The sequence below is a fragment of the Pseudomonas sp. P9_31 genome (assembly GCF_034008235.1).
Taxonomy (GTDB): domain Bacteria; phylum Pseudomonadota; class Gammaproteobacteria; order Pseudomonadales; family Pseudomonadaceae; genus Aquipseudomonas.
In genome coordinates, this window is the sequence record NZ_CP125375.1 from 1,785,281 (window position 1) to 1,841,538 (window position 56,258).

Annotated in this window: 60 protein-coding genes (2 of these 60 running past the window's edge); 52 read left to right on the forward strand and 8 right to left on the reverse strand. The window is 59.8% G+C overall.

Features of this window, described 5'->3' with window-relative positions:
• The 3 genes from QMK51_RS08065 to QMK51_RS08075 form a co-directional block, all read left to right on the forward strand.
• A protein-coding gene (locus QMK51_RS08065) for a glutathione S-transferase (RefSeq protein ID WP_320393686.1) crosses the window boundary here: on the forward strand, positions 1–548 show its 3' portion. It extends 76 nt beyond the left edge of the window; 548 of the gene's 624 nt are visible here — the last part of the coding sequence; its start codon lies beyond the left edge, outside the window; the stop codon is at positions 546–548.
• Between the two features lie 132 nt (positions 549–680).
• Positions 681–1,613: an ABC transporter ATP-binding protein gene (locus QMK51_RS08070; RefSeq protein ID WP_095634883.1), complete on the forward strand. Its 933-nt coding sequence runs from the start codon at positions 681–683 to the stop codon at positions 1,611–1,613.
• Positions 1,610–2,389 carry an ABC transporter permease gene (locus QMK51_RS08075; RefSeq protein WP_258699598.1) on the forward strand — a complete coding sequence of 260 codons (780 nt, stop codon included), beginning with the start codon at positions 1,610–1,612 and terminating at the stop codon, positions 2,387–2,389. Before QMK51_RS08070 ends, QMK51_RS08075 begins: the two co-directional genes overlap by 4 nt.
• Before the next feature lie 171 nt (positions 2,390–2,560).
• On the opposite strand, the gene QMK51_RS08080 is transcribed toward QMK51_RS08075, so the two are convergent.
• Positions 2,561–3,076: a DUF2062 domain-containing protein gene (locus tag QMK51_RS08080; RefSeq protein WP_320393687.1), complete on the reverse strand. Its 516-nt coding sequence runs from the start codon at positions 3,074–3,076 to the stop codon at positions 2,561–2,563.
• Between the two features lie 136 nt (positions 3,077–3,212).
• On the opposite strand from QMK51_RS08080, the gene QMK51_RS08085 reads away from it, so the two are divergent.
• From QMK51_RS08085 to QMK51_RS08155, 15 genes are all read left to right on the forward strand, one after another.
• Positions 3,213–5,447: a DNA internalization-related competence protein ComEC/Rec2 gene (locus QMK51_RS08085; RefSeq protein WP_320393688.1), complete on the forward strand. Its 2,235-nt coding sequence runs from the start codon at positions 3,213–3,215 to the stop codon at positions 5,445–5,447.
• A gap of 97 nt (positions 5,448–5,544) precedes the next feature.
• The gene (locus QMK51_RS08090) at positions 5,545–6,180 is read left to right on the forward strand and encodes a MotA/TolQ/ExbB proton channel family protein (protein ID WP_258699601.1); all 636 of its coding nucleotides are present in this window, start codon (positions 5,545–5,547) and stop codon (positions 6,178–6,180) included.
• Entirely contained in the window at positions 6,177–6,605 is a 429-nt protein-coding gene (locus QMK51_RS08095; RefSeq protein ID WP_258699602.1) for an ExbD/TolR family protein, read from the forward strand. Before QMK51_RS08090 ends, QMK51_RS08095 begins: the two co-directional genes overlap by 4 nt.
• Entirely contained in the window at positions 6,605–7,615 is a 1,011-nt protein-coding gene (gene lpxK / locus QMK51_RS08100) for a tetraacyldisaccharide 4'-kinase (protein WP_258699603.1), read from the forward strand. The genes QMK51_RS08095 and lpxK overlap by 1 nt, the downstream gene beginning before the upstream one ends.
• Before the next feature lie 25 nt (positions 7,616–7,640).
• Complete coding sequence (locus QMK51_RS08105) at positions 7,641–7,826, forward strand: Trm112 family protein (RefSeq protein ID WP_007945752.1); 186 nt, start codon at positions 7,641–7,643, stop codon at positions 7,824–7,826.
• Positions 7,823–8,587, forward strand: a complete 765-nt coding sequence (gene kdsB, locus QMK51_RS08110) for a 3-deoxy-manno-octulosonate cytidylyltransferase (protein ID WP_258699604.1) — start codon at positions 7,823–7,825, stop codon at positions 8,585–8,587. Before QMK51_RS08105 ends, kdsB begins: the two co-directional genes overlap by 4 nt.
• Positions 8,587–9,051 carry a low molecular weight protein-tyrosine-phosphatase gene (locus QMK51_RS08115; protein WP_258699605.1) on the forward strand — a complete coding sequence of 155 codons (465 nt, stop codon included), beginning with the start codon at positions 8,587–8,589 and terminating at the stop codon, positions 9,049–9,051. The genes kdsB and QMK51_RS08115 overlap by 1 nt, the downstream gene beginning before the upstream one ends.
• The gene (gene murB / locus QMK51_RS08120) at positions 9,048–10,067 is read left to right on the forward strand and encodes a UDP-N-acetylmuramate dehydrogenase (RefSeq protein ID WP_320393689.1); all 1,020 of its coding nucleotides are present in this window, start codon (positions 9,048–9,050) and stop codon (positions 10,065–10,067) included. Before QMK51_RS08115 ends, murB begins: the two co-directional genes overlap by 4 nt.
• A gap of 245 nt (positions 10,068–10,312) precedes the next feature.
• Positions 10,313–10,783, forward strand: coding sequence for a (2Fe-2S)-binding protein (locus QMK51_RS08125; RefSeq protein ID WP_320393690.1), 471 nt, complete (start codon positions 10,313–10,315; stop codon positions 10,781–10,783).
• Positions 10,780–13,101 (forward strand): xanthine dehydrogenase family protein molybdopterin-binding subunit, encoded by a 2,322-nt coding sequence (locus QMK51_RS08130; RefSeq protein ID WP_320393691.1) that lies wholly within the window; start codon positions 10,780–10,782, stop codon positions 13,099–13,101. Before QMK51_RS08125 ends, QMK51_RS08130 begins: the two co-directional genes overlap by 4 nt.
• Entirely contained in the window at positions 13,101–14,084 is a 984-nt protein-coding gene (locus QMK51_RS08135) for an XdhC family protein (protein ID WP_320393692.1), read from the forward strand. Before QMK51_RS08130 ends, QMK51_RS08135 begins: the two co-directional genes overlap by 1 nt.
• Positions 14,081–14,674, forward strand: coding sequence for a nucleotidyltransferase family protein (locus QMK51_RS08140; RefSeq protein ID WP_320393693.1), 594 nt, complete (start codon positions 14,081–14,083; stop codon positions 14,672–14,674). Before QMK51_RS08135 ends, QMK51_RS08140 begins: the two co-directional genes overlap by 4 nt.
• A gap of 194 nt (positions 14,675–14,868) precedes the next feature.
• The gene (locus QMK51_RS08145; RefSeq protein WP_320393694.1) at positions 14,869–16,230 is read left to right on the forward strand and encodes a hypothetical protein; all 1,362 of its coding nucleotides are present in this window, start codon (positions 14,869–14,871) and stop codon (positions 16,228–16,230) included.
• Positions 16,231–16,241: 11 nt separating this feature from the next.
• Positions 16,242–17,159 carry a DMT family transporter gene (locus QMK51_RS08150; protein ID WP_320393695.1) on the forward strand — a complete coding sequence of 306 codons (918 nt, stop codon included), beginning with the start codon at positions 16,242–16,244 and terminating at the stop codon, positions 17,157–17,159.
• Positions 17,159–18,055, forward strand: coding sequence for a hypothetical protein (locus tag QMK51_RS08155; RefSeq protein ID WP_320393696.1), 897 nt, complete (start codon positions 17,159–17,161; stop codon positions 18,053–18,055). The genes QMK51_RS08150 and QMK51_RS08155 overlap by 1 nt, the downstream gene beginning before the upstream one ends.
• A 15-nt stretch (positions 18,056–18,070) precedes the next feature.
• On the opposite strand, the gene QMK51_RS08160 is transcribed toward QMK51_RS08155, so the two are convergent.
• Both QMK51_RS08160 and rne read right to left on the reverse strand, forming a co-directional pair.
• Positions 18,071–19,111 (reverse strand): LysR family transcriptional regulator, encoded by a 1,041-nt coding sequence (locus tag QMK51_RS08160; protein ID WP_320393697.1) that lies wholly within the window; start codon positions 19,109–19,111, stop codon positions 18,071–18,073.
• 106 nt (positions 19,112–19,217) lie between these two features.
• Positions 19,218–22,406 carry a ribonuclease E gene (gene rne, locus QMK51_RS08165; protein ID WP_320393698.1) on the reverse strand — a complete coding sequence of 1,063 codons (3,189 nt, stop codon included), beginning with the start codon at positions 22,404–22,406 and terminating at the stop codon, positions 19,218–19,220.
• Positions 22,407–23,106: 700 nt separating this feature from the next.
• Here rne and rluC point away from each other — a divergent pair.
• Genes rluC through QMK51_RS08180 form a run of 3 tightly spaced genes read left to right on the forward strand, consistent with a single transcriptional unit; the run spans position 23,107 to position 25,732 of the window.
• Complete coding sequence (gene rluC / locus QMK51_RS08170) at positions 23,107–24,069, forward strand: 23S rRNA pseudouridine(955/2504/2580) synthase RluC (protein WP_320393699.1); 963 nt, start codon at positions 23,107–23,109, stop codon at positions 24,067–24,069.
• Entirely contained in the window at positions 24,056–24,718 is a 663-nt protein-coding gene (locus QMK51_RS08175; protein ID WP_320393700.1) for an HAD-IA family hydrolase, read from the forward strand. The genes rluC and QMK51_RS08175 overlap by 14 nt, the downstream gene beginning before the upstream one ends.
• A gap of 24 nt (positions 24,719–24,742) precedes the next feature.
• The gene (locus QMK51_RS08180) at positions 24,743–25,732 is read left to right on the forward strand and encodes a S49 family peptidase (RefSeq protein ID WP_320393701.1); all 990 of its coding nucleotides are present in this window, start codon (positions 24,743–24,745) and stop codon (positions 25,730–25,732) included.
• A 75-nt stretch (positions 25,733–25,807) separates the two neighbouring features.
• On the opposite strand, the gene QMK51_RS08185 is transcribed toward QMK51_RS08180, so the two are convergent.
• Positions 25,808–26,386, reverse strand: a complete 579-nt coding sequence (locus QMK51_RS08185) for a nucleoside triphosphate pyrophosphatase (RefSeq protein WP_320393702.1) — start codon at positions 26,384–26,386, stop codon at positions 25,808–25,810.
• A 105-nt stretch (positions 26,387–26,491) separates the two neighbouring features.
• On the opposite strand from QMK51_RS08185, the gene QMK51_RS08190 reads away from it, so the two are divergent.
• The 17 genes from QMK51_RS08190 to QMK51_RS08270 all read left to right on the forward strand — a co-directional run bounded on the left by QMK51_RS08190 (position 26,492) and on the right by QMK51_RS08270 (position 40,195).
• Positions 26,492–27,019 carry a YceD family protein gene (locus QMK51_RS08190; protein ID WP_007942001.1) on the forward strand — a complete coding sequence of 176 codons (528 nt, stop codon included), beginning with the start codon at positions 26,492–26,494 and terminating at the stop codon, positions 27,017–27,019.
• A gap of 13 nt (positions 27,020–27,032) precedes the next feature.
• Complete coding sequence (gene rpmF, locus QMK51_RS08195) at positions 27,033–27,215, forward strand: 50S ribosomal protein L32 (protein WP_003179396.1); 183 nt, start codon at positions 27,033–27,035, stop codon at positions 27,213–27,215.
• 3 nt (positions 27,216–27,218) lie between these two features.
• A complete protein-coding gene (gene plsX / locus QMK51_RS08200) occupies positions 27,219–28,229 on the forward strand; it encodes a phosphate acyltransferase PlsX (protein WP_320393703.1) in 1,011 nt (336 codons plus the stop codon).
• A gap of 125 nt (positions 28,230–28,354) precedes the next feature.
• On the forward strand, positions 28,355–29,293 hold the full coding sequence (gene fabD, locus QMK51_RS08205; protein WP_258699620.1) for an ACP S-malonyltransferase: 939 nt from the start codon (positions 28,355–28,357) through the stop codon (positions 29,291–29,293).
• A 16-nt stretch (positions 29,294–29,309) separates the two neighbouring features.
• Complete coding sequence (gene fabG, locus QMK51_RS08210; RefSeq protein ID WP_007942004.1) at positions 29,310–30,053, forward strand: 3-oxoacyl-ACP reductase FabG; 744 nt, start codon at positions 29,310–29,312, stop codon at positions 30,051–30,053.
• A gap of 191 nt (positions 30,054–30,244) precedes the next feature.
• Positions 30,245–30,481 (forward strand): acyl carrier protein, encoded by a 237-nt coding sequence (acpP, locus tag QMK51_RS08215; protein ID WP_003175607.1) that lies wholly within the window; start codon positions 30,245–30,247, stop codon positions 30,479–30,481.
• A 109-nt stretch (positions 30,482–30,590) separates the two neighbouring features.
• Positions 30,591–31,835, forward strand: a complete 1,245-nt coding sequence (fabF, locus tag QMK51_RS08220) for a beta-ketoacyl-ACP synthase II (RefSeq protein WP_007904000.1) — start codon at positions 30,591–30,593, stop codon at positions 31,833–31,835.
• Positions 31,835–32,650: an aminodeoxychorismate lyase gene (pabC, locus tag QMK51_RS08225; protein WP_258699622.1), complete on the forward strand. Its 816-nt coding sequence runs from the start codon at positions 31,835–31,837 to the stop codon at positions 32,648–32,650. The genes fabF and pabC overlap by 1 nt, the downstream gene beginning before the upstream one ends.
• A 3-nt stretch (positions 32,651–32,653) precedes the next feature.
• Positions 32,654–33,868: an endolytic transglycosylase MltG gene (gene mltG / locus QMK51_RS08230; protein ID WP_320393704.1), complete on the forward strand. Its 1,215-nt coding sequence runs from the start codon at positions 32,654–32,656 to the stop codon at positions 33,866–33,868.
• A gap of 19 nt (positions 33,869–33,887) precedes the next feature.
• The gene (tmk, locus tag QMK51_RS08235; RefSeq protein WP_258699624.1) at positions 33,888–34,520 is read left to right on the forward strand and encodes a dTMP kinase; all 633 of its coding nucleotides are present in this window, start codon (positions 33,888–33,890) and stop codon (positions 34,518–34,520) included.
• A complete protein-coding gene (locus QMK51_RS08240) occupies positions 34,513–35,499 on the forward strand; it encodes a DNA polymerase III subunit delta' (protein ID WP_258699625.1) in 987 nt (328 codons plus the stop codon). The genes tmk and QMK51_RS08240 overlap by 8 nt, the downstream gene beginning before the upstream one ends.
• A 34-nt stretch (positions 35,500–35,533) precedes the next feature.
• Entirely contained in the window at positions 35,534–35,896 is a 363-nt protein-coding gene (locus QMK51_RS08245; RefSeq protein WP_258699626.1) for a PilZ domain-containing protein, read from the forward strand.
• A 14-nt stretch (positions 35,897–35,910) separates the two neighbouring features.
• On the forward strand, positions 35,911–36,702 hold the full coding sequence (locus QMK51_RS08250; protein ID WP_258699627.1) for a TatD family hydrolase: 792 nt from the start codon (positions 35,911–35,913) through the stop codon (positions 36,700–36,702).
• A 394-nt stretch (positions 36,703–37,096) separates the two neighbouring features.
• Positions 37,097–37,735 (forward strand): TetR/AcrR family transcriptional regulator, encoded by a 639-nt coding sequence (locus tag QMK51_RS08255; protein WP_007942012.1) that lies wholly within the window; start codon positions 37,097–37,099, stop codon positions 37,733–37,735.
• A gap of 139 nt (positions 37,736–37,874) precedes the next feature.
• Complete coding sequence (locus QMK51_RS08260; protein ID WP_205889435.1) at positions 37,875–38,843, forward strand: GTP 3',8-cyclase MoaA; 969 nt, start codon at positions 37,875–37,877, stop codon at positions 38,841–38,843.
• A 169-nt stretch (positions 38,844–39,012) separates the two neighbouring features.
• Positions 39,013–39,618: a DUF4823 domain-containing protein gene (locus QMK51_RS08265; RefSeq protein ID WP_258699629.1), complete on the forward strand. Its 606-nt coding sequence runs from the start codon at positions 39,013–39,015 to the stop codon at positions 39,616–39,618.
• A gap of 16 nt (positions 39,619–39,634) precedes the next feature.
• The gene (locus QMK51_RS08270; protein ID WP_320393705.1) at positions 39,635–40,195 is read left to right on the forward strand and encodes a DUF1285 domain-containing protein; all 561 of its coding nucleotides are present in this window, start codon (positions 39,635–39,637) and stop codon (positions 40,193–40,195) included.
• 46 nt (positions 40,196–40,241) lie between these two features.
• Here the strand turns inward: QMK51_RS08270 and QMK51_RS08275 are convergent, their stop codons facing one another.
• Positions 40,242–41,114, reverse strand: coding sequence for a triacylglycerol lipase (locus QMK51_RS08275; RefSeq protein ID WP_320393706.1), 873 nt, complete (start codon positions 41,112–41,114; stop codon positions 40,242–40,244).
• Between the two features lie 252 nt (positions 41,115–41,366).
• Here QMK51_RS08275 and QMK51_RS08280 point away from each other — a divergent pair, with 252 nt between their 5' ends.
• The 10 genes from QMK51_RS08280 to QMK51_RS08325 all read left to right on the forward strand — a co-directional run bounded on the left by QMK51_RS08280 (position 41,367) and on the right by QMK51_RS08325 (position 52,437).
• Complete coding sequence (locus QMK51_RS08280) at positions 41,367–42,083, forward strand: FadR/GntR family transcriptional regulator (protein WP_258699631.1); 717 nt, start codon at positions 41,367–41,369, stop codon at positions 42,081–42,083.
• A gap of 125 nt (positions 42,084–42,208) precedes the next feature.
• Positions 42,209–43,084, forward strand: a complete 876-nt coding sequence (locus QMK51_RS08285; protein WP_320393707.1) for an SMP-30/gluconolactonase/LRE family protein — start codon at positions 42,209–42,211, stop codon at positions 43,082–43,084.
• A 273-nt stretch (positions 43,085–43,357) separates the two neighbouring features.
• On the forward strand, positions 43,358–44,176 hold the full coding sequence (locus QMK51_RS08290; protein WP_320393708.1) for an SDR family oxidoreductase: 819 nt from the start codon (positions 43,358–43,360) through the stop codon (positions 44,174–44,176).
• Between the two features lie 130 nt (positions 44,177–44,306).
• Positions 44,307–45,311: a substrate-binding domain-containing protein gene (locus QMK51_RS08295; protein ID WP_258699634.1), complete on the forward strand. Its 1,005-nt coding sequence runs from the start codon at positions 44,307–44,309 to the stop codon at positions 45,309–45,311.
• Positions 45,312–45,376: 65 nt separating this feature from the next.
• Positions 45,377–46,921 carry an L-arabinose ABC transporter ATP-binding protein AraG gene (gene araG / locus QMK51_RS08300; protein WP_320393709.1) on the forward strand — a complete coding sequence of 515 codons (1,545 nt, stop codon included), beginning with the start codon at positions 45,377–45,379 and terminating at the stop codon, positions 46,919–46,921.
• A 9-nt stretch (positions 46,922–46,930) separates the two neighbouring features.
• A complete protein-coding gene (gene araH / locus QMK51_RS08305; RefSeq protein ID WP_258699636.1) occupies positions 46,931–47,899 on the forward strand; it encodes an L-arabinose ABC transporter permease AraH in 969 nt (322 codons plus the stop codon).
• Between the two features lie 220 nt (positions 47,900–48,119).
• On the forward strand, positions 48,120–48,833 hold the full coding sequence (locus QMK51_RS08310) for a GntR family transcriptional regulator (protein ID WP_320393710.1): 714 nt from the start codon (positions 48,120–48,122) through the stop codon (positions 48,831–48,833).
• A complete protein-coding gene (locus QMK51_RS08315) occupies positions 48,830–49,828 on the forward strand; it encodes an ADP-ribosylglycohydrolase family protein (protein ID WP_320393711.1) in 999 nt (332 codons plus the stop codon). Before QMK51_RS08310 ends, QMK51_RS08315 begins: the two co-directional genes overlap by 4 nt.
• A gap of 220 nt (positions 49,829–50,048) precedes the next feature.
• Positions 50,049–51,515, forward strand: coding sequence for a purine-cytosine permease family protein (locus tag QMK51_RS08320; RefSeq protein ID WP_320393712.1), 1,467 nt, complete (start codon positions 50,049–50,051; stop codon positions 51,513–51,515).
• Complete coding sequence (locus QMK51_RS08325) at positions 51,508–52,437, forward strand: PfkB family carbohydrate kinase (RefSeq protein ID WP_320393713.1); 930 nt, start codon at positions 51,508–51,510, stop codon at positions 52,435–52,437. The genes QMK51_RS08320 and QMK51_RS08325 overlap by 8 nt, the downstream gene beginning before the upstream one ends.
• Positions 52,438–52,574: 137 nt before the next feature.
• Here QMK51_RS08325 and QMK51_RS08330 read toward each other — a convergent pair whose 3' ends face one another.
• From QMK51_RS08330 to QMK51_RS08340, 3 genes are all read right to left on the reverse strand, one after another.
• Entirely contained in the window at positions 52,575–52,955 is a 381-nt protein-coding gene (locus tag QMK51_RS08330) for a Rho termination factor N-terminal domain-containing protein (protein ID WP_258699641.1), read from the reverse strand.
• A gap of 124 nt (positions 52,956–53,079) precedes the next feature.
• Positions 53,080–53,334, reverse strand: coding sequence for a hypothetical protein (locus tag QMK51_RS08335; protein ID WP_258699642.1), 255 nt, complete (start codon positions 53,332–53,334; stop codon positions 53,080–53,082).
• Between the two features lie 127 nt (positions 53,335–53,461).
• A complete protein-coding gene (locus tag QMK51_RS08340; RefSeq protein WP_258699643.1) occupies positions 53,462–54,115 on the reverse strand; it encodes an HD domain-containing protein in 654 nt (217 codons plus the stop codon).
• 232 nt (positions 54,116–54,347) lie between these two features.
• Between QMK51_RS08340 and QMK51_RS08345 the strand changes: the two genes are divergently transcribed.
• The 4 genes from QMK51_RS08345 to QMK51_RS08360 form a co-directional block, all read left to right on the forward strand.
• On the forward strand, positions 54,348–54,830 hold the full coding sequence (locus tag QMK51_RS08345; protein WP_320393714.1) for a GNAT family N-acetyltransferase: 483 nt from the start codon (positions 54,348–54,350) through the stop codon (positions 54,828–54,830).
• Positions 54,831–54,984: 154 nt separating this feature from the next.
• Entirely contained in the window at positions 54,985–55,647 is a 663-nt protein-coding gene (locus QMK51_RS08350) for a hypothetical protein (protein ID WP_320393715.1), read from the forward strand.
• Entirely contained in the window at positions 55,644–56,138 is a 495-nt protein-coding gene (locus tag QMK51_RS08355) for a PAAR domain-containing protein (RefSeq protein WP_320393716.1), read from the forward strand. The genes QMK51_RS08350 and QMK51_RS08355 overlap by 4 nt, the downstream gene beginning before the upstream one ends.
• A gap of 6 nt (positions 56,139–56,144) precedes the next feature.
• Positions 56,145–56,258: the 5' portion of an alpha/beta hydrolase gene (locus QMK51_RS08360; protein ID WP_320393717.1), read on the forward strand. It continues 627 nt past the right edge of the window; only the first 114 of its 741 coding nucleotides appear in the window; the start codon lies at positions 56,145–56,147; its stop codon lies off the right edge, out of view.

Consider the following 56,258-nt stretch of genomic DNA (forward strand, 5'->3'; position numbering starts at 1 on the left):
CCTATGAAGCCATCGATGCCGGCGGTGCCTTTGGCGTGGTCGACACGCCTGAGTACCGTGCGATGAATCCCAACGGACGCGTGCCGGTGATCGAAGACGACGGCTTCGTGCTGTGGGAATCCAACACGATCGTGCGTTACCTGATGGCCCGTCATGCCAGCGGCACTGCCTGGTATCCGACGGACCTGCAGGCCCGTGCTTGTGCCGAAAAGTGGATGGACTGGACCACTTCAAGTTTTGCCGCGCCGTTCCGCACCGTGTTCTGGGGCGTGTTGCGCACCCCGCAAGACCAGCGGGACTGGCCAGCCATCAAGGCCGCGATCAAGGAGTGTGACAACTTGCTGTCGATGGCCGATCAAGCGCTGGCGGCTAAACCGTATCTGTCCGGCGATGAGATCGGCATGGGCGACATTCCCTTGGGCAGTTTCATTTATGCCTGGTTCGAGATGCCGATCGAACGCGCGTCGCAGCCTCATCTCGAAGTCTGGTACGCGCGGTTGAAACAGCGTTCGGCCTATCGCAAAGCCGTCATGACCGCGTTGACTTAATACTCACTATCGACACGCTTGACTGTACTTGTGTGGCGACGACAAGCACCATTGCGCTCATGCGCCGCGGTTGCATTGCTCGCCGCCCGCCCTTATTTATTCCTTTCTCCCTTCTTGGTGCGTAAATCCGATATGAGTTCCGCTCTGTCCATCCGGCAGCTAACCAAAACCTACGGCAACGGTTTCCAGGCCTTGAGTGGTATCGATCTGGACGTTGCCGAAGGTGACTTTTTCGCCTTGCTCGGCCCCAACGGCGCCGGCAAATCCACAACCATCGGCATTCTCTCGACCCTGGTGAACAAGACCAGCGGAACAGTGAATATCTTTGGTCACGACCTGGACAAGGAACCGGCGGCGCTCAAGCGCTGCATTGGTGTGGTGCCCCAGGAATTCAACTTCAACCAGTTCGAAAAGACGTTCGACATTGTCGTGACCCAGGCCGGTTACTACGGCATCCCGGCGAAAATCGCCAAGGAACGCGCCGAGCAGTACCTGACCCAACTGGGCCTGTGGGACAAGCGCGATGTGCCGTCGCGCTCCCTGTCCGGTGGCATGAAGCGCCGACTGATGATCGCCCGTGCGCTGGTTCACGAACCGCGCCTGCTGATCCTCGATGAACCGACGGCGGGGGTGGACATCGAATTGCGTCGCTCGATGTGGACCTTCCTCACTGAACTGAACAAGAAGGGCATCACCATCATCCTCACCACCCACTACCTGGAAGAGGCTGAGCAGTTGTGCCGCAATATCGGCATCATCGACCACGGCACCATTGTCGAGAACACCAGCATGAAGCAGTTGCTCAGCCAACTGCATGTCGAAACCTTCCTGCTGGATCTGAAGAACACGTTGCAAGTGGCGCCGCAGTTGCTCGGTTACCCGGCCAAACTGATCGACAGCCATACCCTGGAAGTCCAGGTCGACAAGGCCATGGGCATTACCGCGCTGTTTACCCAATTGGCGCAGCAGAACATCGAAGTGTTGAGCCTGCGTAACAAAACCAATCGCCTCGAGGAGTTGTTCGTGTCTCTGGTGGAGAAAAATCTGTCGAAGGTGGCGGTATGAGTTCCGAGCTGCAACCCAACCTCGTTGCCCTCAATACCATCGTTTACCGTGAGGTCAAACGCTTCACCCGGATCTGGCCGCAGACCCTGCTGCCGCCGGCCATCACCATGGTTCTGTACTTCGTGATCTTCGGCAATCTGATCGGTCGGCAGATCGGCGACATGGGTGGCTTCACTTATATGGAGTACATCGTGCCGGGGCTGATCATGATGTCGGTGATCACCAACTCCTACGGCAACGTGGTGTCGAGTTTCTTTGGCAGCAAGTTCCAGCGCTCCATCGAAGAATTGATGGTGTCGCCGGTGTCGCCGCATACGATTCTGATCGGCTACACCCTGGGCGGCGTGCTGCGGGGGTTGATGGTCGGGATCATCGTGACCCTGCTGTCGCTGTTCTTCACCAAGCTGCAGGTGCATCATCTGGGCGTGACCGTTCTGGTGGTGGTGCTGACGGCGACGATCTTCTCGCTGCTGGGCTTCATCAACGCGGTATTTGCGCGCAACTTCGATGACATCTCGATCATCCCGACCTTCGTGCTGACACCGCTGACCTACCTGGGCGGGGTGTTCTACTCGATCAGTTTGCTGCCACTGTTCTGGCAGACCGTGTCACTGGCCAACCCGGTGCTGCACATGGTCAACGCCTTCCGTTACGGCATCCTCGGTGTGTCGGATATCAAGATCAGCGTGGCGATCACCTTCATGCTCATTGCGACCGTTGTGCTGTACATCGGTTGTGCGCGGCTGCTGGTGAGTGGGCGGGGGATGCGTACCTAGGAGCGACCGCGTCGCCTGCTTCGCGAGCACGCTCGCTCCCACATTGGTTTTGTGTCGATCGCAAAATAGGTGGGCAACGCCAATCAGTGTGGGAGCGAGCCTGCTCGCGATGGCGTCAGCATAAACACCGCAAAAAGAAACGGCCTCCCAAGCGGAGGCCGTTTTGCTTTCTCACATTCGACTTTGCTTACGCCGCTTCCACTGCCGACTCACCCACCATCGCCAATACATCATCACCAGGCAATAGGCCAGCGCCCCAAGCACCAACCCCGTTACCACCGAGCCAAGCAAGAACGGTTGCCACAGGCTCGAGAGTTCGCCGCTGATCCATTCCCAGGTCAGTTCGTCCGGCAGGCTCCTGGCGGGGACGTCCATCAGCCAGGCGCCAGTCTGGTATGTGCAGAAGAACACCGCCGGCATGGTGATCGGGTTGGTCAGCCAGACCAGGCTGACGGCAATCGGCATGTTGCCGCGCACCACGATGGAGAGGATGGCCGCCAGCAGCATTTGCAGCGGGATGGGCAGGAACGCCGCGAACAGTCCGACCGCCATGGCTCGGGCCACGGAATGGCGATTGAGGTGCCAGAGGTTCGGGTCATGCAGCAGGGTGCCGAGAAAGCGTAAGGATTTGTGTTCCCTGATGCTGGTCGGGTCTGGCATGTAACGTTTGAATAAGCGCCGGGGCATAAGGCTTCTCGGTCGGTTAAGGCGGTAAGTATGTCTGGATTCTACGAACCGCCCATTCAGACTTTGTGACAATTGTTAACGACGTACGTGCGGCGCGCCGGCTAAGCCTAGGGAGGGGACTCTCAAGGACGGGCTTATGCGCACAGGGATGATGGCGCTGGCGTTGGGTTTGCTGGCCCTGCGTTTTTTACCGGCGTTACCGCCGGCAGGGTTGTGGCTGTTGTTGCCGGTAGTGGGATTGATGCTGCTGCCGTTTCGCACCTTTCCCCTGGCATTTTTGTTGTTCGGTTTCAGTTGGGCTTGCGCGAACGCCCAGTGGGCGCTGAATGATCGCCTAGCGCTGAATCTCGATGGCGAGACTCGCTGGGTCGAAGGCCGTGTGACGGGTTTGCCGCAGCAGGCCGAGGGCGTGGTGCGTTTCGAGCTGACGGACAGCCAGTCCCGTCGCACCAAGCTGCCTCGGCACCTGCGTCTGGCCTGGTATGGCGGGCCGCTCGTCAACAGTGGCGAGCATTGGCGGCTGGCCGTCAAATTGAAGCGTCCTGCCGGGTTGCTCAACCCGCGTGCGTTCGATTATGACGCCTGGTTACTGGCCCAACGCGTCGGCGCCACCGGGACCGTCAAGGACGGCCAACGGCTGAGGGAGGCGCAATGGGCCTGGCGCGATGGCATCCGTCAGCGCTTGCAAGCTGTGGATGCCCAAGGGCGAACGGGGGCGCTGACGGCGTTGGTGCTGGGGGATGGCGCCGGGCTGAGCCGCGAAGACTGGCAGGTGTTGCAAGACACCGGCACCGTGCATCTGCTGGTGATTTCCGGGCAACACATTGGTTTGCTGGCAGGGTTGGTGTATCTGCTGATCGCCGGGCTGGCTCGTTATGGTGCGTGGCCCAAGGGCTTGCCGTGGCTGCCATGGGCGTGCGGGCTGGCGTTCGTGGCGGCGCTCGGTTATGGACTGCTGGCCGGCTTCGAGGTGCCGGTGCGTCGGGCCTGCCTGATGATCGGTCTGGTGCTGTTGTGGCGGCTACGGTTTCGTCACCTCGGCGCATGGTGGCCGCTGTTGCTGGCGCTTGACGGCGTTTTGCTGCTGGAGCCGCTGGCGAGCCTGCAACCGGGTTTCTGGTTGTCCTTCGCGGCAGTAGCGGTACTGATCTTCACCTTTGGCGGACGATTGGGGCCGTGGCGTTGGTGGCAAACCTGGACCCGCGCCCAATGGCTGATCGCGATCGGTCTGGGCCCGCTGCTGTTGGTGCTGGGGTTGCCGATCAGTCTCAGCGGGCCGCTGACGAACCTGTTGGCGGTGCCCTGGATCAGTCTGGTGGTGTTGCCGCCGGCCTTGCTCGGAACGCTGTTGTTGCCTGTTCCTTATGTGGGCGAAGGGTTGCTGTGGTTGGCCGGTGGTCTGATCGACCTTCTGTTCAGAGGGTTGGTGTTGGTGGCTGGGCAATTACCCGCGTGGGTGCCGGCGGCGGTCCCGTTGTGGGTATGGGCGCTCGGCACGCTGGGGGCGTTTCTTCTGTTGCTGCCCAGAGGCGTGCCGTTGCGCCCGTTGGGCTGGCCGATGCTGCTGTTGCTGGTTTTTCCGCCCCGGCACACGTTGCCTGAAGGCATGGCCGAGGTCTGGCAGCTGGATGTCGGCCAGGGATTGGCCATCCTGGTGCGTACTTGCGATCACACCCTGCTGTATGACGCCGGGCCACGGTTCGGCGATATCGACCTGGGGGAGCGGGTGGTGTTGCCATCATTGCGCAAACTGGGCGTGGACGGCCTCGATCTGATGCTGATCAGCCATGCCGATGCCGATCATGCCGGCGGTGCGCGAGCGATTGCCAACGCAATACCAGTGAAGCAAGTACTGAGTGGCGATCACTTGGCCCTGCCAGACGAACTGCACGCCGAGGGCTGCGAGAGCGGTCAGCAATGGGCCTGGGACGGCGTGAAGTTCCAACTCTGGCAGTGGCCGTCAGCCAGCGAGAGTAATCAGAAATCCTGCGTGCTGCAGATCGAAGCCAACGGCGAACGGCTGCTGCTGACCGGCGATATTGATAGCGCGGCCGAGCGGGCGCTGCTCGACAGTCCATTGGCGGTGCCGACGGATTGGTTGCAGGCACCGCACCATGGCAGTCGCAGTTCGTCGTCGACGGCATTGCTCAGCACCTTGCAACCCAAAGCGGTGCTGATTTCCCGTGGCAACGGCAATTCTTTCGGCCATCCCCATCCCACGGTCGTGGCGCGGTATCAAAAGCGCGGTGTGGCGATCTACGACAGCGCTGTGCAGGGTGCCATTCGTCTACAACTGGGACGCTTCGCACCGCCGTGGACGATGCTTCAGGAACGGCGTTTCTGGCGCGATCGGCCACCATTGAGCCAGTAACCCGCGTTATTAAAGCCCGACCGGATGCGACATCGCGGTCTTCGGTGCGTCCACCCCCTATGTTAGAGTGGCGCACTTTTTCGAGGGGACTGTCACTGTGTGGGAATTGGTCAAATCCGGCGGCTGGATGATGCTGCCGATCATTCTGAGTTCCATCGCGGCCATGGCGATCGTCGCCGAGCGTCTGTGGACCCTGCGTGCCAGCCGCGTGACCCCGGAGCACTTGCTCGGGCAGGTGTGGGTCTGGATCAAAGACAAGCAACTCAATAAAGACAAACTCAAGGAACTGCGCGCCAACTCCCCGCTGGGCGAGATCCTGGCCGCCGGTCTGGCGAATTCCAGGCATGGTCGCGAGATCATGAAAGAGTGCATCGAAGAGGCCGCTGCGCGAGTGATCCATGAACTCGAACGCTACATCAATGCCCTCGGCACCATTGCCGCCATGGCCCCGTTGCTGGGTTTGCTGGGTACGGTACTGGGCATGATCGATATTTTCAGTGCGTTCATGGGCACGGGCATGGGCACTAACGCCGCGGTTCTGGCCGGTGGTATTTCCAAAGCGCTGATCACCACCGCTGCTGGCCTGATGGTCGGCATCCCGGCCGTGTTCTTCCACCGCTTCCTGCAACGCCGGATCGATGAGCTGGTGGTGGGCATGGAGCAGGAAGCGATCAAACTGGTCGAGGTAGTGCAGGGCGACCGCGACGTGGATCTGGCCGAGGGTAAAGCGTGAAATTCCGTCGTAAACCGCGGGAAACGGTAGACATCAACCTCGCGTCGCTGATCGACGTGGTGTTTATCCTGCTGCTGTTTTTCGTCGTGACCACCACCTTCACCCGTGAAACCCAAATGCGCGTCGACCTGCCGGAAGCGGTCAGCGGTTCCCCGGCCGAAGACCAGCAGCTCAAGCAACTGGATATCGCCATCAGCGCCGAGGGGGTGTTCTCGGTCAACAACCAGTTGTTACCGAAGAACGACCTGACCAGCCTGATGGAAGCGCTACAGAAAGAATCCAACGGCGACACCAACCTGCCGCTGTCCATCAGCGCCGATGGCAAGACCCCTCATCAGTCCGTCATCACTGCCATGGACGCTGCCGGTAAGCTCGGTTTCAGCCATTTGCGCATGACCACTGTCGAGGCGGCGCCAGCGTCCTGATGGCCATGTCCGACCGATTGCTCGCCGCGTGGTATGCCGGTCATCCGGCCTTGAAGCTTTTACAGCCGCTTGAATGGCTGTATCGGCGTGTGGTCACCGGCAAGCGCAATCGCTTCCTGGCCGGCGAGGGCGAGATCTACCAACCGCCGGTGCCGTTGATCGTGGTCGGCAACATCACGGTGGGCGGCACCGGCAAGACGCCGCTGATTCTGTGGATGATCCAGCATTGCCAGCGCAGTGGTCTGCGGGTCGGCGTGGTCAGCCGTGGCTATGGCGCCAAACCTGCGCAACTGCCGTGGCGGGTCGAGGCGGATCAAGGCGCGGACGTGGCGGGCGATGAGCCGCTGTTGATCGTCCAGCGCACCGGCGTGCCGCTGATGATCGACCCGGACCGCAGCCGTGCGGTCAAGGCCTTGTTGGCGAGTGAGCCGCTGGACCTGATTCTCTCCGACGACGGCATGCAGCATTACCGGTTGGCCCGGGACCTGGAGCTGGTGCTGATCGATGCGGCTCGAGGCCTGGGCAACCAGCGTTGCCTGCCGGCCGGGCCGTTACGCGAACCGATCGAGCGCCTGCAAAGCGTCGATGCAGTGCTGTACAACGGCGCTGTCAATGATCGTGAAGACGGCTTCGCCTTCCAGCTGCAACCCACGGCGCTGGTCAATCTGCACAGCGGCGAACGGCGTCCCCTCGACCACTTTCCTGCTGGCCAGGCCGTGCATGCCGTAGCCGGGATCGGCAACCCCAAGCGTTTCTTCACGACCCTCGAAACGCTACACTGGCGGCCAGTGCCCCATGCATTTGCCGACCACGCCGAGTACAGCGTGCAGGCCTTGAATTTCACACCGTCATTGCCAGTGGTGATGACGGAAAAGGACGCGGTGAAGTGCCGTGCCTTCGCCGCCGCCGATTGGTGGTACCTGGCGGTCGATGCTGTGCCATCGCCGGCCTTCGTGGCCTGGTTCGATACGCAGCTGATGCGCCTGTTGCCGGCTCGTCTTTTGCCTTAAATCCGTTTCTATCCAGGGAATGTTCATGGACACCAAATTGCTCGATATCCTCGCTTGCCCGGTCTGCAAAGGCCCGCTCAAGCTCAGCGCCGACAAAACCGAGCTGATCAGCAAGGGCGCCGGTCTCGCGTACCCGATTCGCGACGGCATCCCGGTGATGCTCGAAACTGAAGCGCGCACCCTGACCACCGACGAGCGTCTGGACAAATGACTACAGCCTTTACCGTTGTCATCCCATCACGTTTTGCCTCCACCCGCCTGCCGGGCAAACCGCTGCTGCTGATCGCCGGCAAGCCGATGATCCAGCACGTCTGGGAACAGGCGAGCAAAAGCAGCGCCCAGCGAATTGTTGTGGCTACCGACGATGCGCGTATCGTCGAGGTCTGCAAAGGTTTTGGTGCCGAAGTGGTGCTGACGCGCGAAGACCACAATTCCGGCACTGACCGTCTGGCCGAAGTCGCGGCGAAACTGGGCCTGGCCCCGGACGCCATTGTGGTCAACGTCCAGGGCGACGAGCCGTTGATTCCGCCGAGCGTGATCGATCAGGTCGCCGCCAACCTGGCCGCCCACACCGAAGCGCGCATGGCCACGTTGGCCGAGACGATCGAAGACGTGGAAACCCTGTTCAACCCCAACGTGGTCAAAGTGGTCAGTGACCTCAATGGCCTGGCACTGACCTTCAGTCGTGCCACCTTGCCATGGGCTCGGGACGCGTTCGCCAAAAGCCGCGAGCAAATGCCGGAAGGTGTGCCGTATCGCCGCCACATCGGCATTTACGCCTATCGCGCAGGTTTCCTGCAGGACTTCGTCACCTGGGGCCCGTGCTGGCTGGAAAACACCGAATCTCTGGAACAGCTGCGGGCGCTCTGGCACGGCGTGCGGATTCACGTCGCCGACGCGCTGATCGCACCACCCACCGGTGTCGATACGATTGAAGACCTCGAGCGCGTTCGTCGCCTGCTGGAGGCCTGATGCGGGTTCTGTTCGTCTGCCTGGGCAACATCTGCCGTTCCCCCACGGCCGAAGGCGTATTGCGGCACAAACTGCATGAGGCGGGGCTGGCCGGGCAAGTCGAAGTGGCTTCTGCCGGCACCGGTGACTGGCACGTCGGCAAGGCCCCGGACAAGCGCAGCCAGGCCGCGGCGAAACTGCGTGGCTACGACCTGTCCGCCCAGCGCGCTCAGCAAGTGACCCGCGCCGACTTCGCCACCTACGACCTGATTCTGGCGATGGACAACAGTAACCTGCGCCACCTCAAGGCCTTGCAACCAGCCAAGGGCAAGGCCGAGCTGGATTTGTTCCTGCGTCGCTATCAGTCGCAAATCGATGAAGTGCCGGATCCTTATTACGACGGCGACCAAGGCTTCGAACAGGTACTGGACCTGATCGAGCGCGCCAGCGATCTACTGGTGATCGAATTGAAGGGACGGTTATGAGTTTGCAGGTACAACCCCAGGTTTCGCTCAAGCCGTTCAACAGCTTTGGCGTGGACGTTCAGGCGCGGTTGTTTGCCGAGGCTCATAGCGACGCCGACGTGCGTGACGCTCTGGCCTATGGGGCGGAACATGAGGTCCCCGTGCTGGTGATCGGTGGCGGCAGCAATTTGCTGCTGACTGCTGATGTCCAGGCACTGGTACTGCGCATGGCCACACGGGGCATTCGTCTGCTGAGCGATGACGGCAATCAGGTGGTGATCGAAGCCGAGGCGGGCGAGCCGTGGCATCCGTTTGTACAACACACGTTGGCGCAAGGGTTGTCGGGACTGGAAAACCTAAGCCTGATTCCCGGCACCGTGGGCGCCGCACCGATGCAGAACATCGGCGCTTACGGCGTCGAGATAAAGGATATTTTTGCCGGCCTGACGGCCCTCGATCGCCAGACCGGCGAGCTGCGGGACTTCACGCTGGCCGAGTGCAACTTCGCCTACCGCGACAGCCTGTTCAAACAGGAACCGGGGCGGTGGGTGATTCTGCGGGTGCGTTTCACCCTCACGCGCACCGCGCACCTGCATCTGGAATACGGCCCGGTTCGCCAGCGCCTGACGTCGCTGGGCATCGATCACCCGACGCCCACCGATGTCAGCCAGGCCATTTGCAGCATTCGCAACGAAAAGCTCCCGGACCCGGCGGTGCTCGGTAATGCCGGCAGCTTCTTCAAGAATCCGTTGGTGTCAGCTGCACTCGTGGCGCAACTCAAGGGTGAATACCCGGATCTGGTGGCGTATGCGCAACCCGACGGGCAAATGAAACTGGCAGCGGGCTGGCTGATCGAGCGGGCCGGCTGGAAAGGCTTTCGCGACGGTGATGCCGGCGTGCATAAATTACAGGCGCTGGTGCTGGTCAACTACGGCACCGCAACGGGCCTGCAATTGCTGAATCTGGCGCAGCATATTCAAAAAGACATTTCAGAACGTTTCCACGTCGACCTGGAAATGGAGCCCAACCGGTATTGAGGCTACGCTTTCAAGGTTGATTCCAAAGCCCTGCACAACGTCCATTGTGCAGGGCTTTTTTGTTAATGCTGGGTTAACTTAGCGACCTAACGATGAAAGCATTTGCTCCACCAAAGGCCCGGTGCAGACGTCACCGTCCGCATAAGAGAGCCTGTTAGCCTGAGTCGATCTGCGTGTAGTGAACCGCCAACCCCAAGCGGCAGATTGCTCGACCCCATAACCTCTATAACTATGCGGGCGTGCCCATGATTACCCTGAAACTCAATGGTCAAGATCATCAACTCGATGTCACCGAGGACATGCCGCTGCTCTGGGCGATCCGTGACGTGGCCGGTTATAACGGCACCAAATTCGGCTGCGGCATGGGGCTATGCGGTGCCTGCACCATTCATATCGACGGCGCGCCGGCGCGCAGTTGCATCACACCAATCGGCTCGGTAGTCGGCCAGAACGTCAGCACCATCGACAACCTGCACGCCGACCCGGTTGGCAAAGTCGTCCAGCAGGCCTGGCTCGACAGCGCCGTGGCCCAGTGCGGTTACTGCCAGGGCGGGCAGATCATGTCGGCCACCGCGTTGCTGAAAACCAACCCGAACCCCAGCGACGAGCAGATTGAAGAGGCGATGGTCGGCAATATTTGCCGTTGCGGCACCTACAACCGGATCAAGACCGCCATTCGTCAGGCATCCGCTCACCTGAAGGAGGCCAAGGCATGAACCCGCTACCGAATGATTTTGCACTGAGCAACCTCAGCCGCCGCGGTTTCCTGAAAGGTGTGGGCGCCACCAGTGCGCTGGTGCTGGCAGCCAGTTGGGGCTGGCAGGACGCGCTTGCCGCCGAGAAAGAGAAGAAGTTCGGCGCCGATGGCATGCCCAACGGCTGGATCGATGATCCTAAGGTTTACGTCAGCATCGCCGCCGATGGCAGTGTGACCGTGGTTTGCAACCGCTCGGAAATGGGCCAGGGCGTGCGCACCAGCTTGACCATGGTGGTGGCCGATGAGCTGGACGCCGACTGGGCGCAGGTGAAAGTGCAACAGGCACCAGGTGACGAAGTACGCTTCGGCAACCAGGATACCGACGGTTCGCGCAGCATGCGTCACTGGTACGAACCGATGCGCCGTTGTGGTGCCGCCGCGCGGACCATGCTTGAGCAAGCCGCTGCCGAGCAATGGAAAGTGCCGGTCAGCGAGTGCCGCGCGCAACTGCATAAAGTCATTCACCAACCGACCGGTCGCGAACTGGGCTACGGCGCGTTGGCCGCCGCTGCCAGTGAGCTGGCGGTGCCGGCCCGCGATAGCCTGCGGCTCAAGCAGCCCTCGGAATTCCGTTACATCGGCAAAGAAGGCACCAAGGCCATCGACGGTGCGGACATCGTCAATGGTCGCGCGGTCTACGGCGCCGATGTGCGTTTCGACGGTATGCTCTTTGCCACCATCGCGCGTCCAGCGGTCTATGGCGGCAAGGTCAAATCCTTCGACGCCAGCGCCGCGATGAAAGTCCCGGGGGTGATCAAGGTCCTGCAAGTCGAAAGTCGTCCGCTGCCGTCCGAGTTTCAGCCCCTGGGTGGTGTGGCCGTGGTGGCCAGCAATACCTGGGCGGCGATCAAGGGCCGCGAAGCGTTGACAATCGAGTGGGATGACGGCCCTCACGCCAGGTACGACTCGATCGCCTACCGCAAGGAACTTGAGGCAGCGTCCCTTGAACCTGGCAAAGTGGTGCGCAATACCGGCAACATTGACCAGGCTTTGAGCGCTGCCGACAGTACCCTGGAAGCATCCTATTACCTGCCGCACCTGACGCAATCGCCGATGGAGCCGATGGTCGCCATTGCCCGTTTCAAGGACGGCGTATGCGAAGCCTGGGCCCCAAGCCAGGCGCCGCAGGTCACCCGCGAACGGATCGGCGAGCGCCTCGGCATTCCATTCGATAACGTCACGTTCAATGTCACCTTGCTCGGCGGCGGTTTCGGTCGCAAATCCAAGCCGGACTTCATCATCGAGGCGGCGATCCTGGCCAAGGAGTTCCCGGGTAAGGCGGTGCGGGTGCAATGGACCCGTGAAGACGACATCCACCACTCGTATTTCCACACCGTGTCTGCCGAATACCTGAAGGCCAGCCTGAACAAGGACGGCCTGCCATCTGGCTGGCTGCACCGCACGGTGGCGCCGAGCATCACCGCGCTGTTCGCGCCGGGTATGAACCATGAGGCGGCTTTCGAGCTGGGCATGGGCTTTACCAACATGGCGTATGCGATCCCCAACGTGCGCCTGGAGAACCCTGAAGCGGCGGTCCACACGCGGGTCGGCTGGTATCGTTCGGTGTCGAACATTCCCCACGGCTTTGCGATTCAGAGCTTTGTCGATGAACTGGCCCACAAGGCTGGCCAGGATCCGCTCAAGTACCAGATCAAGTTGCTTGGCCCGGACCGTCAGATCGATCCGCGCACCTTGAGTGAAGAATGGAACTACGGCGAATCTCCCGAGCGTTATCCGATCGATACCGCACGGATGCGCACCGTGCTGGAAACTGCTGCCAAAGCCGCCGGTTGGGGGCGTGAGTTGCCCAAGGGGCGAGGCCTGGGCCTGGCGGTGCATTACAGCTTTGTCACTTATGTGGCGGCGGTGATCGAAGTCGAAGTCAAAGACGATGGCACCTTGATCGTGCACAAGGCCGACGTCGCCGTGGACTGTGGCCCCCAGATCAATCCCGAGCGGATTCGCTCGCAGTTCGAAGGCGCCTGCGTCATGGGCCTGGGCAACGCGGTGTTGGGGGAAATCAGCTTCAAGGAGGGCAAGGTTCAGCAGGACAACTTCCACATGTACGAGGTGGCGCGCATGTCGCTGGCGCCGAAGGAAGTCGCCGTGCACCTGGTCACGCCACCGGGCAATGTACCGTTGGGCGGAGTCGGTGAGCCGGGCGTGCCGCCGATTGCGCCAGCGCTGTGCAACGCGATATTCGCTGCCACCGGCAAGCGCATCCGTAACCTGCCGGTGCGCTATCAGCTGCAAGGCTGGCAAAAGGCTGAAGCCTGATGGACAGCGTCGATCTGAACGTCCTGCGCAGCGTGCTGCAATGGCGCCGCGCCGGTCAGCGGGTGATGTTGTACAGCGTGGTCCAGACCTGGGGCACCGCGCCCCGGGCACCGGGTGCCATGCTGGCCTTGCGTGAAGACGGCGTGGTGATTGGTTCGGTGTCCGGTGGCTGTGTCGAGGATGACCTGATTGCCCGGCTGCACGATGGCCGTATCCCGGCCGATGGGCCGCCGGTGCAGTTGATTACTTATGGCGTCACCCGTGAGGAGGCTGCACGGTTTGGTTTGCCGTGCGGCGGCACGTTGCGCCTGACCGAGGAGCGCGTCGGCGATCCGGCGTGGGTCGCCCAATTGCTGGCGCGCTGCGAGGCGCATGAAATCGTGGCTCGCTCGCTGGATATTGCGACCGGTGAAGTGATTTTGCAGCCGGCGAACAAGAGCGATGTGCTGAGTTTTGACGGCAACACACTGCGTGCCATTTACGGCCCGCGTTGGCGGTTGCTGCTGGTCGGCGCGGGGCAGCTATCACGGTATGTCGCCGAGATGGCGCGGCTGCTGGATTTCGAAGTGCTGATCTGCGATCCGCGCACCGAGTTCGTCTACGGCTGGGAAGAGCAACACGGTCGCTTCGTCCCGGGCATGCCCGATGAGGCGGTGCTGACCATCCAGACTGACGAACGCACCGCCATCGTCGCGCTAACCCACGATCCGCGCCTGGATGACATGGCGCTGCTCACGGCGCTGGACTCCAAGGCATTTTATGTCGGCGCGCTGGGCTCGCGGGTCAACAGCCAGAAGCGCCGGGACAACCTGGCTCAGCTAGGTTTGTCACCACAGGCCATCGAGCGCTTGCACGGGCCGATCGGTTTGCACATCGGCAGCCATACACCGGCGGAAATCGCCTTGTCGCTGCTGGCCGAAATTGTGGCGATCAAGAACGGCGTCGGGCTGAAACAGAAGAGGCCGTTACAGGAGAGCGTATGAGCGACTCCATTGGGGTTATCGTGATGGCCGCCGGGCAGGGCAGTCGGTTTCGACAGGTGGCGGGTGACGATAAGGACAAGCTGCTGGTGGATTGCACCGCTCGTGACGGCGTCACCGTGCACTCGGTGATCGAGCAGGTGCTGGTGAATCTGCCGGCCGCGCTTGAGAAACGCGTGCTGGTGACCACGGCGGAGCGCCCGCAAGTGATTCGCATGGCGCAGGCCTATGGTTGCGAGATCGTGCGGATCGAGTCGACGGGGCTGGGCGACAGCATTGCGGCGGGTGTGGCGGCATGCTCGCAACTCGATGGCTGGCTGATCATGCTGGGGGATATGCCGTTTATCCTGCCGTCCAGCATTGAGCAGGTTGCTGCGAATGTTGCGGATGATGCCATCAGCGTGCCGGTACATGAGGGGCAATATGGGCACCCAGTGGGGTTCGGGCGAAGCTTTGGTCCGGAATTAATGGCGTTGACAGGTGATCAAGGCGCCAAGTCGCTATTCGTACAGGCGAGGGTGGTCGAGGTGGCGGTGGAGGATCCCGGGGTGTTATGGGATGTGGATGTGCCTGAGACGCTGGTTTTTCAATAACGGTTGTCAGCGAGGTTGCATTCGCACTTTCCTCGGAATAATCGGCTCTTCCTTTCGCCCATTCGTATTTATCGATGGGTGCCAGATATAAAACTCGTTATTCAGCGGGTTCTATCCGACATACGATCATATGGTGTGTGGCGTTCACAGTTAGGGTGAACATCCGGTCAGTACTCATTAGAAAAAGAGCCTAGATGATAAAGCACTATATGGATGCGTCGGTCAGTGTCAGTCCTTTGGAGCTGGATAGTGATATTCAGGAGTTGGGGGCATTGGAGCGGGCATTAAGTTCTGCAGATGTTTCTCAACCTGTTCCGCGTTATGTCAAAACACTTCGAGAACTTAGAAAAGCGTCGCAAACAATTAGTTGTCATCGCGACGAGATCAAGTTCGGGGTCACTTTTGGAGAACGTTTGAAAGAACTGGGTGACGACTTCGGTTTGTCCCCGAAGCACTTTTCGGTCAATACCAGTGGCTCACCGCTGCTCATCAAGGAGCAGGTCGGAGAACACCTGATTTCGCCCACTCATTTTGAAAACGGTGCGTATTTCAGCCACCCCCATGCCGATCATCAGCTCGATCACTCGGCGCAGGATTTGCCTTCGATCAAGATTGGACAGTATGTGCGTTTTGGTCGTAACGCTGCGGTCAATGCCGGCGGCGATGTGGATATAGGCGATGGTGTCTGGCTATCGCCGGGAAGTCAGTTACTGCGTCAGGACCATGACCCGTATGGTCGGCTCTCCATCGGCTCGCGGACTGTCGCGATGACGCGCCTGCCACCGGTGCGACTGTGCGATTACGCGTGGGTCGGGCGTGAAGCGATTGTGGGCTGGAACGCGGATTACCTGGGTAAGGCGAGCATCGTCGGAATCCGTTCCTTCCTCAATACATGGGTCGGCGATTATTCCATCGTTGGCGATCAGGGAAAGATCCTGCAATACCTGCCGTTCAAGGCTCACCTCATGGAAACCTACCAGCCGTCGATCGAGCAGACGCTGCAAGTCAGCGATTGGGCCGCGATCAATTCGGACTGGTTGATGATCTACCGTGACAGCCCGAAGCGCGAGACGCCGACATTGCCGGCACCACTGGCGGAGTATCTCGACACGCCGGGCAAAAAGTCCGTATTGCTGATTGCCCCATCCGATAACGCTCAGCTTCAAGCGTTCGGCCAGCACAGCCTGGATGTCATTTCCAGTTCCCGGCAGCCGTTTGCCCATCACTTACAGTGGGCTCAGGACTACGGCCATAAGCAGCTCAGGTTGCGCGCCGATCTGGATTTTTCGAGGTTGCCATTCGCCTCGGCCGGCGACTTTCACTATCGCCGTCGATTGGGTTACTCACTGATTGTCGCCAACAGTTCGCCTGTCGAGGCCGAGCCTTGCCGAGTCTATGTCAATGAACTGGCCCGGGTGCTGGCGACGCAGGCACTGTTGTTGGTGCCCATTACGGATGTGTTGCAGACGCAACTGTCTGTGTATCAAGACTTGTTCCATCTGCAAGGGGAAGTCGAGTTCGACGGAGCCTCTTTCATGTTAATGAAGAAGATCTAACGGAGGCGTCAATGCCATACTTATTACTTTCACTCGCTGCCGTGTTCTGGGGCGGTAATTATGTCGTCGGAAAGTTGATGGTGGTGGACGTTGATCCGGTGCTGCTGTCGCAACTTCGATGGCTGATTACCAGCGCTTTACTACTGCTGGTTAACTATAAAGCCGTGATCGCCAGTTTGCCGGCTGCACGTAAGTCATGGTTGACCCTGGTTATGTTGGCGATCTGTGGCCAAGTTATATTTCCGCTGACCTTATATATCGGCTTGCAATACACCAGTTCGTTGAATGCGGCGATTTACCTGTCGGCCACGCCGTGTCTGGTACTGGCCCTCAACCGTTTCGTTTTCAGTGATTTCATCTCCAGGTCGAACATGCTTGGGGTGGTCATCAGTACGGTGGGTGTGTTCTGGCTGGTGACGATGGGGCATCTGTCCGACTTGAGCTTCCTGGAAGGCTTCAACAAAGGCGATTTCTGGACCATGGCCTCGGCTGCCAGTTGGGCTGTCTATTGCTCCTTTTTGCGGACGAAGCCAAAAAACATCGCCGGCAATGCGTTCGTGACGTATTGCGCGGTGGTGGGGGCGCTGTGCCTGATTCCGTTCAGCCTGGGTATTTGGGTGTTGCACCCTGATCTGACGTTCAACCTGGGGCAGGGCGCTGCACCGTGGCTGGGCCTGGCGTATCTGGTGATCTTCCCGTCCTGGCTGTCGTACTTGTTCTGGAGCAAAGGCATCGGTGAAATCGGTGCCACCCGTGGTGAGATCTTCACTCACTTGGTGCCACTGTCTGGTGGGCTGTTCAGTATCGTGTTCCTCGACGTGCAACTGCACGCCTATCACCTGGTCAGTCTGGTGCTGATTGTATTTGGGGTGATCCTCTGTTCCATTAAAAGGCGGGCACCGGTGGTACTGCGCACGGAGGCGGCTTGATGGACAGAATCATCGATTCGGTCGACCGTCACGGTGTGCGGTGGGTGGGGGTTGTGCAGGGCAAGGGGGCATCGGCTACGGTCTGGCAGGTCGAAGATGCCGAAAGTTCTCAGGCGTTGGCTGTGCGATTCATGCGTAGCAAGCAATCCTGGGAGCAATTCAAAAGCAACTTGTCCTTGGTAGCGGTGCCGCTTGAAGCGCTTTCATTGATGACCTTTAACGTGCCGCTGCGGCCCGCACGGGATGCCGTGTGCATGGTGAGCGGTTTTGGTTACACGCATCGCTCGGTCAATGGTCTGCCCATGCCCCAGAGGTCCTCGCCGGACTGGTACTACAAAGGTAACGGCAAAGGGTTGGTGGCCGCTTCCCGGGCGATCAAGTCACCGTGTCATGCCAGTGGCGCGGGAATCGAGATCGAGTATGCCTGTGTGTACCTCATCGACGACTGCCGAAACCCCCGCTATATCGGTTACACCTTGGCGGTGGACTTTTCTGACCCGGTGCTGCGTCACACTCAACCCGGGCTGGCTGGTCTCTCCAAGTTGCGCAATACCGCGTTGTGCCACGAGCTGGTGATCGCAGAACCACCGCGCTACTCAGTGGTGAGGAGTTCGATTGTCCGGCGTGGTGAAACCGTGTGGGACAAACAGTCGCTATTAGGGCTGGATCAGTTGATGTTTGCCAAACGTGAACTCGAAGCCCTGTTGTTCCAGCATGAAGAGCTTTGCGAGCCCGGTACGGTTCACTATGTTTTGCTCGGTGCCTCGTTAAGCACCGACAAGGATGCCTTCGAGTTGCAGCACGGTGACGTCATTCGGGCGAGCAGTCAGGAGGATGGACTGCAACTGTCCAACCTCTTCGAGGACGAGGTGGTGCGGCAATCGTGTAACTGCTGACGGGGGCCCGGCCCGTTACCTTTCCGTCAGCGGTAAGCGGGCCGGTTTTTCGAAGTCCAGCACCCATTGCGCAAGCGCTCTGGGGGCTGGTTTGCCAGGGTGATCGAAAAACACGAATTCGGTGGTCAGCGAGGCATATGAACCACTCAGGAAATATGTTTGCACCTGGTCACTGCGGCAGCACGAATCGACCAGTGACAACGGCACCAGGGCAACGCCCACGCCGTTGATCACATTAGAAAACAACAGCGGATAAGAGCCGCATTCGATGATTTTTTCCGGGGTGATATTGCCCATCATGAATAGTTCGTCGAGATTACGTTGCGAAGCGCTGCGCCGGCTGTTGACCAGGAACACTTGGCCACTGAACGCTTTCAGGTCCTGGATGGCGGGGTGTGCTGCGCTGTAGATCAAGGCCAGCGGATCGTTGAACAGCGTTACCCGGCGATAATGCGAAGGTGCAAAGCCTGCGCCGACAATCACTGCGTCGAGCTTGCCGGCCTCAAGATCCTTGAGCAGCGACTGTGTATTTCCAATGCTGACATCCACTGCCAGCCCGTCGGGATTGGCAACGATGCTTTGCAACAGGCTCTGGCGAGTAATAGTGAGGTTTTCGATGACCCCCAAACGCACCCGTGTTTCGGTTTTTGTCTGGCTCAGGCTGGCTTGAGCGCGAGCAACCAGTTCGAGGATTTGTGAGGCGTAGGCATAGAGCTCCTTGCCTTGCGCCGTCATCGTGATACCGCGACCGGAGCGTTCAAACAGCTTGGTATCGAGCCGTGATTCGAGTGTCTTGATGCGGAAGGAAATACTGGATTGAGCGCGGTTTAACCTGATCGCTGCCTGTGTGACGCTGCCGTAGTCAACAATCGCTTTGAAAGCGTCCAGTTCAGCAATTTCCATAGTCACGCACTCTTTGCTCCATAACGGGCCGAAGGTTTTCGGGCCGTGGCAGGACCTGCTTTGAGCCCTGCACCGCTCTATTCTGCACGTTGCACAGCCCTTTCGTAATACTTGCTTACAAGTATTTAAGCGGGTGTTTAGCGAGGAACGCAATCGCCTCGGCAATAAACCGTTGCCAGGTAGCGACAGGCTTCAATTTCTATAAGCAAAAAAAGCCCCGCCTGGATCACCAGGCGGGGCTTTTTAGTGGCCGATGGAATTAGACGAGGGGTTTAGGCTCGTGCTCTTTTTCCTGGGCTTGCTCGTGTTGCTCTACCGCTTCTTGAACGGAGCGCGGTGCTTCGTCGATCACGGATTCAGCCGGTTCGGCAGCGACTTCAGCGGCCGGGGCAGGGACTGCCTCGACGACTTCAGCAACAACCGGTGCTGGCTCGGCAGCGGCCGGAGCAGCAGCGGCAGCCAGTTCGGCTTCTTTCTGCAGACGCTCGGCTTCACGCTTGCGACGACGTACTTCACGCGGGTCGTTCGGCGCACGGCCACTTGGGGTCAGAGCGCTGACAGGGGCGGCTTCAGCCACCGGTGCAGCCTCTTCGGCAACAATCGGCGCTTCAACAACCGCTGGAGCAGGCTCGGCAGCAGCAGCCACAGGCTCGGAGACCATGGCTTCAGCAACCGGAGCTTCAGCGACTGGCGCTGGAGCTTCGACCGCTACAGGTGGCTCGGCAACCCAGTTGAACGTGGTTTGTTCTTCGCGAGCTTCACGCACCGGTTCAGCCGGCGCTTCAACCACAGGCTCGGTAGCAGCCACTGGTTCAGCGACGACGGACGGTTCAGCGGCAGCTTCAACTTCAGGCTGTGCTTCACGAACCGGTGCCACTTCGATTTCCGGAGCGGCGGTGACGGCTACTGGCGTGGTCGCTTCAACCACTGGCGCTTCAACTGGAGCAGTTTCCAGTGTGGCGGCAGTAGCGCGTTCGGCTTGCTCGTTGGCTTGTGCTTCGGCAGGCGCGCTGATCACGGAGCTGGCAACGGCAGCGGTAACCGCCAGGCCGGCGGCCAGATCGGCAGTGCTTGGCGCTTCGGCGGATTCGGACTCTTCCGAACCTTCGATCACGTTGCCATTGGCATCGCGTTGACGTTCACGACGGTTGCTGCGACGACGCTGGCCACGGGAGCGGCGGCGTGGACGATCGCCTTCGGCGCCTTCCTGACCGTCTTCCTGCAGTTGCTCTTCGTTGGCTGGCAACTCTTCTTCGGCAACGGCGGCAGCGGCTTGCTCGGTGCGTGGTTGACGTTCTTCACGCGGTGGGCGTGGAGCGCGTTCTTCGCGTGGCTGACGGGCCGGACGCTCTTCAGCGTTGGCAGCGGCGGCCGGAGCGGCATCCAGAGGCTCACGCAGTTCACGAACCGGGCGTTCTTCGCGCTCTCCACGAGGCTTGCGATCTTCACGCGGGGCGCGCGGTGCACGTTCTTCACGAGGGGCGCGTGGTGCACGCTCTTCACGTGGAGCGCGTTCTTCGCGGGCGACTGCCGGAGCTTCTTCGCGGGCTTCGCGCGGCTCACGTGGTGCGCGTTCTTCACGCGGTGCTCGTTCCTCACGAGGCTTGCGTTCATCATCGCGGCGACCGTTACGGTTGCGGCTCTGCTGACGACCGTTGCGACGCTCTTCGTTGCGAGCAGGGCGTTCGGTGACTGGCTTTTCAACCACAACCGGCGCGGCAGGCTCTTCCTTGGTCGCGAACAGGCTGACCAGCGACTTCACCAGGCCTTTGAACAGGCTTGGCTCAGGCGCGGCGGCCGGTGCAGCCACCGGAGCGGCGACGACTTCGGTTGGAACCGGAGCGTTGGCGCGGGCCGGAGCGGTCTTGACCGCGGCTTCCTGGCGAACCAGGGTGCGGGTCGCGGCGGCTGGCTGGACTTCTTCGACTTCGGCAGCGGCGGCAGCGATTTCGTAGCTGGACTGGTTGATGCTGGCTTCCGGGCTGTCATCGCGCAGACGCTGAACTTCGAAGTGCGGCGTTTCGAGGTGATCGTTCGGCAGAATGACGATGCGGGCACGGGTGCGCAGTTCGATCTTGGTGATCGAGTTGCGTTTTTCGTTGAGCAGGAACGCAGCCACCGGGATTGGCACTTGTGCGCGAACTTCGGCGGTACGGTCTTTCAGGGCTTCTTCTTCGATCAGGCGCAGGATCGCCAGCGACAGCGATTCAACGTCACGGATGATGCCGGTGCCGTTGCAACGCGGGCAGACGATGCCGCTGCTTTCGCCGAGCGATGGACGCAGGCGCTGACGGGACATTTCCAGCAGGCCGAAGCGCGAGATGCGACCGACTTGCACGCGAGCGCGGTCGGCTTCCAGGCATTCGCGGACTTTCTCTTCCACGGCGCGCTGGTTCTTGGCAGGGGTCATGTCGATGAAGTCGATGACGATCAGGCCGCCGATGTCGCGCAGGCGCAACTGACGGGCGATTTCTTCGGCGGCTTCAAGGTTGGTCTGCAGGGCGGTTTCTTCGATGTCGCTGCCTTTGGTGGCGCGCGCCGAGTTGATGTCGATGGACACCAGGGCTTCGGTCGGATCGATGACGATGGAGCCGCCGGAAGGCAGTTCGACGACACGCTGGAAGGCGGTTTCGATCTGGCTTTCGATCTGGAAACGGTTGAACAGCGGAACGCTGTCTTCGTACAGCTTGATCTTGCTGGCGTACTGCGGCATCACCTGGCGAATGAAGGTTAGGGCTTCGTCCTGGGCTTCAACGCTGTCGATCAGCACTTCGCCGATGTCCTGGCGCAGGTAATCGCGGATGGCGCGGATGATCACGTTGCTTTCCTGGTAGATCAGGAATGGCGCGGAACGATCCAGCGAAGCTTCTTTGATGGCGGTCCACAGTTGCAGCAGGTAGTCGAGGTCCCACTGCATTTCTTCGCTGCTGCGGCCAAGGCCGGCAGTGCGAACGATCAGACCCATGTCGGCCGGGGCAACCAGGCCATTCAGGGCTTCACGCAGTTCGTTGCGCTCTTCACCTTCGATGCGACGGGAGATACCGCCGGCACGCGGGTTGTTCGGCATCAGCACCAGGTAACGACCGGCCAGGCTGATGAAGGTGGTCAGGGCGGCGCCCTTGTTGCCACGTTCTTCTTTTTCGACCTGAACGATGACTTCCTGGCCTTCGCTCAGGACGTCCTTGATGTTGACGCGGCCTTCGGGGGCTTTCTTGAAGTATTCGCGGGAGATTTCTTTGAGGGGCAGGAAGCCGTGGCGCTCAGAGCCGAAATCGACAAAGGCAGCCTCGAGGCTTGGTTCGATGCGAGTAATCCGGCCTTTATAGATGTTGGCCTTCTTCTGCTCGCGTGCACCGGATTCGATGTCCAGGTCGTAGAGGCGCTGGCCATCTACCAGTGCAACACGCAACTCTTCGGGTTGAGTTGCGTTAATCAGCATTCTTTTCATGTAGTACCGTCGGTTTCCGGGCTGCCGGAAACGGCGTTCGGCACACACGACTTCTCACGGTCGGTGTCAGGTGCGTCAGGAGTGGTTGGCCACTCCAGTGTCTAGCGAACCCCGACCAATTGGGCCGGTGTCGCGACGTACGCGTCCTGCTTGCTGTGGCTACTTAAGCACTCAGTCAGGAGGAGGAATCAACCGGCGGCTGTGGACGAGATGAAGCGTCTTGATAAAGCCTATTGCTACACAGTCCAGCGGTTGTGCATCTCCACCCTACACGTATCCCTGATAATTCGGGTGCTGCCGCGCGCAGAATCCGCAGCGGGTTGGCATTTACCGTGAGCTCCGAAAGGGGAGGTCACGCATCATGGCTAATTTAGGCGTTGTTTCCGAAGCCTTCGCTCGGGGTCGTTCGCAGCTGACTGCACTTTGTGAACTGGCCGTGAATATTTGCTCGGAAGGCGAGTGAAAACTCTGCTTTGCGGCATGATTCAGGCCTTATGTCACCTGCGCTTGTTACAACTGAAAACTCTGCCGTTACGTAGCGAAAGCCCCGTAGGACGGCCTCTCGTCCTCGTGAATTGCGTTGGTCAGGGCCGGTTTTTGACCGTTAGTCCGCTGTCCAGGCCACTTTTGGCGGCGTTCGCGACTATAGCAGCAATGATTAAGTGCTTCAATTCCATAAAAAATTGTTATCATCCGCGCCATGACGACTACTGCCCCTTCGACCCCAGGCGTACAACTGCTTGAGGTCTCGCCGGAATATGCCGGCCAACGTATTGATAATTTCCTTCTCGCTCGGCTCAAAGGCGTGCCCAAGACCTTGATTTACCGCATTTTGCGCAAAGGCGAAGTGCGGGTGAACAAAGGTCGGATCAAGCCCGAATACAAGCTGCAGGCGGGCGATATCGTGCGCGTGCCGCCGGTTCGCGTGCCTGAGCGCGACGAGCTTGTGCCGCTGGCCCAGGGGTTGCTGCAGCGGCTTGAGGCTTCGATTGTCTACGAAGACAAGGCGCTGATCGTGATCAACAAGCCTTGCGGCATCGCGGTTCATGGTGGTAGCGGCCTGACTTACGGGGTGATCGAAGCCTTTCGTCAGCTGCGTCCCGATTGCAAGGAGCTCGAACTGGTTCACCGTCTCGATCGTGATACGTCCGGGCTGTTGATGATCGCCAAGAAGCGCAGCATGTTGCGCCACTTGCACACGGCATTGCGCGGCGATGGCGTCGATAAGCGATATATGGCGCTAGTCCGTGGTAACTGGGCGGCCTCGATCAAGCAGGTCCGTGCGTCGCTGGGCAAGAGTAATCTGCGCTCCGGCGAGCGCATGGTCGAGGTCGACGAGGAGGAGGGGAAGGAGTCCGTGACCGTGTTCAAGGTCCTGCGCCGCTTCGGCGACTTTGCCACCATGGTCGAGGCCAAGCCGATTACCGGCCGGACTCACCAGATCCGCGTCCATACTCTACATGCCGGGCATTGCATTGCCGGTGATACCAAGTACGGCGATGAGGGCTTCAGCAAGGAGATTCGCGATCTGGGTGGCAAGCGCCTGTTCCTGCACGCCTACATGCTGACTGTGCCGCTGCCGGACGGCGGAGAGCTGAAATTGCAGGCCCCTGTCGACGAGATGTGGGCCAGGACCGTGGAGCGATTGAGTGCACCCATCTGATTACAAACTGCTGATTTTCGATTGGGACGGTACGCTCGCAGACTCCATTGGTCGGATTGTCGAGGCAATGCACGTGGCGTCCGAGCGCTCCGGCTTCCCGTTACGCGATGATTTTGCCGTCAAAGGCATTATCGGACTCGGATTGCCGGAAGCGATTCGCACCTTGTATCCCGAGATCGGCGATGGCGAGCTGATGGCGTTCCGTGATTATTATGCGGAACACTACATTGCGGCGGAGGCTGTTCCTTCGCCGTTGTTCGAGGGCGTGCTCGAGTCGATGGAAGCGTTTCGTGCTGACGGCTATCACCTGGCGGTTGCCACCGGCAAGGCGCGGCGTGGGCTGGACCGGGTGCTGAAAGCCCGCGGCTGGGAAGATTATTTTGATGTCACCCGTGCGGCCGATGAAACGGCCAGCAAGCCCCATCCGTTGATGCTTGAGCAAATCCTCGCCCATTGCGAGGTTCGCCCGGAGCAGGCGCTGATGGTCGGGGATTCGTCCTTCGATCTGCAGATGGCGCGCAATGCCGGCATGGATTCGGTGGCGGTCAGCTATGGCGCGCAATCGATTGACGCGTTGAAACTGTTCGAGCCGCGACTGACCATTGATCGTTTTTCAGAATTGCATGCCTGGCTGAGTCAGCGGGCTTAACGGTTTTTTGCTGGGGTAAATGTCATGACCGACGAATGGAAAGCGCCCGCCAAAGCGAGCGCAGAGAGCGGTGACGAGAAAAGCTGGAAGCTGCTGGAAAAGGCTCTGCTGGCCAGTGTGCAGGAGCATCGCCGGTCCCGTCGCTGGGGGATTTTCTTCAAGCTGCTGACCTTTGCATATGTGTTGGTTGCGTTGTTCTTGTTCACGCCGCTGATGGATGTGGAAAAAAGCGCTACTCGCGGTTCTGGTTACACGGCGCTGATCGATATAACCGGCATGATTGCCGAGAAAGAGCCGGCCAGTGCTGACAATATCGTCGGCAGTCTGCGTGCAGCCTTCGAGGACAAGAAGGTCAAGGGTGTGATCCTGCGGATCAACAGCCCGGGCGGCAGTCCGGTGCAGTCGGGTTATGTCTACGACGAGATCCGTCGTTTGCGCGGCCTGCATCCGGATACCAAGGTTTACGCGGTGATCTCGGATCTGGGGGCTTCCGGTGCCTATTACATCGCCAGCGCGGCGGATCAGATCTACGCCGACAAGGCGAGTCTGGTGGGTTCCATTGGTGTGACGGCGGCGGGTTACGGTTTTGTCGGCACCATGGAGAAGTTGGGTGTCGAGCGTCGTACCTACACCTCCGGTGAGCACAAATCGTTCCTCGATCCGTTCCAGCCTCAGAAACCTGCGGAAACCGAATTCTGGCAGGGCGTGCTCGATACCACTCATCAGCAGTTCATCAGTAGCGTCAAGAAGGGGCGTGGCGATCGTCTCAAGGACAAAGAGCATCCGGAGTTGTTCTCCGGGCTGGTCTGGTCGGGTGAGCAGGCATTGCCGCTTGGCTTGATCGATGGTCTGGGGAATGCCAGTTCGGTGGCGCGTGACGTGATTGGTGAGAAAGAGATGGTGGACTTTACTATCGAGGAGTCGCCGTTCGATCGCTTCTCGAAAAAGCTCGGTGCCAGCGTGGCTGAGCATTTGGCGATGTGGATGGGCTTCCAGGGGCCGTCGTTGCGTTGATCGCTTGGCTGCATATCGAAACCGGCCCTCGTGGCCGGTTTTTTGTGCGAGCGCCAGCTGCTACACGGATACGGTTCAGGGTATCTGCACGCCTTCGGCCAACAACATGTCGACCAGGCGAATCAGCGGCAGGCCGATCAGGCTCGTGGCGTCAGGGCCTTCGGTGCTTTGAAACAGGCTCACCCCCAAACCTTCGGCCTTGAAGCTGCCAGCGCAGTCGTAGGGCTGTTCGGCGCGCAGGTAGCGTTCGATGCGTGCCGGGTCGAGCGCGCGCATGTGCACGGTAAAGGGTACGCAATCGACCTGGCAGTCGCCTGTCTGGCTGTTGAGCAATGCCAGCCCGGTCAGGAAGGTCACGCTGGCGCCGCTGGATGCCAGCAGCTGTTCGCGGGCCTTTTCGAAGGTGTGAGGTTTGCCGATGATCCGCTCGCCAAGTACTGCGACCTGGTCCGAGCCGATGATCAGATGGGCGGGATGGCTGGCTGCCAGTGCGCGGGCTTTTTCTTCGGCGAGGCGTTTTACCAGTTCGATGGCTGACTCGTCCGGGCGATGGCTTTCGTCGATATCCGGCGAGCTGCAAGTAAACGGCAGCTGCAAGCGGGCCAGCAATTCCCGGCGATAAACCGAGCTTGAAGCGAGTAATAAAGGCAGCATGCGCATCTCCAAAGGGCAGGGGCGAATTCTAGCGAGGCTTCCAAGTGACGGACAGGGCTGAATTTCCTTTGACATGGCCGGGGGCATCCCTATAATGCTGCGCCTATGTTGAATGACCCGATTCCACCTCACGTTGACCCGCGCAAATTGGCTGACCGTGGCACCACCCTTCAAGGTGAAATGCTGCTGGCCGATTTGGAGAGACTCTGCGACCCGCTTTCCGACAATGTCGGTACGGTGCAGGCCAAATTCGTTTTTGAACGAGATGAACGTAAGTCTGTGGTAATCCACAGCTTTATCGACACCGAAGTCAAAATGGTTTGCCAGCGTTGTCTTGAGCTGGTCACCCTGCCGATCCATAGCGAATGCAGTTATGCTGTGGTGAAGGAGGGTGCGAATACCCAGTCGTTGCCGAAAGGTTATGACGTGCTGGAACTGGGCGAAGATCCTTTGGATCTGCAGTCACTGATCGAGGAGGAGCTTCTGCTCGCCTTGCCCATTGTGCCTGCTCATCATCCGGAAGAATGCCAGCAGCCGGCGGGAGCAGATGAGCCCGAACCGAGCGAGGACGAGGTAACGCGGTCCAACCCGTTCAGTGTATTGGCGCAGTTAAAGCGTGACCCAAACGTTTAGGAGTTAATCAATTATGGCTGTTCAGCAGAACAAAAAATCCCGCTCTGCCCGTGACATGCGTCGTTCGCACGACGCTCTCGAGGCTAGCACCCTGTCTGTAGAAAAAACCACCGGTGAAGTTCACCTGCGTCACCACGTATCGCCAGAAGGCGTATACCGTGGCCGTAAAGTGATCGACAAGGGCGCTGACGAGTAATCCTTGTCCGCTCAAGTCATCGCGATTGACGCAATGGGCGGGGACTTCGGTCCCCGCAGCATTGTTCAGGCCAGCCTTGCTTGTCTGTCTGCTACGCCCTCGCTGCACCTGACCCTTGTCGGTCAACCCTCCCTTCTTGAAGAATTGATTGCCAGCCATTCGGCGGTGGATCGCGCGCGCCTGTCGATAGCGCCGGCGTCCGAAGTCATCACCATGGACGAAAAGCCAGCCCAGGCCTTGCGTGGCAAGCCCGACTCGTCAATGCGCGTGGCGCTGGAGTTGCTGCGCGATGGCAAGGCCCAGGCCTGCGTCAGTGCCGGCAATACAGGTGCGCTGATGGCGTTGTCACGGTTCGTGCTCAAGACCTTGCCGGGCATCGATAGGCCGGCGATGATCGCGGCCATACCGACGCAGAAAGGTTACTGCCAATTGCTCGATCTGGGAGCCAACGTTGATTGCAGTGCTGAGCATCTGTTGCAGTTTGCGGTGATGGGGTCGGTCGCGGCAGAAACCCTGGGCGTCGTTCGCCCGCGGGTCGCGCTGCTGAATATCGGCACCGAAGACATCAAAGGCAATCAACAGGTCAAGTTGGCGGCAACCTTGCTGCAAGGCGCGCGCGGGCTCAACTACATCGGTTTTGTCGAAGGCGACGGTTTGTACCGTGGCGAGGCGGATGTGGTGGTGTGTGATGGCTTTGTCGGCAATATACTGCTCAAGTCCAGCGAAGGTCTGGCGACCATGATTGCCGGGCGCATCGAGGCCTTGTTCAAGAAAAATTTCGCCTCGAAAGTGGTTGGTGCTTTGGCGTTGCCGTTGATGAAGCGCTTGCAGGCCGAGCTGGCACCTGCGCGGCACAACGGTGCAAGTTTCCTCGGTTTGCAGGGAATTGTCGTGAAAAGTCACGGTTCGGCGGGGGTTCAAGGCTTCCAGAGTGCAATTCAGCGCGCCTTGATCGAAATCCAGGAAAACTTGCCGGAACGGCTTCATGGGCGCCTGGAGGATTTGTTGCCTTAGGCGTTTTCGTCGGACAATGCTTAAATGTGACCGCTCAGTTCAATTGGCCATCCAACTGTCAGTTTCTTGCGTTCCTCAAGCGGGACGTCAATTTTCCGACGACAAGATCATTAGGGGCTTGTTACATGTCTGCTTCCCTCGCATTCGTCTTTCCAGGACAGGGTTCGCAGTCCCTCGGCATGCTGGCCGAGTTGGGCGCGCAACATCCGGTGGTCCTCGAAACATTCAAAGAAGCTTCCGATGCTCTGGGTTACGACCTGTGGGCACTGACCCAGCAAGGGCCGGAAGAGCAACTCAATCAAACCGATAAAACCCAGCCGGCCATTCTGACCGCCTCGATCGCCTTGTGGCGTCTGTGGCTGGCTGAAGGCGGCGCGCGCCCGGCTTACGTTGCCGGTCACAGCCTGGGCGAGTACAGCGCCCTGGTGGCTGCGGGCAGCCTGAGCCTGGGCGACGCAGTGAAACTGGTAGAGCGTCGCGGTCAATTGATGCAGGAAGCCGTTCCGGCCGGGCAGGGTGGCATGGCCGCGATCCTCGGTCTGGACGATGCTGACGTGCTGGCAGCCTGTGCCGAAGCGGCGCAGGGCGAAGTGGTCAGCGCGGTCAACTTCAACTCCCCGGGTCAGGTAGTGATCGCCGGTGCCAAGGCTGCGGTGGAGCGCGCCATCGAAGGCTGCAAGGCTCGTGGTGCCAAGCGCGCCATGCCGTTGCCGGTCAGCGTGCCGTCCCACTGCGAGCTGATGCGCCCGGCCGCCGAGCGATTCGCCGAGTCGATCGCAGCGATCGACTGGCAAGCGCCGCAGATCCCTGTGGTACAGAACGTCAGTGCCGACGTGCCGGCTGATCTGGAAACCCTCAAGCGCGATTTGCTTGAACAGCTCTACAAGCCTGTACGCTGGGTCGAGTCGGTCCAGGCGCTGGCTGCCAAGGGTGCGACCGAACTGGTCGAGTGCGGCCCTGGCAAAGTACTTGCCGGTCTGAACAAGCGTTGCGCCGAAGGCGTGTCGACCTCTAACCTCAATACCCCAGACGCTTTCGCTGCCGCCCGTGCAGCGCTGGCCTGAACAAGGAGAAGCTTGCATGAGTCTGCAAGGTAAAGTTGCACTGGTCACTGGCGCCAGTCGTGGTATCGGCCAGGCTATCGCCCTGGAGCTGGGTCGTCAGGGTGCCATCGTTGTCGGCACCGCGACCTCCGCTTCGGGTGCCGAGCGTATCGCCGCTACCCTGAAAGAAAACGGTATTCAGGGCACTGGCCTGGAACTTAATGTCACCAGCGACGAGTCCGTGGCGGCCGTACTGGCGAGCATTCAGGAGCAATTCGGTGCGCCGGCGATCCTGGTCAATAATGCCGGCATCACCCGCGATAACCTGATGATGCGGATGAAAGATGACGAATGGCATGACGTCGTCGATACCAACCTGAACAGTCTGTTCCGCCTGTCCAAGGGCGTTTTGCGCGGTATGACCAAAGCCCGTTGGGGACGAATTATCAGTATTGGCTCGGTTGTGGGTGCCATGGGCAACGCAGGCCAAGTAAACTACGCTGCCGCCAAGGCCGGTCTGGAAGGTTTCAGCCGTGCACTGGCGCGTGAAGTCGGTTCGCGTTCGATTACGGTAAACTCGGTGGCCCCAGGGTTCATCGACACCGATATGACCCGCGAACTGCCCGAGGCGCAGCGTGAAGCCTTGCAGACGCAGATTCCGCTGGGTCGTCTGGGGCAAGCTCAAGAGATCGCGTCTGTGGTCGCTTTTCTTGCATCCGACGGTGCGGCTTACGTTACTGGGGCTACAATCCCGGTGAACGGCGGGATGTACATGAGTTAAATGTGACGGATTGCTTCAAAAAAATGTCATACGAGCTGTCTAAAATCCGTTATAAAGCTGCAATCTATTTATAGGCAGAGGGCCGCGGGGTTTGAGGAGTGAAGCTTTCAGTTGAAAAACTGAAAAGTCTTTCTATACACTTACCCACTGGCCAGCTGCCTGAATTTGTCCATTAGGAGTGAAAACAAGGTATGAGCACCATCGAAGAGCGCGTCAAGAAAATCGTTGCTGAGCAACTGGGCGTTAAAGAAGAAGAAGTGGTCAACACTGCTTCCTTCGTTGAAGACCTGGGTGCCGACTCCCTTGACACCGTTGAGCTGGTGATGGCTCTGGAAGAGGAATTCGAGACCGAAATCCCTGACGAAGAAGCTGAGAAGATCACTACTGTACAAGCAGCAATCGACTACGTTACCAGCCACCAGGCGTAATAGTTTTTAGTCGTCGCTCGCTGTCATGGAAAAACCGCACTGCCATCATGGCGTGCGGTTTTTTCTTTAGGCCTGATGCAAAGTCGTCATTTGAAAAAAGGAGAGTGCTGTGTCGCGTAGACGCGTCGTAGTCACCGGTATGGGTATGTTGTCGCCACTGGGCACGGATGTGCCGAGCAGCTGGCAGGGTATTCTGGCTGGCCGCAGTGGCATTGGTCTGATCGAACACACCGACCTTTCTGCCTATTCCACCCGTTTTGGCGGCTCGGTAAAGGGCTTCAATGTCGAGGAATACCTGTCGGTCAAGGAAGCTCGCAAGCTCGACCTGTTTATTCAATACGGTCTGGCTGCAGGTTTTCAGGCTGTGCGTAACGCAGGTCTTGAAGTGACCGACGCCAATCGCGAGCGTATCGGCGTGGCCATGGGTTCGGGTATCGGCGGTCTGACCAATATCGAAGACACCAGCCGCACGCTGCATGATTCTGGCCCACGACGGATTTCTCCGTTTTTCGTGCCTGGCTCGATCATCAATATGATTTCCGGTTTCCTGTCCATCCACCTGGGTGCACAGGGGCCTAACTACGCCATCGCCACGGCGTGTACCACCGGTACGCACTGCATCGGCATGGCGGCACGCAATATCATGTACGACGAAGCCGACGTAATGATTGCCGGTGGTGCCGAAATGGCGGCTTGCGGCCTGGGCATGGGCGGCTTTGGTGCCTCCCGCGCACTGTCGACCCGCAACGACGAGCCGACCCGTGCGAGCCGTCCATGGGACAAGGGCCGTGATGGCTTCGTGCTGTCCGACGGTGCCGGAGCGCTGGTTCTCGAAGAACTGGAGCACGCCAAGGCCCGTGGCGCGACCATCTACGCCGAACTGATCGGTTTCGGCACCAGTGGCGACGCCTACCACATGACCTCGCCACCGGCCGATGGCGCGGGTGCTGCGCGTTGTATCACCAATGCCTTGCGCGATGCGAAGATCAATAGCGATCAGGTTCAGTACATCAACGCTCACGGTACCTCGACCTCGGCCGGTGATCTCGCCGAAGCCTGTGCGATCAAATCCGTGTTCGGCGATCACGCCTACAAGCTGGCAGTCAGTTCGACCAAGTCCATGACCGGTCACTTGCTGGGTGCGGCGGGCGCAGTCGAGGCGATTTTCAGCGTACTGGCCATCAACAGCCAGGTAGCTCCGCCGACCATCAACCTCGATGAGCCGGACGAAGGCTGCGACCTCGACTTCGTACCCCACACCGCGCGCGGCATGGATATCGACGTGGTGCTGTCCAACTCCTTCGGGTTTGGTGGTACCAACGGTTCGCTGGTGTTCCGTCGGTTCGCTGACTGATGGACAGCTGGGTCGACGGTCAACCGGCTGACGCTTTGTCGCTGAAGGATCGCGGCCTGGCTTATGGCGATGGTCTGTTCGAGACCCTCTTAGTCAAGGGCGGGCAACCGTTGCTGCTGGATCGACATCTGTCGCGTCTGGCCGAAGGTTGTTCGCGCCTGGCGATTACCATCGATCGTGAACTGATCCGCGCGGAACTGCTGGCCTATGCTGCCGCATTGGGTGAGGGCGTGCTCAAACTCATCCTCACCCGCGGCGACGGCCTGCGTGGTTACGCCCCCGACCCCTCGGCTCAGGCTCGACGCATTCTGCAAGGCAATCCTCCCGCTGCCTATCCGGTGGTTCATGCGAAGCAGGGCGTTCGTCTGTTTCCTTGTGCGACACGGCTTTCCAAACAGCCATTGCTCGCCGGTCTCAAGCATTTGAATCGTCTGGAGCAGGTCATCGCCCGTTCCGAATGGCAGGATACCGAGCATGCCGAAGGCTTGATGCTGGATCAGGCCGGGCGGGTGATCGAAGGCGTATTCAGCAATCTGTTCCTGGTGCGCGATGGTGTGCTGGTTACGGCTGATCTCAAACGCTGTGGCGTGGCGGGCGTGATGCGCGCAGAATTATTGTTTCAAGCCGAGTCATTGGGAATTCCCACGCAAGTCACCGATATCACCCTCGATCAGCTGCAATGGGCTGATGAGGTCTTTGTCTGCAATAGCGTGTATGGCGTTTGGCCGGTGCGCGCCTATGCAGCGCTGAGCTGGCCGGTTGGCCCGCTCACCCGTAAACTCCAAACCATTGCCCGTGCGCTACTGGATGCTTGATTCGTGAGACGTAAATTCTTGCTGCTGCTGGAAACCGGACTGGTTCTGGCGGGGCTGTTGGCGGGCGCTAGTGCCTGGAAAATTCATTCGGCGCTGGAACAGCCGCTGAACATCACCCAGGAAGAGCTGCTGGAAGTGCCCAAGGGCACTACACCGAACCGCACTTTCATTCGACTTGAAGCCGATGGCGTCATCAAGGACGCTTTCTGGCTGCGCGTGTTCTGGCGCTTCAACCTGGCGGGTCAACCGCTGCACAGTGGCGAATACCGCATGGTTCCCGGCATGACCGTCAACGGGCTGATCGACCTGTGGAAGCGCGGGGAAATGGTGCAATACAGCCTGACGTTGGTTGAAGGCTGGAATTTCCATCAGGTTCGCGCGGCCCTGGCCAAGGATGAAAAACTCGAGCAGACCCTCAACGGGCTGAGCGACAGCCAAGTGATGGACAAGCTCGGGCACAGCGGGATTTTCCCCGAAGGGCGATTCTTCCCCGACACGTATCGTTTTGTGCGGGGCATGACCGACGTCGATCTGCTCAAGAAAGCCTACGACCGCCTCGACGAGGTCCTCGCCAAGGAATGGAACCAGCGAGCTGCCGATGTTCCCTACACCGAGCCCTATCAGGCACTGATCATGGCCTCGTTGGTGGAAAAGGAGACCGGTGTACCGCAAGAGCGTCGGCAGATTGCCGGTGTGTTCGTGCGGCGCATGGAGATGGGCATGCTGTTGCAGACCGATCCGACTGTGATTTATGGACTGGGTGATCGTTACAACGGCAAGTTGACCCGCGCTCATCTCAAGGAGCCGACGCCGTATAACACTTACATGATTGCTGGCCTGCCGCCCACACCCATCGCGATGGTGGGCCGCGAAGCGATCCATGCGGCATTGAATCCGGCGGACGGCAACAGCCTGTATTTTGTCGCGCGCGGTGATGGCAGCCACGTGTTCTCCGATGATCTGGACGCCCACAATAATGCGGTGCGCGAGTTTCAGATCAACCGACGTGCCGATTACCGTTCCAGCCCTGCGCCGACTGTTACGCCGCAAACGGAGGACGCTCAGGCGCCTATCCCGGCGGTTTCACCCGATACGGCGCCTGAAGACATGCCACCCGTAGCGCCGCAAGATCCCGTGCAAGACTCTGTAGAAGAGCCTGCACAAGAACCTGCGCCAGCACCCGAAGCGGATGCGCCCGTGCCGCAAAGCCCGCAATGACTCTGACTAAGGACTGCCTGTGACTGGCTTGTTTGTTACCCTGGAAGGCCCGGAAGGTGCCGGCAAGAGCACCAACCGCGAATACCTGGCCGAGCGTCTGCGCGCTGCCGGGATCGAGGTGGTGTTGACCCGGGAGCCCGGCGGCACACCTCTGGCCGAACGGATCCGTGACGTGCTGTTGGCACCGGTCGATGAGGTCATGAACCCCGACACCGAGCTGCTGTTGGTGTTCGCCGCGCGAGCCCAGCATCTGGCCGAGGTGATCCGTCCGGCGCTGGCCCGTGGCGCGGTGGTCCTGTGCGATCGCTTTACCGATTCGACCTACGCTTATCAGGGCGGTGGTCGTGGATTGTCACTGGAGCGCATTGCGACCCTCGAAACGTTCGTCCAGGGTGATCTGCGCCCGGACTTGACGCTGATTTTCGATCTGCCGGTAGAGGTAGGGTTGGCCCGCGCCAGCGCCCGCGGTCGACTGGACCGCTTCGAGCTCGAAGGCCGAGGTTTTTTTGATGCGGTGCGCACTGCCTTCCTCGAGCGCGCCAAAGCGGATCCTGCGCGTTATGTCCTGGTGGATGCCGCTCAGCCGCTGGCGCAGGTTCAGCAGTCTCTGGATGCCTTGCTGCCACGCCTGCTGGAGTTGACCCGTGGCTGAAGCCTATCCGTGGCAGGACAGTCTCTGGCAGCAATTGGCCGGCCGTGCCCAGCACGCCCACGCCTATTTGCTGCATGGCCCGGCCGGGATCGGCAAGCGTGCGCTGGCCGAGCGCTTGATGGCCAGTTTGTTGTGCCAGCGTCCGACCGCCCAGGATGCTTGCGGCGAGTGCAAGTCCTGCCTGCTGTTGAAGGCTGGCAGCCACCCCGACAACTACATTCTGGAACCGGAAGAGGCGGACAAGGCGATCAAGGTCGATCAGGTGCGCGATCTGGTCAGCTTCGTGGTTCAGACCTCGCAGATGGGCGGTCGCAAAGTGGTGCTGATCGAGCCGGTCGAGTCGATGAACATCAACGCCGCCAACGCCTTGCTCAAAAGCCTTGAAGAGCCGTCCGGCGACACCGTACTGCTGTTGGTCAGCCACCAGACCAGCCGTCTGCTGCCGACCATCAAGAGTCGTTGCGTGCAGCAGGCCTGTCCATTGCCGAGCGAAGCCATGAGCCTGGCGTGGCTGGCCAAGGCGTTGCCGGACTGCTCGGAAGAGGAACGCATTGAACTGCTGACCCTCGCCGCCGGTTCGCCACTGGCCGCAGTCAAATTGCAGGCACAGGGCGTGCGTGAACAGCGGGCGCTGGTGGTCGAGGGCGTGAAGAAGTTGCTCAAGCAACAGCAATCGCCGACCCAGTTGGCCGAGGAGTGGAAAACCATTCCCATGTTGCTGCTGTTCGACTGGTTCTGTGACTGGTCGAGCCTGATTCTGCGTTATCAGTTGACTCAGGATGAAGCAGGGCTGGGGCTGGCGGACATGCGCAAGGTGATTCAATACCTGGCGCAAAAAGCCGCTCAGGATAAAGTCCTGAATATCCAGGACTGGATTCTCGCCCAGCGCCAGAAAGTCATGAGCAAAGCCAACCTCAATCCGGCGCTGTTGCTGGAGGCGCTGTTGGTGCAATGGGTATCCTTGCCTACCCAGAAGTGACCTAGACTCCGATCATCAGACAGTGGAGGTCAGCATGAACGAACCCGTCAGTCCGGGGCCAGGGCCGCGCAATGGTATTTTGTCCTTGACCATCAAGGACAGGTCCGTGCTCTACGCGGCCTACATGCCATTCATCAAGAACGGCGGCCTGTTTATCCCGACCAACAAGAGCTACAAGTTGGGCGATGAGGTCTTCATGTTGCTGCACCTGATGGACGAACCGGAAAAGATCCCGGTCGCCGGCAAGGTGACCTGGATCACCCCGAAAGGTGCCCAGGGCAACCGGGCCGCCGGGGTCGGCGTGCAGTTCAACGAAGGCGACAACACCGCGCGCAGTCGAATCGAAACCCATTTGGCCGGAGCCCTGAAGTCCGACCGTCCCACTCATACGATGTAAGTTGCAGCCCTTTTATGCTCGTAGATTCCCATTGCCACCTTGACCGCCTCGACCTCACCGCCCACGACGGCTCCCTGGATGCCGCGCTCGATGCGGCTCGCGAGCGTGGGGTAGGGCACTTTCTGTGCATTGGCGTCAGCGTCGAGAACGCCGCCGACGTCAAAGCCCTGGCCGAACGTTATGACGATGTCGATTGTTCGGTCGGTGTGCATCCACTCGATGTACAGCCGGGTGCCGCTCCGGCGCTGGACTGGCTGTTGCGCGAACTCAATCATCCGCGGGTGGTGGCGATCGGTGAAACCGGCCTGGATTACCACTACGAGCCAGAAGCGGCAGAGTTGCAGCAGGAATCGTTCCGTCTGCACCTGCAAGCGGCCGGGCAGACCGGAAAACCGGTGATCATCCATACCCGTGGCGCCCGGGCCGACACCCTTCAACTGTTACGCGAGGCGGCACTGCCTCAGGCGGGGGTGCTGCATTGCTTCACCGAAGACTGGGAGATGGCCAAGGCTGCGCTGGACATGGGGTATTACATTTCCTTGTCCGGTATTGTCACTTTTCGCAATGCCGATGCCCTGCGTGATGTGGCCAGCAGGGTACCGGCTGACCGGTTGCTGGTAGAAACCGACTCACCTTACCTGGCGCCGATCCCTCATCGCGGCAAACCGAACCTGCCGCAATACGTGCGTGAGGTAGCGGAATTTCTGGCAATGTTGCGAGGAGAGTCCTACGAGCGATTTGCCGAGCAGACTACCGAGAATTTCAAGCGGTTATTTCCGTTGGCGCATGTCAGGACATCGGCGTAACGTTGGGAAAGATCTCAGCCTGCGGCAGCTCCTGCGGGCTTTGGTCCTTGAATCGCAGGCAAAAAAAACCCGGGTTCTGGGGGGTGAATCCGGGTTAAGACCATTAGGAGTAAAACGAAAGGTACGCGGTCCTTTGGTACCTTCATCGGCGCGACACTTGGGGGAGATGTCTCGCCGACAGTTGAAGTATTGATCAGTATCGCGCCGAGTCCAGTTTAGCTGGTCGGGTTTTTAAACAAATTTGGAATACGGGCGCTTCGGTTGAGTTCTCATCAACCGGCGAGGCTGCGCGAATTCATCAAGAAACACATATATGGTCGGATGATCCGTGCATTTTTGCGCAAGTTAGGCATAATACGCGGCTTCGAATTTTGACCCCTACAGACCTTTTCTTATGCATAAAGAACCTCGTAAGGTCCGTGAGTTTCGTCGCCGCGAGCAAGAAATTCTCGATACCGCGCTCAAGCTGTTCCTCGAACAAGGTGAAGACAGTGTCACCGTCGAGATGATTGCTGATGCCGTAGGTATCGGCAAAGGCACGATCTACAAGCACTTCAAATCCAAGGCGGAGATCTATCTGCGCCTGATGCTCGATTACGAGCGCGATTTGAACGAGCTGTTGCATTCCGCCGATGTCGATAAGGACAAGGAAGCCCTGTCCCGGGCCTACTTCGAATTTCGCATGCGCGATCCGCAACGCTATCGGTTGTTCGATCGCCTGGAAGAGAAGGTGGTCAAGGGCAATCAGGTGCCGGAGATGGTCGAGGAACTGCACAAGATCCGCGCCTCGAACTTTGAACGCCTGACCCTGTTGATCAAGGGCCGGATCAGCGAAGGCAAGCTCGAAGACGTGCCGCCTTATTTCCATTACTGCGCGGCCTGGGCGCTGGTACACGGCGCCGTGGCGCTGTACCACTCGCCGTTCTGGAGCAATGTGCTGGAAGATCAGGAAGGTTTCTTCCAGTTCCTGATGGACATCGGCGTGCGCATGGGCAACAAGCGCAAACGCGATACCGACACGCCAAGCAGCTGAACTATTCAGTTGCCTTATTGCGCCATGATTTAGCTACATGGCGCAGTACCGCAGGAATATACTCAGGCATAGGGCTTGCTAAAACTTGATTTGTGAGTCAAGTTTTGCGCGTTCGAATCTTCTTTCGCCGGAGTGATCCATGATCGTTGACCGTCAAGGCAGGCGTTTTCGCAATTTGCGGATCAGTCTGACCTCAGCCTGCAACTACGCTTGTACCTACTGCGTGCCCAACGGCAAGCGGCTGGTGGCTGCGCAGGATGAGTTGTCGGCCGAGGCGATGGCACGCGGCGTGGCCTATCTGATCGAAGCGGCGGGGATCGAGCGCTTGCGCATAACCGGTGGCGAGCCACTGGTCAGCCCCAAACTCGAAGCCTTCATGACCGCTGTCGGGCAAATGGGCCTGGCGGACATCAGCCTGACCACCAATGGCCAGTTGCTGGCGAAGAAGCTGCCGCTGCTGGTGGATGCCGGTATTCGGCGCATCAACGTTTCCCTCGATACCCTGGATGCCAGCGCTTTTCGCAGCATTGCGCGGGGCGGTGATCTGGCGACCGTCCTCGACGGTATGGACCAGGCTGCGGCGGCCGGCATGAAGATCAAGGTCAATATGGTGCCGCTGCGTGGGCAGAACCTCGATCAGGTGATGCCGTTGCTCGACTATTGCCTGGAGCGCGGTTACGAGTTGCGCTTCATCGAGTTGATGCGCATGGGCCACCTAGCCAGCGATTCCAACGCTTTCCTGCAACAGTTCGTCAGCCTTCAGCAGTTGCTGAGCCTGATCGGCGAGCGCTACGAGTACCTTCAGGCGGATGCGCCGGTCGATGCCACAGCGGTGCGTTATCAGATTCCGGGGCAGGGCCATTTCGGCGTGATCGCCAACGAAAGCGTTCCGTTTTGCCGCACCTGTTCGCGTCTACGCTTGTCGTCCACGGGTTGGCTGCATGGCTGCCTGTCGTCGAGCAATCGTCACTATGTCGGCGACTTGCTGGACAAGCCTCGTCATCAGGCGCTACCGGCCTTGCAGCGACTGTTGGTTAAAGCGTTGGGGGACAAGCAGGAAGTGGCGTTCTCCGGTGGCGCGACCATCATGAAGATTATTGGCGGCTGATCGGGCCTCATCGCGAGCAGGCTCGCTCCCACAAAGTTTGCGCCAATCCTTGTGGGAGCGAGCCTGCTCGCGATGGCGATCTATAAGTCAGCAATGTTCATGAGCTGGCGCGGAAGCTGCATCCAATGGCCATTCGCCGGTTTTCCGTCACCGGCTTCTGGAGGGTAGGATGCGTAGCCTGGTTTTGCTGCTGGCCGTTTTGGCGCTTGGTGGCTGCATGAATGTCAGCGATATGGCCGAAGAGACTCGCTACCACATGAGCGACGTGGGGCTGCTGGACCACAGCGACAGCCGTCGCGTGAATAACTTCCGCATTCAGCCGGACTCGTTCATCTACATCGCTCAGGGTTCTTTTGCACCGCCGGGCAGTGCCTACCCGCGACCTAACGTGGTGGCCGAAGAAGCCTTCAACGGCTTTATCGAATATTTCCCGATGGTTCGCCGCGCCCGCGTGCCGGAAGGCCTCGACGCTGCCATGGGTGAAGCCCGTGCCGCCGGTGCTCACTATCTGCTCTATACGCGTTTTGCCAAGGCCGACGACCGCATCGGCAACTCGGACGATTTGATAGACCAGGAGCGCGCGGATCGCTTCGGAATCGACAGTGGCGTAATTCAGATCATGTTGATCGAGACCAGCACCCAGTATTTGATCGATACTGCACGTATCAAGAGTCGTGGCGGTTTACTGACGTTCTACGACAACAGGCCAGAAGACCTGCTGGGCCCCCCGCTGGAGCAATACGCTCGTAGCCTGTTGGGGCTCCGCGACCAGTAATTCAAAGGAGAACGCCATGAGTGGCCCGCAAAAAGCCAACGACTTGTTGGGGCAAATCCCCAAAACCAAAGGCTTGCCGCCGGTCCACTTGTGGAACCCCGACTTCTGCGGCGACATCGACATGCGCATCGCCCGCGACGGCACCTGGTATTACCTGGGCACGCCGATCGGGCGCAAGCCGATGGTCAAGCTGTTCTCCACCATCATTCGCCGTGACGGCGATGATTACTTTCTGATTACCCCGGTCGAAAAGGTGGGCATCAAGGTCGACGACGCGCCGTTCGTGGCGATTGCCGTGGAGGTTGAAGGCGAGGGCGAGGCCCAGGTCTTGCGCTTTACCACCAACGTCGACGAAACGGCCGATGCCGGCGCTGAGCACCCCATGCGGGTAGTGATCGATCCGGTGACTCAGGAGCCCGCGCCGTACGTGAATGTACGCACCAACCTTGAAGCATTGATTCACCGTAATGTGTTCTACCAACTGGTGGAGCTGGCGGTGACCCGGGAAATCGACGGGCAGCGTTGGCTAGGTGTCTGGAGCGGTGGTGAATTCTTCCCTGTCGGGCTTGAGCCGTAAGGCGCTGAGCGTCTGTGCTGTGAAAAACGGCCCGTTATTTATGGGCTTACAAACCCTTGCTCTTGAGCCGGGCGGCATGTTCAAGGTAGAGCCTGACCGGGCTCACGTTCCAACTGTTGATCCCGGCCATCTGATTGACTGCGTCAAAGTGGTCCATCGGGTAATCCGAGCGAATCACTTTCCCCAGGTGCGAGCTGTAGCGGCCAACCAGCCCATCGTTGGCGTGCTTCTCTTTATAAAATAACTGCGACAGCACTTTACAGTTCAAATGGGTCGGATCGAGGAGTTGCAGGCTTTGAAAGTTCTGCACGATCCCGCTCCAGGAGTAGTAATACACGCCGTTTTCAATTTCGTTGCCTTCACCACCCCAAACCTTCGGCACCCCTTGCGGGTACTTGCGGTTGAAGGCGGCCAAGCCTGCGCTGGTCAGCGATTCGAAAGCCGCTTGAGGATCCACGGGGTTTTCCGGGTGGCCGCTGATCAACGAAATGAAGGTGCCGACGGCGCTTAGCAGGGCCAGTACAAACGCTTCGGGCAACTCTCCGGGTGTCAGCGCTTTGTGCAGTTGGTCGGCAATCTCGGAGCCGTGATTGGGGCAGCTGACCGAGGTGACCGACGCGACCTTTTCCGGGTGCAGGGCCGCTACGTAGCGCGCGGCCAGCGGGCCTTGGCTATGACCGATCAGATTGACCTTGGCGGCTCCCGTTTCGCGCAAAATTCGGTTGACGTGTTCGAGCAGTTTTTCACCGCGTTCTTCATTGCCGTTGACGGTTGGAATATTCACGGCAAACACCTGAGCGCCCGCGCGTTCCAGGACTTCCTCGATTTCGAAGAAGTAGGGATAACCGGCGATTCTATCGAAGCCGAAAAGACCGTGAACCAACACAATGGGGTATTTCGTAGACGCATCCATGTCCATGTTCATACCTATCGATAGCGGAATTTAGTGAAACAGAGACTGCTGACTGCATGATCTGTTGCGGGCTTACCGTAGTTTACAAAACGGGTAGGTTCAAAGCGCTCAGGCAGTATTCGGACGAACAGTCACGCCCCTGTCGGCGGGCCCCCTGAAAATCCAATTGACAGCCAATCATATGATGATTAGCGTGACATCCATCGCGAACGGCTTTCGTGTCGTTTCGTTTTTTGTCACCGGGGCGATGAGGTACCCATGTCCAGCAGTTTCCATGCGTCGACGGTTGATTGGCTGGGGTGCTGGATTGCCGCTGGCCAGGTGAAGCCCGGCGAAACCATCAAGGTTGAAGCCGACCTGGGCGAGCAGCTCGGGGTCAGCCGTACGGTTATCCGTGAAGCCATCAAAACCCTGGTGGCCAAAGGCATGCTCGAAGTCGGGCCGAAGGTCGGTACGCGGGTGTTGCCGGTGCGGCGCTGGAACCTTTTCGACCCGCAAGTCGTCGGCTGGCTGTCGCGTAGCGGATTGCCAGAAAATTTTGTCGACGACCTGCTCGACCTGCGTCGCACCATCGAACCCATGGCGGTGCGCTGGGCCTGCGAACGTGCGACCGTCGAGCAGGTTCAGGCCGTACTCCAGGCCTACAACGCGCTGGAACGAGCCGTGGACAGCGGCATCGATTACAACCGCGCCGACCAGTTCTTCCACGAATGCATCCTCGCCGCCAGCCACAATCAATTCATCGAACAAATGGTCCCGGCCCTCGGCGCACTGCTGGCAGTGTCTTTCGAAGTCTCTGCCGCCGACCCGGATGAACTGCGTCGAACGTTGCCGATTCACAAAGACATGGCCAACGCCATCGCCGCCCGGGATGCCGCGCGGGGGGTGTGGGCTTGCATGACTCTGATCGATAACGCGGACCTGGCCATCAAGCGCTTCTACCCCCAAGTCATGGCCGACAAGAAGGCCAGCTAACAATAAAGAACCCCTTGTGGGAGCGAGCCTGCTCGCGAAAGCGGTGGTTCAGTCGACATCTATGCCGAATGTGACTCAGTCATCGCGAGCAGGCTCGCTCCCACACAAAGCAAAAAGGAGGCTTCATGACGTGGACAGCGGTTACCGGACACCGTGCGCAACTCGGCGAAGGCCCGTTCTGGGATGCACCGACCCAGGCGCTGTATTGGGTAGACATCGCGGGTAAACAAGCGCTGAGGCTGATCGGCGCCAATGTGGAAATCTGGCAGATGCCGGAGCACGTGTCCGCGTTCATCCCCAGCGAAAGCGGCGATGCCCTGGTGACATTGAGCAGTGGGGTTTATCGGTTGGACCTGGATTCCCCTGGCCTGGAACCTCGGCTGACCTTGCTCTGCGTGGCCGATCCGCAACCTGGCAATCGCGCCAACGAAGCCCGCTGTGATGCCCAGGGCCAGCTCTGGCTGGGCACCATGCAAAACAACATCGGTGAACAGGGCGAGGATCTACCCATCGTGCGCCGCTCCGGTGGCCTGTTTCGCATCGACCGCGATGCCCGGGTCACGCCGCTGCTTCGAGGGTTGGGCATCCCTAATACATTGCTATGGAGCGACGACGGCACAACCCTGTATTTCGCCGACAGTCTCGACAGCACGCTTTACCGGCATTTCATCCATACCGACGGCAACCTCGACACCGCCTATGTCTGGTTTGGCCCCCATGAACGTGGCGGCCCCGACGGTTCGGCGATGGATGCCGAGGGCTATATATGGAACGCCCGCTGGGATGGCAGTTGTCTGCTCAGGTTGAGCCCGGACGGGCATGTTGATCGGGTGATCGAACTGCCGGTCAGCCGTCCCACCAGTTGCGTGTTCGGTGGCGAAGACTTCAAAACCCTGTACATCACCAGTGCTGCGAGCCCGCTCAACCACCCGCTGGATGGCGCGTTGTTGTCGGTTCGAGTCGATGTGCCTGGAAAACGCTGTCAGCGATTTTTCGGTTAAATCCCTAAATATGGGATGTAAAATTATATATTGAGATTGTTCGGCGGCCGGGTTTATAGTCGGCTCCATCAGTTACACGCACTCACACTTAAAAAAACAAAACAGGTGAAGTGATGCAGCGATATTCCACCGCACTCCCTTACGGAGTCAGCGCTTCAGGCCGCCTCGACGCCCGGGCGTTTTCACGTCTGCCTGCCTATTCTCAAAAGCCTTTTGACCGGACATCGACAGATGTCCGGTTTTCGTCGTGCCTTCGAACAGGAGTGTTGATCCATGGCTGAACCTCTTTCCTTGCCACCGGTACCCGAACCGCCCAAGGGTGAGCGCCTGAAAAACAAGGTCGTGCTGCTGACCGGCGCGGCTCAGGGTATTGGCGAAGCGATTGTCGCGACCTTCGCTTCCCAGCAGGCCAGGCTGATCATCAGCGATATCCAGGCCGAAAAAGTCGAAAAAGTCGCGGCGCATTGGCGCGAACAAGGTACGGATGTCGTGGCGATCAAGGCCGACGTCTCGCGCCAGCAAGACCTGCACGCCATGGCCAAACTGGCCATTGAGCTTCATGGCCGGATCGACGTGCTGGTCAATTGCGCCGGGGTCAATGTGTTCCGCGATCCGCTGCAAATGACCGAGGAAGACTGGCGTCGCTGCTTCGCCATCGACCTGGACGGCGCCTGGTATGGCTGCAAAGCGGTGCTGCCGCAAATGATCGAGCAGGGCATCGGCAGCATCATCAACATCGCCTCGACCCATTCCACCCACATTATTCCAGGTTGCTTCCCTTATCCGGTGGCCAAGCATGGTTTGCTCGGGCTGACCCGTGCCTTGGGCATCGAATACGCACCCAAGGGCATTCGCGTTAACGCCATCGCGCCGGGCTACATCGAAACCCAACTGAACGTCGATTACTGGAACGGTTTTGCCGACCCCCACGCCGAACGTCAGCGCGCCTTCGACCTGCATCCACCACGACGCATCGGCCAGCCGATTGAAGTGGCGATGACGGCTGTGTTTCTGGCCAGCGATGAAGCACCGTTCATCAACGCCTCGTGCATCACCATCGATGGTGGGCGTTCGGTGATGTACCACGACTGAATAACGCGGGTTTCAGGCGCGAAACTACGTCTGAAATTCAATCATCATACGATATGACTATTGGCTGCATGCTTCGACCGCTGTATTGGCTTTCAAATAACGCTCAAAAAAAATAACAAGGAGTCAGCTTATGAAACGTCGTCGTGGGATCCGTTCCCTGTGCTGTGCCGCTTTGGCGGTCACCGCGGTCAGCCTGAGCAGTACGTTGCTGGCGGCCGAGGAAGTGAAGATCGGTTTTCTGGTCAAGCAAGCCGAAGAGCCCTGGTTCCAGACCGAATGGGCTTTCGCCGAAAAGGCCGGCAAAGACAAGGGCTTCACCGTCATCAAGATCGCCGTGCCTGACGGCGAGAAAACCCTCTCGGCCATCGACAGCCTGGCGGCCAACGGCGCCAAGGGCTTCGTGATCTGCCCGCCGGATGTCTCCCTCGGCCCGGCAATCATGGCCAAGGCCAAGCTCAACGGTTTGAAAGTGATCGCCGTCGATGACCGCTTTGTCGATGCCGGCGGCAAGTTCATGGAGGACGTGCCGTACCTCGGCATGGCGGCCTTCGAAGTCGGCCAGAAGCAGGGCGCCGCCATGGCTGCCGAAGCGAAAAAACGCGGCTGGGACTGGAAAGAAACCTATGCGGTGATCAACACCTTCAACGAACTCGACACCGGCAAGAAACGCACCGACGGTTCGGTTAAAGCCCTGGAAGACGCCGGGATGCCGAAAGACCACATCCTGTTCTCGGCCCTCAAAACCCTCGACGTACCGGGCAGCATGGACGCCACCAACTCGGCGCTGGTGAAACTGCCGGGCGCGGCGAAAAACCTGATCATCGGCGGCATGAACGACAACACCGTGCTGGGTGGTGTGCGCGCCACCGAAAGCGCCGGTTTTGCCGCCGCCAACGTGATTGGCATCGGCATCAACGGCACCGATGCCATCGGCGAATTGAAAAAAGCCAACAGCGGCTTCTTCGGCTCGATGCTGCCGAGCCCGCACATCGAGGGTTACAACACCGCCAGCATGATGCACGAGTGGGTCACCACCGGCAAAGAACCGCCTAAATACACCGCCATGGACGACGTGACGCTGATCACGCGCGACAACTTCAAGCAGGAACTGGAAAAGATCGGCCTGTGGAATTGAGGGTCGGTTGATTTCATCGGCGGCCCTGGCAACGGGGCTGCCTGATCGGTGTGAAGAGGTGGGTTATGCACGCACAAGTACAGACACACGGACACAGCGTTGGCGGCAGCTTGCGCTTCAACGGGATCGGCAAAACCTTTACCGGGGTGAAGGCGCTGGACGGCATCAGCTTCGTCGCCCATCCGGGGCAGGTTCACGCCTTGATGGGTGAGAACGGCGCCGGTAAATCGACGCTGCTGAAAATCCTTGGCGGTGCTTACACGCCGAGCAGTGGTGACCTGCGGATCGGCGAGCAGACGAGGGTCTTCAAGTCCACTGCCGACAGCATTGGCAGCGGGGTCGCGGTGATTCATCAGGAGCTGCACCTGGTGCCGGAAATGACCGTGGCCGAGAACCTGTTTCTCGGCCATTTGCCGGCGAGTTTCGGCCTGATCAATCGCGGCGCTTTGCGTCAGCAAGCGCTGGCCTGCCTCAAAGGTCTGGCCGATGAAATCGATCCGCAAGAGAAGGTCGGGCGCTTGTCCCTCGGCCAGCGGCAACTGGTGGAAATCGCCAAGGCACTGTCCCGTGGCGCGCATGTGATCGCGTTCGACGAACCCACCAGCAGCCTGTCGGCGCGGGAGATCGATCGCTTGATGGCGATCATCGGTCGCCTGCGGGACGAAGGCAAAGTGGTGCTTTACGTCTCTCATCGCATGGAAGAAGTGTTCCGCATCTGCAACGCGGTGACGGTGTTCAAGGACGGCCGCTTCGTGCGCACCTTCGAGGACATGAGCGCGCTGAGCCATGACCAGTTGGTGACGTGCATGGTCGGTCGCGACATTCAGGACATCTACGATTACCGCAGTCGTCCCCGTGGCGCGGTGGCGCTCAAGGTCGACGGTTTACTGGGGCCGGGCTTGCGTGAACCGGTGAGTTTCGAGGTGCACAAGGGTGAAATCCTCGGGCTGTTTGGCCTGGTCGGGGCCGGGCGCACCGAGCTGTTCCGGATGCTCAGCGGGCTTACGCGCAACACGGCGGGGCGCCTGGAACTGCGCGGTCATGAACTGAAGTTGCACTCACCACGAGATGCCATCGCGGCGGGGATTCTGCTGTGCCCCGAGGACCGCAAGAAGGAGGGCATCCTGCCGCTCGCCAGCGTCGCCGAGAACATCAATATCAGCGCACGCGGCGCTCATTCCACCTTCGGTTGCCTGTTACGTGGGTTGTGGGAAAAGGGCAACGCCGACAAGCAGATCAAGGCGCTGAAGGTGAAGACGCCCAACGCGGCGCAGAAAATCATGTACCTGTCTGGTGGCAATCAGCAGAAGGCGATTCTCGGTCGCTGGCTGTCGATGCCGATGAAAGTCCTGCTGCTCGACGAGCCGACCCGGGGCATCGACATCGGCGCAAAAGCGGAGATCTACCAGATCATCCATAACCTGGCCGCCAGCGGCATCGCGGTGATTGTGGTGTCCAGCGACCTGATGGAAGTCATGGGCATTTCCGACCGCATCCTGGTGCTTTGCGAAGGCGCCATGCGCGGCGAACTGACCCGCGAACAAGCCAATGAATCCAACCTGCTGCAATTGGCGTTGCCACGCCAACGCGCTGCCGACGTGGCGAACTGAGAGGTGACTATGACCATCCAAAACAACGCTCTGCCAACCCCGCGCAAACCTCTGGACTTGCGGCGCTTTCTCGATGACTGGGTGATGCTGCTGGCGGCCATCGGGATCTTCGTGCTCTGCACCTTGCTGATCGATAACTTCCTTTCGCCGCTGAACATGCGTGGCCTGGGCCTGGCGATTTCCACCACCGGGATTGCCGCGTGCACCATGTTGTATTGCCTGGCGTCCGGGCATTTCGACTTGTCGGTGGGCTCGGTGATTGCTTGCGCCGGCGTGGTCGCGGCGGTGGTGATGCGTGACACCGACAGCGTGTTCCTTGGCGTGAGCGCGGCGCTGGTGATGGGGCTGATTGTCGGGCTGATCAACGGGATCGTGATCGCCAAGCTACGGGTCAATGCGTTGATCACCACGCTGGCGACGATGCAGATCGTTCGTGGCCTGGCTTACATTTTTGCTAACGGCAAAGCGGTGGGCGTGTCCCAGGAGCAGTTTTTCGTGTTCGGTAACGGCCAGTTGTTTGGGGTGCCGGTGCCGATTCTGATCACCATCGTCTGCTTCCTGTTTTTCGGTTGGTTGCTGAATTACACCACCTACGGGCGCAACACCATGGCCATCGGCGGCAACCAGGAAGCGGCGTTGCTGGCCGGGGTCAATGTTGACCGGACCAAGATCATCATCTTCGCCGTGCACGGTGTGATTGGTGCGTTGGCCGGGGTGATTCTGGCGTCGCGGATGACGTCCGGTCAGCCGATGATTGGCCAGGGTTTCGAGCTGACGGTGATCTCCGCTTGCGTGCTGGGTGGGGTATCGCTGAGTGGTGGGATCGGGATGATTCGGCATGTGATTGCCGGGGTGCTGATTCTGGCGATCATCGAGAATGCGATGAACCTGAAGAACATCGATACGTTTTATCAGTACGTGATTCGCGGTTCGATCCTGTTGCTGGCGGTGGTGATCGACCGATTGAAACAACGCTGATTTTCCTGGTGGGAGTGGCGTGTCATTGATCGTTCCCACGCTCTGCGTGGGAATGCAGCCCGGGACGCTCCGCGTCCCAGCAGCGGACGCAGAGCGTCCATTGAGGCATTCCCACGCGGAGCATGGGAACGATCATTTGGAGGATCCTTCACCCACTTTCACAAAATATTCCTTGCTCGCCCCAACCCGTTTCAGCTATGACGGTACACCCGAGGTGTACATGATTAGACCGCTACGAATTGACAAGAAACAACAGGTGAGCGACGAGCTCATCCGGCGCATCGAAAGCGGCCTCATGGAGGACGGTATTCTATTGCCGGGCGAACATCGATTGGCTCAAGCCTTCAAGGTCAGCCACGGCACATTGCGTGAAGCGCTGGTCGAACTGAAACGACGCCACAACCTCGCCACGCAAAGCGCGGTGGGCTCCATCGTCACTTACGACGGGGTGGTGCTCGATCAACGCAACGGCTGGGGCAAGGCACTGGCCGACAGCGGGGCGTTGATCAACACTGAAGTGCTGCGGCTGGAGGCAGTGTTCCGTCCTGACCTGCTACCACGTTTGGGCATCGATCAGTTCATCACCCTCGACCGGCGCCGGCGCAGTACCGATGGCACGCTGGTGTCTCTCGAACGTTCATTGATGCCCGCCACCGGAGGTCTGGAAAGCCTGCCGCAAGTGGGGCTGATCGATGACTCCCTGACCATCACCCTGGCCGCCTACGGCTACATTGGCGGACATGGGGATCAATGGATCGGTGCCGAACCCTTGAATGCCGAAGATGCCAAGTTGCTCGGGCGCCCGGAGGGCACGGTGTTCCTCAAGGCCCTGCGCACCACTTACGACCGTCAGAACCGCTTCATGGAACAAGTCGAAAGCCTGCTCGATCCGGTGCATTTTCGTCTGCACCTGCAAATTGGAACTGCAAAATGATCGCGCTCGACCATGCCCTCGGCGCGTTCTACGGACTGGCCCTGGGTGATGCGTTGGGCATGCCGACACAATCCCTGAGCCGCGCCGAGATCAAGGCGCGCTTTGGCGAAATCACGGAGCTGCACGACGCAGGCCCCGATCAACCGATCGCCGCGAACATGCCCAAAGGCTCGATCACTGACGATACCGAACAGGCGATCCTGATCGGCCAGTTGTTGATTGACGGCGAGGGCCGGATCGAACCGACGGTGCTTGCCCAACGATTGATCGAATGGGAAGCCGGGATGCGGGCCAAGGGTTCGCAGGATTTGCTCGGCCCCTCGACCAAGCGCGCGATCGAGATGATCCTCGCCGGCCACTCGATGGAAGAGACGGGGCGCTATGGCACCACCAATGGCGCGGCGATGCGCATCACTCCGGTGGGGATTGCGGCCGATGTTGCCGAGCCCGAGCGTTTCATCCGCGCCGTGGTGCTAGCCTGTCAGGTCACCCACAACACCTCGCTGGGAATTTCCAGCGCGGCGGCGGTGGCGGCGGTGGTTTCTGCCGGGATCAACGGCATGGACCTGGGGGAGGCGTTGAACCTCGGCCAGCAGATTGCGCAGCAAGCCGAAGGTCATGGCCACTGGGTTGCCGGCGGGCGTATTGCCTCGCGCATCCGTTGGGCGCGGAGCATCAGCGTTGACAGCGACAAGGCGTTGCTGGCGGACTTGCTCTACGATGTGATCGGCACTTCGGTAGCCTCACAGGAATCGGTGGTGGTGTCGTTTGCGCTGGCTCAGCAAGTAGCCATTGATGAGATGAGTGCCTTCGAAGCGTTGTGCATGGCGGCCAGTCTGGGCGGAGATACCGACACCATCGCGGCGATTCTCGGCGCCATGCTCGGCGCTTGTCTGGGGCTTGAGAGTTGGCCTGTGGCGATGATCGAGCAGGTTAAAGCGGTAAATGATTTACAGCTGGAACCGTTGGTGCAGGGGCTGTTGGCTCTGCGTTGACTGGACTGGCGTCTTCGCGGGCAAGCCCGCTCCCACAGGGATAGTACAAACCTTGAGATGCACGCCGTACCTGTGGGAGCGGGCTTGCCCGCGATGGACGCATCACATACTTGAATTTTTCACTCGCAATGGAGCGCACAAACATGGCCAGGATCGCCGGAAAGTTATATCGACTTCCGAATTGCCCACAACTACAACAATGGCAACAGGAGCAGTTTTCATGAGTTCATCGAAAGCCGGGCAAAGTGCCGGGCAACTGGAAACCCGTGGCATCGAACCGGTGCCGGAAGGCGAGTGCAACGGTCATCCGCTGCAGCTGTTCTGGGTCTGGTTCGCGGCGAACATTTCCATCCTCGGCCTGCCGTTGGGCGCCACGCTGGTGGCCTTCCGCGGACTGGCGATCTGGCAGGCGATCATCGTCGCCATCCTCGGTGCCGCCGGTTCTTTCGCGGTGGTGGGGATCATCTCCATTGCCGGTCGTCGTGGTCGCGCACCGAGCCTGACGCTGTCGCGGGCGATCTTCGGTGTGCGCGGCAATATCGGCCCGACGCTGGTCTCGCTGATGTCGCGTCTGGGTTGGGAAACCGTCAACACCACCACCGCCGCATTCGTCTTGCTGTCGCTGTGCTCGATTCTGTTCGGCTCGCCGGTGGAAGCCAAAAGCGCGCCGCTGCTGACCCTGGTGTTCATCGCGATTTTCGTGCTGCTGACGTTGTCGGTGTCCGGCCTCGGTCACGCCACGTTGCTGGTGATCCAGAAATGGGCGACCTACGTGTTCGGTGCGTTGAACATCCTGGTGGGCGGTTTTCTCTGCGCGACCATTGACTGGAGTGCCGTGTTCAACGCCACGCCAGCACCCCTGAGCGCGATGATCATCGGCATCGGCACCATGGCCGCCGGCACCGGGATCGGTTGGGCCAACGCCGGTGCCGACATGTCGCGCTACCAACACAGCAGTGTCAAAGCCGTGCGTCTGGTGGCGTCGGCGGCCTTCGGTGCGGGGATTCCGCTGGTGCTGCTGATCACCCTCGGCGGTCTGCTGTCGGTGGGCAACAATGATCTGGCCTCGGCCACTGACCCGATAGTCGCGATCCGCGACATGCTGCCGACCTGGATGGCCGTGCCGTACCTGATCACTGCGTTCGGCGGGTTGCTGCTGTCGAACAACCTGTCGGTGTACTCCGCCGGTTTGACCACCTTGACCCTCGGCCTGAAGGTCAAACGCGTGTATGCGGTGGTGGTCGATATCATTGCGATCTTTGCTGGTTCCATCTACTTCATGCTGATCGCCGAGAGCTTTTACGGCCCGTTCATCACCTTCATTTCCTTGCTGGCGGTGCCGATCACGGCGTGGGTCGGGATCTTCGTGGTCGACCTGATCCATCGTCATTACTACAGCCCCAAAGACCTGCTGGACGTCAGCCCGGGTAGCGCCTACTGGTATCGCGGTGGCGTCGAGTGGCGCGCGTTTGGTGCATGGGCGGTGGCGATTGTGCTGGGATTCAGTTTCACCACCATTGGCACCACCGAACAGGATGTCTGGTTCCGGGGCTTTCTGTCCGACTCCTGGCTGGGGCACAACGGCCTGGGCTGGATCGTGACGTTCGTGGTGGCCGGTGGCATTTACCGGGTACTCGGCGGCGCCAGGGACCGCCGCGCCGCGTTGTTCGAGCCGGCTCATGCCTAAACTATTGCACACCGGCCAGGTCATCATCGACCTGGTCATGGCCGTGGATGAACTGCCTCATTCGGGTGGCGACGTGCTGGCGCAATCGGCCCGTTTCGAGGCCGGCGGCGGCTTCAATGTAATGGCTGCGGCCCAGCGAAATGGCTTGCCGGTGGTCTACCTCGGGCGCCATGGCAAGGGCCGTTTCGGCGACCTGGCCCGGGAGGCGATGAAGGCTGAAGGGATTCGGATTGGCCTCGATCAGAGCACCGAGCGCGACACCGGAGTGTGCGTCGCGCTGACCGAAGCCTCGGCCGAGCGCACGTTCATTTCCTACATCGGTGCCGAAGGCGAATTGACCGCTGAAGACCTGGCGAGTGTGCCGGCCGAGGCGGGTGACTTTGTCTATGTCAGCGGCTATAGCCTGCTGCAGGGCGGCAAGGCGCAGGTGCTGGTGGATTGGGTGGTGGCTTTGCCGGACGGGACCAAGGTGGTGTTCGATCCGGGCCCGCTGGTGGATTCGCCGGACGCGCCGCTGATGAAGGCGTTGTTGCCACGCATCGATCTGTGGACCAGCAACCGTGTCGAGGCGCTGCGGTTTACCGGGGCGAAGGATATCGACGAGGCATTGAATCGGCTGGCGGATCATCTGCCGACCGAGGTGTTGACGGTGGTACGCGATGGGCCGCAAGGGTGCTGGATCAGCCAGCGCGGCGATCACCAGCTTGTGCCGGGATTCAAGGTCGTGGCGGTGGACAGCAACGGCGCAGGGGATGCTCACGCGGGAGTTTTTGTCACCGGGTTGGCGCACGGATTTTCGGCAGTCGAAGCGGCTTTGCGGGCGAATGCGGCTGCGGCGTTGGCGGTCACTCGCTGGGGGCCGGCGACTTCGCCGGGGACGGCTGAGGTGGATGCGTTGATTCGCGAGACCTATGGCGCCTGATTGACCGCTATCGCGAGCAGGCTCGCTCCCACGTTGGATATCTATGCCAGCCGACAATATCTCGGCCAACAGCGATCAACTGTGGGAGCGAGCCTGCTCGCGAAAGGGCCCTCAAACTCACCCTCAAATCCGGACGCTTATCCGGCCTTGCGCAACGCCTCGATCAACGCCTGCTTGCGCATGCTCGAGCGCCCCGGAATCTTCTTCGCCCGGGCTTCTTTCATCAGGCTGTCCACCGTCTGCGTCTCGCGCGAAGCCTTGCTGTTGCGCGGCTTGCCTTCACGGGTGGCCACCGCACGACGGGCTGATTCCTTGCGATCTGCAGACTTGGCGCTGGCCGGCTTCTTGCGCCCGGAACCGCCGGCGCGTTCACCGCCACCCGACTGCTTGTTCACCGTGGCCCAGGCGCGAGCTTCGGCTTCATCTTTGGACACGCCTTTGTGCTCGTAGCTCTCTTCGATGTGTTCGGCTTTGCGTTTTTGCTCGGCGGTGTATTTGTCTTTGCTTCCACGAGGCATGGGATTTCTCCTTGCTTCAGGTGTGTATCCGTAGGCGCTGGCGAAGGCTTGGGTCGCGTTCGGACGATCTTTCGATCTTCGAATCCAAAGGCAAAGATCGCAGCCTGCGGCAGCTCCTACACGGTCAGACGTCCAGCTTGCGCGCCGCCTCAACCCCTGCGGCGCTGAGTTTGATCGGCAGGTTCAGCGAGTGCTCGCCGGTTTCGTTGCAGATCACATGACCGTGCTGGATCAGCCCGCGCTCCTGCAGCGTGGCGAGGGTGCTGGCCACGACTTTCTCCCCCCGGTAATTGTCCAGAACCTCCTTGCCCAAGCCACTTGGGTGGGCATGCAGCAGGCGAGTCAGGACTTCTTTCTCCAGGTTTTTATCGACGTTCATGGTTACCTCTTGGTTGGGATGGACGGGTATTGCACCAGGCTCGCATCGGCGAGCCCTTACCCGATATTGGTCCATCCCCGACCTGGATTGGTGCCTGAGGAACGACGAGCGGTGCCGTTCTGGCTGATCAGTCGACGCCTATTTCTTCTTTGAACTGCTCCATGAACCCCTTCAGACGCTGATGGCGAATCTGCGCCAGACGCTGGCCGGCGGTTGTCTGGAACCCGTCCGCCAGGTGCAGCAGCTTGGTCTGGAAATGATCCAGGCAAAAGCGTTTGTCGTCGTAGTCCCGTTCTTTTGCCTCTGGGTCCAAAGGGTCGTACAACGCACTGCCCATGCGCCCGGCGATGTAGAAGGTACGCGCCACACCGAGCATGCCAAGGGAGTCGAGGCGGTCGGCGTCCTGGATGATTTTCGCTTCGAGGGTGATGGGCGTGATGTTGGCGCTAAAGCTATGGGCTTCGATGGCATGGACGACCGCTGTGATTTTTGCGCCAGGCCAATCCATTGCCATCAGCACTGTCGACGCTTTCTGCGCTGCCAGCCGTGACGCCTGGGAGCGCCGCGGCGAGTTCTTCTCCACCGCCACGCAATCGTGCAACAGCACGGCTGCCAGCAGCACCTCAAGATCACCACCTGCTTCGGCGTGAAGCGTGCGCACGTTGTGCCACACCCGCTGCAAGTGCGACAGATCATGAGCGCCGTCCTCGCCTGGTTCCAGCGCATGAGGCAGCAGTTCAGAAGCAAGATGGTGCAAAGGCGCGAAAGCAGTGGTGGTCATAAAAGTCCCTTAGTGTAGAAACGCTTTTGTGGCGAGGGGGCTTGCTCCCGCTGGGCTGCGCAGCAGCCCCGACTCCAGACGCCACGGTATTTCAGTTACAACAGCGTCGCCAGTTTTTACGACTGCTTTGCAGCCGAACGGGAGCAAGCTCCCTCGCCACACTGCTTTCAAATGTGACGAGCGCCGCGTGCGGACTTAGTATGGCGTTTTCAACTTTTGACAAGGCACGTCCATGACGATCGACATCCGCCCGGCGACCCCCAGCGATGCCCCGCAAATCCTCGCGTTCATCACTGAACTGGCCGACTTCGAACGTGCCCGTCACGAAGTCATCGCCAGCGTCGCCGACATCGAGCGCAGCCTGTTCAGCGAAGGCGCCACCGCCCATGGCCTGATCTGCCTGCGCGATGGCTTGCCGATCGGCTTTGCAGTGTTCTTCTTCAGCTATTCCACCTGGCTGGGCAGCAATTGCCTGTACCTCGAAGACCTCTATATCACCCCGGAGCAACGAGGCGGCGGGGCCGGTAAAACTTTACTGCGCCACCTGGCAAAAATCGCCTGCGCCAATGACTGCGGCCGTTTCGAATGGAGCGTGCTGGACTGGAACAAACCGGCGATCGAATTCTACAAATCCCTCGGCGCACAGGCACAGGAAGAGTGGGTGCGGTATCGGATGGATGGGGTGGTACTGCGCGAGTTTGCCGAGGGACGTTGATCGCTGCTGGCAATCTGATACGAATCTGTTGTTCGCACCGCTCTAGTCCGGCATTCTGTGCGCCCTTTGCGCGCTCACGGACGACACCTGCAATGCCTTTGGCACTCTTTCTCCACGCCCGTGGAGCCTTCGCTGCGTCAATGAGTGGCCGGCGATGAGCGGACTTCGGGCGACTATGCGTTTGTATGGCCTGGTGAAAAACCTCGGCTCCACGGACGATCTCCATCGCCAATCGGTGGATATCCTTTGCACCCTCGACCGCGCGGGCGGTAAGGCGATCCGGGCGTTCGTTTCGCGTCTGGACGCCGAGTTGATGACGCGCGGTCGCGGTCTTGAGGAGTATCGCGTCGTACCGCTTCGCACGTTCGATCCGAATCCTTTTATCCAGGAGCATCAGGGCTGGCTGAAGCTGCATGTCTGCTGTGGCTTCGTTGTCCCGGCGGATCAATCGCTATTGAACGACGGAATGCTGTCGCCCATGGGTTGGTACGTCTATTCCGACATCGGCCAATGGACCGCAAAGCATTACATCGATTTCGGCCCGCAGATGGCCAGCCTGCTGCAAACGTCCTATGACCGGATCGGTCTGCGCGACTACAACGCCGTGCTCAACGACCTCGACAGCGCCTCGGATGCAGATCTGAAATGGCAAGTCGCCGAAGCCTGGCAAACCCTTCACACCGCTTCATCCCCCGACAGCCATGAGGATTGTCATGCGCTGTTCGACCCGGTCGATAACCGCTGGTGCTTAGTCGCGACCGACGTCGATATCTATCAGCCTCACCCTGAACCTCAGAAGCAAGGAGCTTTGACTTGAGTGGAAAACCTGCTGCGCGCATCACCGACCCGACGGCGTGCCCGTTGCCAGGCCATGGCACCAACCCGATTGCATCCGGTTCCCCGGACGTATTCTTTGATGGCCTCGGCGCTGCGCGCATGACGGACAAATCCGCCTGTGGCAGCCCGATCACCGGCGCGGTGTCCGGCACTGTGTTCATTAACGGCCTCAACGCCGCAATGCTCGACAGTACGGGCGGCCATGGCAACGTGGTGATTGGTGGCTCTGGCACGGTAATTATTGGCCAGAGTGGCGGAGGGGCGGCGTTTAGTGGGTTGTTGCCGATGCCGGTGCATTTTACGGACAGGTTGCAGGTGGTTAACGAGGCGACCGGAGAGCCTGTTCCCTATCACCCCTACACCATTCAGCGTGGTGACGGCAGCGAAGAGCATGGCATCACCGATGCGTCGGGGTTTACCCATACCGTCAGTTCTCATTTGGCTGAAACCATTAAATTGTTTGTGGAGTAATCAGGTATGGCTGATGAAGGCGCGACAGTAGAAGCACCCTTGGCGAAAAGAGAGGTGAAAACGCATACGCTGACATGTAAGACGGATCAGTCCGTCAAGCAGGTTTCTGTTTCTCTACGA

Coding starts and splice junctions, on each gene's coding strand:
- QMK51_RS08070 (WP_095634883.1), top strand. CDS start 681: ATGAGTTCCGCTCTGTCCATCCGGCAGCTAACCAAAACCTACGGCAAC.
- QMK51_RS08075 (WP_258699598.1), top strand. CDS start 1,610: ATGAGTTCCGAGCTGCAACCCAACCTCGTTGCCCTCAATACCATCGTT.
- QMK51_RS08080 (WP_320393687.1), bottom strand. CDS start 3,076: ATGCCCCGGCGCTTATTCAAACGTTACATGCCAGACCCGACCAGCATC.
- QMK51_RS08085 (WP_320393688.1), top strand. CDS start 3,213: ATGCGCACAGGGATGATGGCGCTGGCGTTGGGTTTGCTGGCCCTGCGT.
- lpxK (WP_258699603.1), top strand. CDS start 6,605: ATGGCCATGTCCGACCGATTGCTCGCCGCGTGGTATGCCGGTCATCCG.
- QMK51_RS08105 (WP_007945752.1), top strand. CDS start 7,641: ATGGACACCAAATTGCTCGATATCCTCGCTTGCCCGGTCTGCAAAGGC.
- kdsB (WP_258699604.1), top strand. CDS start 7,823: ATGACTACAGCCTTTACCGTTGTCATCCCATCACGTTTTGCCTCCACC.
- QMK51_RS08115 (WP_258699605.1), top strand. CDS start 8,587: ATGCGGGTTCTGTTCGTCTGCCTGGGCAACATCTGCCGTTCCCCCACG.
- murB (WP_320393689.1), top strand. CDS start 9,048: ATGAGTTTGCAGGTACAACCCCAGGTTTCGCTCAAGCCGTTCAACAGC.
- QMK51_RS08125 (WP_320393690.1), top strand. CDS start 10,313: ATGATTACCCTGAAACTCAATGGTCAAGATCATCAACTCGATGTCACC.
- QMK51_RS08130 (WP_320393691.1), top strand. CDS start 10,780: ATGAACCCGCTACCGAATGATTTTGCACTGAGCAACCTCAGCCGCCGC.
- QMK51_RS08135 (WP_320393692.1), top strand. CDS start 13,101: ATGGACAGCGTCGATCTGAACGTCCTGCGCAGCGTGCTGCAATGGCGC.
- QMK51_RS08140 (WP_320393693.1), top strand. CDS start 14,081: ATGAGCGACTCCATTGGGGTTATCGTGATGGCCGCCGGGCAGGGCAGT.
- QMK51_RS08145 (WP_320393694.1), top strand. CDS start 14,869: ATGATAAAGCACTATATGGATGCGTCGGTCAGTGTCAGTCCTTTGGAG.
- QMK51_RS08150 (WP_320393695.1), top strand. CDS start 16,242: ATGCCATACTTATTACTTTCACTCGCTGCCGTGTTCTGGGGCGGTAAT.
- QMK51_RS08155 (WP_320393696.1), top strand. CDS start 17,159: ATGGACAGAATCATCGATTCGGTCGACCGTCACGGTGTGCGGTGGGTG.
- rne (WP_320393698.1), bottom strand. CDS start 22,406: ATGAAAAGAATGCTGATTAACGCAACTCAACCCGAAGAGTTGCGTGTT.
- rluC (WP_320393699.1), top strand. CDS start 23,107: ATGACGACTACTGCCCCTTCGACCCCAGGCGTACAACTGCTTGAGGTC.
- QMK51_RS08180 (WP_320393701.1), top strand. CDS start 24,743: ATGACCGACGAATGGAAAGCGCCCGCCAAAGCGAGCGCAGAGAGCGGT.
- QMK51_RS08185 (WP_320393702.1), bottom strand. CDS start 26,386: ATGCTGCCTTTATTACTCGCTTCAAGCTCGGTTTATCGCCGGGAATTG.
- QMK51_RS08190 (WP_007942001.1), top strand. CDS start 26,492: ATGTTGAATGACCCGATTCCACCTCACGTTGACCCGCGCAAATTGGCT.
- rpmF (WP_003179396.1), top strand. CDS start 27,033: ATGGCTGTTCAGCAGAACAAAAAATCCCGCTCTGCCCGTGACATGCGT.
- fabD (WP_258699620.1), top strand. CDS start 28,355: ATGTCTGCTTCCCTCGCATTCGTCTTTCCAGGACAGGGTTCGCAGTCC.
- fabG (WP_007942004.1), top strand. CDS start 29,310: ATGAGTCTGCAAGGTAAAGTTGCACTGGTCACTGGCGCCAGTCGTGGT.
- acpP (WP_003175607.1), top strand. CDS start 30,245: ATGAGCACCATCGAAGAGCGCGTCAAGAAAATCGTTGCTGAGCAACTG.
- pabC (WP_258699622.1), top strand. CDS start 31,835: ATGGACAGCTGGGTCGACGGTCAACCGGCTGACGCTTTGTCGCTGAAG.
- QMK51_RS08245 (WP_258699626.1), top strand. CDS start 35,534: ATGAACGAACCCGTCAGTCCGGGGCCAGGGCCGCGCAATGGTATTTTG.
- QMK51_RS08250 (WP_258699627.1), top strand. CDS start 35,911: ATGCTCGTAGATTCCCATTGCCACCTTGACCGCCTCGACCTCACCGCC.
- QMK51_RS08255 (WP_007942012.1), top strand. CDS start 37,097: ATGCATAAAGAACCTCGTAAGGTCCGTGAGTTTCGTCGCCGCGAGCAA.
- QMK51_RS08260 (WP_205889435.1), top strand. CDS start 37,875: ATGATCGTTGACCGTCAAGGCAGGCGTTTTCGCAATTTGCGGATCAGT.
- QMK51_RS08265 (WP_258699629.1), top strand. CDS start 39,013: ATGCGTAGCCTGGTTTTGCTGCTGGCCGTTTTGGCGCTTGGTGGCTGC.
- QMK51_RS08270 (WP_320393705.1), top strand. CDS start 39,635: ATGAGTGGCCCGCAAAAAGCCAACGACTTGTTGGGGCAAATCCCCAAA.
- QMK51_RS08275 (WP_320393706.1), bottom strand. CDS start 41,114: ATGGACATGGATGCGTCTACGAAATACCCCATTGTGTTGGTTCACGGT.
- QMK51_RS08280 (WP_258699631.1), top strand. CDS start 41,367: ATGTCCAGCAGTTTCCATGCGTCGACGGTTGATTGGCTGGGGTGCTGG.
- QMK51_RS08285 (WP_320393707.1), top strand. CDS start 42,209: ATGACGTGGACAGCGGTTACCGGACACCGTGCGCAACTCGGCGAAGGC.
- QMK51_RS08290 (WP_320393708.1), top strand. CDS start 43,358: ATGGCTGAACCTCTTTCCTTGCCACCGGTACCCGAACCGCCCAAGGGT.
- QMK51_RS08295 (WP_258699634.1), top strand. CDS start 44,307: ATGAAACGTCGTCGTGGGATCCGTTCCCTGTGCTGTGCCGCTTTGGCG.
- araG (WP_320393709.1), top strand. CDS start 45,377: ATGCACGCACAAGTACAGACACACGGACACAGCGTTGGCGGCAGCTTG.
- araH (WP_258699636.1), top strand. CDS start 46,931: ATGACCATCCAAAACAACGCTCTGCCAACCCCGCGCAAACCTCTGGAC.
- QMK51_RS08310 (WP_320393710.1), top strand. CDS start 48,120: ATGATTAGACCGCTACGAATTGACAAGAAACAACAGGTGAGCGACGAG.
- QMK51_RS08315 (WP_320393711.1), top strand. CDS start 48,830: ATGATCGCGCTCGACCATGCCCTCGGCGCGTTCTACGGACTGGCCCTG.
- QMK51_RS08320 (WP_320393712.1), top strand. CDS start 50,049: ATGAGTTCATCGAAAGCCGGGCAAAGTGCCGGGCAACTGGAAACCCGT.
- QMK51_RS08325 (WP_320393713.1), top strand. CDS start 51,508: ATGCCTAAACTATTGCACACCGGCCAGGTCATCATCGACCTGGTCATG.
- QMK51_RS08330 (WP_258699641.1), bottom strand. CDS start 52,955: ATGCCTCGTGGAAGCAAAGACAAATACACCGCCGAGCAAAAACGCAAA.
- QMK51_RS08335 (WP_258699642.1), bottom strand. CDS start 53,334: ATGAACGTCGATAAAAACCTGGAGAAAGAAGTCCTGACTCGCCTGCTG.
- QMK51_RS08340 (WP_258699643.1), bottom strand. CDS start 54,115: ATGACCACCACTGCTTTCGCGCCTTTGCACCATCTTGCTTCTGAACTG.
- QMK51_RS08345 (WP_320393714.1), top strand. CDS start 54,348: ATGACGATCGACATCCGCCCGGCGACCCCCAGCGATGCCCCGCAAATC.
- QMK51_RS08350 (WP_320393715.1), top strand. CDS start 54,985: ATGAGCGGACTTCGGGCGACTATGCGTTTGTATGGCCTGGTGAAAAAC.